This is a genomic window from Thermocrinis sp., assembly GCF_036781485.1.
Lineage (GTDB): Bacteria > Aquificota > Aquificia > Aquificales > Aquificaceae > Thermocrinis.
In genome coordinates this window covers 147,973-201,896 of the sequence record NZ_DAIQAX010000001.1, presented here as the reverse complement: position 1 = coordinate 201,896, position 53,924 = coordinate 147,973, and the positions used below count along the sequence as shown (strand labels likewise).

Here is a 53,924-nt window from a genome sequence, read left to right as displayed (position 1 = left end):
TTTTTTTATCTTATAAACAAACTCTCCTGTGAGTATGACCCAACTGGTGTGAGTCTGCACTAAATCACCTTTTAGCAAATTAACAAGGGCATCTATCAACTTGGTATCCATGATTGGCCAAACCTATAAGTTGTTTAAAGTTTTCTACACCCTGCTCTTTCATGTATTGGGATATACCTTCAATGATATTTAGAGGGCTGAGTGGATCAAAAAAGTTTGCTGTTCCCACCTGCACTGCGCTTGCTCCAGCCAAAATATGCTCCAAGGCAGAACTGGTGTCAAATATCCCACCCACACCTATAATCGGGATTTCCTTCCCAAAAGCTTGGTAAAGCTCCCAAACCATCCTAACCGCAATGGGCAGTATAGCTGGACCAGAAAGCCCGCCCTTTACCGTAGATAGCACAGGTTTTTTTGTTCTTATGTCTATCTTCATCCCAACTATGGTGTTTATGGCTACCAACCCATCCGCACCGTTTTCCACGCATACCCTGCCAAAGGGGACCACCTCCCCAGTGTTTGGAGATAGCTTTACGAGCACTGGCTTTTTAACTTTTCCCTTGATCCTGCTTACCAGATTACCCAAAACCTTCAGGTCGTGTCCAAAGGCAAGCCCACCTTTCTTTACGTTCGGACAAGAAACGTTTAGCTCGTAAGCCACGATCTTATCTGCATCTTCCAAAGCCATGCACACTTCTAAATACTCCTCTTCCGTTTCCCCAAAAACGTTAGCTATAAAATGGGTGTCCAATTTCTCTATTCTCGGATAGATCTTTTTCAAGAACTCTTCCACTCCGGGGTTTTGAAGGCCTATGGAGTTTAACATGCCACACGGGGTTTCCGCTATGCGCCCCGGCTCGTTCCCTACGCGAGGTTTCAAAGATAAGCCCTTTGTAATAACCGCACCAAGCTTGGAGACATCATAAAGCTCCAAAGCCTCCAATCCATACCCAAAGGTACCGGAGGCCACCCATACGGGATTTTTAAATTTAATGCCAAAAAGCTCTACAGAAAGGTCCATTTAGCTTAAAATTATAAGCTATGAGAGTTGCCATCGTCGGTGCCACAGGAGAAGTAGGAAGGACTTTTTTAAGGGTTTTGGAAGAAAGGAATTTCCCGGTAGACGATCTCTACCTTTTTGCTTCGGAAAAGTCAGAGGGAACGGAGCTAATTTTTAGAGGTGAAAAGTTCAAAGTCCAAGCCCTTAGCAAACAAAGTTCATTTAAAGGTATAGACATAGCTCTATTTTCTGCAGGCTCTGGAATAAGCAAAGAATACGCTCCAAGGTTTGCAAAAGATGGCGTGCTTGTTATAGATAATTCTTCCGCTTGGAGGTTAGACCCAGAGGTGCCTCTGGTAGTGCCAGAGGTCAATCCGGAGGATGCAGAAAAACACAAAGGCATAATTGCAAACCCCAACTGTTCTACCATACAAATGGTTGTTGCCCTAAAACCCATATACGACGTAGCAGGAATAGAAGCCATAGTTGTATCTACCTATCAATCTGTTTCCGGTGCAGGTGCAAAGGCTATAAGGGAGTTGGAGGAGCAAACAAAAGCCTGGTGCGAGGGGAAAGAAATAGAAGTTAAAAACCTACCAAGGAGGATTGCCTTTAACGTAATCCCACAGATAGACCTATTTACAGAAAACGGATACACGAAGGAAGAGATGAAGATGCTCAATGAAACAAGAAAGATTATGCACGATCCTAACATTAAGGTAAGCGCCACCACAGTGAGGGTGCCTGTCTTTTATGGACACTCAGAAGCCATTTCAGTTAAGCTAAAAACCCCGTTAGAGCCCGAAGAAGCAAAGGAATTACTCAAGAAAGCTAAGGGTGTGGTGCTTGTAGAAGAGGGCTATCCTGTTCCTATAGATGTAGCGGGAAAGGACGAAGTTTTTGTAGGAAGGATAAGGAAGGATTTAGTCTTTGAGCCGGGACTTTCCATGTGGGTGGTTGCAGACAACATAAGAAAAGGTGCGGCAACCAACGCGGTTCAGATAGCAGAGCTACTGATAGGTTCGCCAAAGCCATGCTGAGGATAAAAAACTCTGCGGTGCAAAAGATCATAGCCCAAGCAGAGAGGGATTACCCTTACGAAACCTGTGGTCTCTTGCTTGGTAAATACGAAAAGGACTTAAGAATTGTCTTTGGAGCTTATGAAACACCCAACGCAAACCCAGACAGAAAAAACGACAGATACGAGATAGATCCAAAGGATTACCTGAAAGCGGAAAAAAAAGCAAGGGAGTTTGGGCTTGAAATTGTAGGTGTGTATCATTCCCACCCAGACCATCCCGACAGGCCCTCCCAGTTTGACCAAGAGAGAGCCTTTGAAGGTTTTTCTTACATAATCCTTTCCGTCAGCAAGGGAAAGGTGGTATCTTACAAAAGCTGGGAGCTTGTGGATGGAAAATTTAGAGAGGAACCCATTGACATATTCGGATGAGCTTTTAAAGAGCATAAAGTGGAACGCTGAAGGGCTTGTGCCCGTGATAGCACAGGACTACAGGACTGGGGAAATAAGGATGTTTGCGTGGGCAAATCAGGAAGCTCTAATGCTTACGCTACAAACTGGTTATGCCCACTATTACTCAAGGTCAAGAGAGAAGGTATGGAAAAAGGGGGAAACCTCTGGGGAGCTGCAAAAAGTAATTGAGGTAAGAATAGACTGCGACGAAGACGCTATTTTGTACGTCATTGAGCAAGAGCTCAACAGAGCTTGCCACACTGGGGAGAGAAACTGCTTTTTTAGAGGCATAGATGGAAAAAAGACAGAAAGGCTTTTACCTTTCGAAACACTTGGCAGGCTTGAAGAAGTTATAAAACAACGTCTTACAGAAAAACCAGAAGGTTCGTACACGGTAAAACTTTTTTTAGAGGGAGAGGATAGGATTATTCAAAAATTCGGAGAAGAGGCAGTAGAGTCTCTGATAGCACTGAAAAATGGAAACCAAAAGCAAATAGCGATGGAGGTTTCAGACCTTTTATACCATCTAACTTTGGCCTTGGTGGTCAAAGGATTGAAATGGCACCAGATCATGGAAGAACTTGCAAGCAGGTTTAAAAAGTGATAAAATAAAAAACTTAAGCCTCGTTCCCACCTTTGGAGTGGGGACCTAAAAAGACCAGGAGGTTGCTATGGCAAAGAGGTATTATAAAACAACCAGATACTACGAAAGCGTGGTAGTGCTAAAGCCCACCCTTTCGGAAGAAGAAGTAAGCAAGAGAGTGCAGGAGATAAAGGACTACATCTCCAAAAAGGGTGGTGAGGTACTCAGCTTAACAGATTGGGGACTAAAGCAGTTAGCTTACAGAATAAACCACTTCAGCAGCGGAAGGTACTTTATCATTCAGATTAAGTCAAGCAATACCCAGCTACCCAATGACTTGGATTTTTACTACAAGATAAACGAAGATGTGATAAGATGGTTAAACTTCCAAGTGAGCGAAAAAGAGGTGGCTACCCATGCTTAACAAAGTGATCATCATAGGGAATTTAGTGCGAGATCCTACTATAAATTACCTTCCCTCTGGAAATCAGGTGGCGGAATTCTCCATAGCATACAATATAAGGCAAAGAGTTAATGAAGGATGGAAAGAGAGAACACATTTCTTTGACGTAAGAGCTTACGGAAAGCTGGCAGAAAGCCTGAGCACCAGATTGTCAAAAGGTTATACGGTGGTTATAGAGGGCAGACTCTCTCAGGATAAATGGGTAGATAAAGAGGGGAGGAATCAGAGTAGAGTAAGGATAATTGCAGAGTCAGTAAGGATAATAAGAAAGCCAAAGATGGAAGAAACAATAGAAGAAGAGGTTTTGCCTGAGGATATGGAGCAAAGTTTTGAAGAAAAGCCCTTCTCTAACGAAGAGGATGAGTTACCATTTTGAGGAGGTTTTAAGATGGAGATAAAGAAGACCGCAAAAAAGAGTTGTTATTTTTGTGAAAAAGGGAAAGATCCATCATACAAAAATTACGAAGAGCTTGCCAAGTTTATCTCCGAAAGGGGTAAAATAATAGGTAGAAGGCAAACGGGTATATGTTCCAAACATCAGCGTATGCTAGCCAGAGAGATAAAAAGGGCAAGGCAGTTGGGTCTTCTTCCTTACGTGATCATCTGAGGAGGTAAAAAATGAAGGTAGTGCTTCTTAAGGAATTGGAAGGATATGGGAATATAGGAAGCGTGATAAACGTAAAGGATGGATTCGCGCGCAACTATTTGATACCCAGGGGCATAGCTCTCCCGGCCACAGAATCAAACCTAAAGCATGTCAACAGCATAATAACCCAAAAGCTTAGAAAATTACAAAAGGAAAAGGAAAGGGCTTTGGATTTGGCAAAGAAACTAGAAGGGCTTATCTTGGAAATAAGGCATCCAGTGGGGGAAAAGGGAAAACTCTATGGTTCGGTAACGAGCTCAGAGATTTCAAAAGCTCTCAGCGAGAAAGGGTTTGAAATAGATAAGAAGAGAATATTGGTTAATAGGCCAATAAGAGATGTGGGAATACACACAGTGCAGATAAAACTACATCCTGAGGTCGAGGTTCAGATAAAAGTTGACGTGCAACCCCAGAAGTAGGTTTTATATTTAAAAGCATGAGAAATGTGTTAGTAAAGGACAGTTTCCTAAGTAGGCAAGGTTTTTGGTTATTCCTAGCCCTTGGGCTTGTGCTCTGCGTTCTACTTTCCTTTCTTCCCTACGATAATACTTTTTGGTATAAATCCGCTACCATACTTTACGGGCTTTCCATCCTATTATACCTTTCTGTGTTCCTAACAAAGGAGGGGTTACTGTACCACGCATCAAGTGTTACACTTTTCTTAGGCTTACTTTTGAACTTAACCGGTATGATAAGGAGAAGCATACAGACTTACGAAATGGGTGCTTTCCATCCACCGTGGTCCAATCTGTTTGAGGCTTTAACCTTTTGGAGCTTTGTAGCGGGTGCGATATATTTAATCATAGAAAGAAAATACGGTGTAAAGCTCTTAGGTTTGTTCGTACTACCAATTGTATTTGGATTGTCTCTTTTTGCCATCTTAAAAGCGAACGCAGAGATAGTGCCTTTAATGCCAGCTCTGAGAAGCTATTGGCTCTACCTGCACGTTATAACTGCCTTTGTTGGTTATGCAGGTTTTACCGTTGCCTTTGGCGGTGCTACTCTTTATCTGCTAAAAGAAAAATACCCAAGTTTAAGCTTCTTGCCTTCTTTGGACATTCTGGATGAAATCGCTTACAAATCGGTAGTTATAGTATTTCCCATATGGACCGCATCAATCATCCTTGGTGCTGCCTGGGCTAACGAGGCTTGGGGTGGTTATTGGAGCTGGGACCCTAAGGAAGTTTGGTCTCTTATAGTTTGGCTCTTCTTTGGTGCATACTTACACACAAGGCAGATGCTTGGCTGGAGAGGGACCAGAAGCGCATGGATACTTATCTTTGGATTTATAAGTGTGTTGATATGTTTCTTTGCAATAAATCTTTTCTTCCCAGGGCTTCATAGCTACGCCACAGATTAGGAAAATTCTCCTACAATAACCTCCGACTCTTCTCTTGCCTTTTCCATCGCTGATTGAACCTTTTCCGGCGTAGTATTTAAAATTTTAGCAACCTTCTCTATAAACTTAGGATCTGTGGTATCCTCAAGCAGCTCAACCAGCGAAAGTATAAAGCTTATCTCGTTGGACTTTTTTTCAAAGGCGTCCTGGATATCTTTGTCTAGACCCAACTCTGAAGCCACATCCTTCGGCTCACGTCCAAAGATTTCGCGAGATAAAGAGAACAAGCCAGCTATGTGAGCTTTTCTTTCTAGGTCTGGGGAATACATTTCCGCCAACTTTTCCGATAGACTTGCCCTGTAAAGAGCTCTCTGCCAATACTCCTTTTCCTTCCCCTCTGCAAACATCTCAGAAAGGGCAAGAATTATGGCAAATTTAACTATATTATCAAAACCCAAATAAACTATTGCTTCTTCTAAGGTGCTTATTTTTCTTACTTTGGGGAACAAGGCAGAGTTGGCAAACTTTAAGAACTTGTATGCCGCCCCTACGTCTCGTTCTAGTATATAGGCTATTTGTTTTAAATCACCTTCTTTTATCGCCTTGTAGAGTTTGAACAGAGTGCTCTTAAGATAAGATATAACCCTCGTATCCTTCAAAAGGATTGGAGCTGATAGGTAATTACCTTGGAAGTAGTCAAAACCAATCTCTTTTGCTATTTTGTAGTCTTCTTCAGTCTCTATATTTTTGGCTACAGTACCCTTTTTTAAACTCTTGAGTATGGATATTACTTCCTTCAACTCTATTAGATTGTAAGGATTGTTCTTGATATCTATCTTGACAAAATGAGCTTTGTTTAAAATTGGCAGATAATCTATCCTTTCAAACCCAAAATCGTCTATACAAAACTTAAAGCCCCTTTTAAGTAAGATGCCTATAGCTTCGTATGTTTGGTTTGTTATACTCTTGTTTTCCACCAGTTCTATACCTATTTGCTCTGGTGATATGAGGTCAAACATAGAGGCTTCTAAAAATATGGCCGGGACGTTCACAAAAACCAACTTTCCTCCGCCCACCTTGTCTATACCTAATTCCACTAATAAATTTATCGCAATACTGGTGGCATTTAATGGATCCAGGTTTTGAGGATATCTTTCCGTCTCCTCATGCCGCAAAAATACCTCCCAGAAGACAATATTTTTGTGCCTATCGTATATAGCTTGTCTGCTTAAAAGGTACATAAATAAGAGTATAAACTACTTTAGTATATCCTTGTATATTTCCTCCTCAGAGGGAGCATCTGCCAGAAACTTTGTCTTTGAGGCGTAATACATAACTGGTATAAGCACCAAAGTAAGGGTAGTAGATCCTATTGTTCCAAATATCAGGGATATGGCAAGGCCGTTGAAAATTGGGTCAAAGATGATAACAAAGGATCCCACTATTATAGCTATGGCAGTAAGTAGTATGGGCCTTGTTCTGACTACTCCTGCCTCTACAACAGCTAAGTGAGGGGGTATGCCTTCTTTTACCCTCTCCTCTGCAAAATCTACAAGTAGAATAGAATTTCTAACTATTATTCCTGCAAGGGCTATAAAACCTATCATAGAAGTGGCAGTAAAGTATGCGCCCATTAGCAGATGGCCTGGAATAATACCAACCAAGGTTAAAGGTATGGGAGCCATTATGATGCCCGGTATTTTAAAGTCTTTAAACCACCCAAGAATGAGAACGTACATAACAAACAGAGCCACTCCAAAAGCAAGTCCCAAATCCCTAAAGACTTCCAGAGTAATGTGCATCTCCCCGTCCCACTTAATATATATGCTGTCCTCTATAAGTGGCAGGCTCATCCACAGCTCCTGAGGTTTTCCGTACAGAGTTGAAAGAGAAAGTACTTCTTTTCTAACATCTAATATGCCGTAGAAGGGTGCTTCTTCCCTGCCCGCTAAGTCTCCTATTACATAGATCACCCTTCTCAGGTTCTTGCGGTATATGTCTTGAGGTGCTTCAACTTCTTTGATTTCCACCAGTTCAGAAAGGGGAACAAGCTTTCCATCCCTTGTAGGTATTTTTAAGGTCAGCAGTAAATCCGGCGTTCTGTACTTTTCGTCCAGTTTAACAACTATATGTGTATGCTCTGTGTCTGTGTTCTGAAGAAGCCCCACGCTGTATCCACCGATAAGGGCGGTTAAAGTATGGACCAACTCTTCCTTTGTTAAACCTACAAGTTTAAGTGTATCTTCCTTAGCTTTTAATAGGATCATTTTGTGGGGGGTTTTAAGGTAAATCCCTTCATCGGTTATAGAATCGGACTTTTTGAATATTTCCAGCACCTTTAGAGCTACCTCTTCCTGAGCTTTCAGGTCTGGGCCATAAACCTCAGCCACTATGGGTGAAAGCACCGGAGGACCTGGGGGCACCTCCACCACTGCCACATACTTTACACCATACTTTTTTGCTATTTCGTGAACAGCTGGCCTTATCTTTTTTGCAAAGTCGTGGGATTGATCTTTCCTGAGTTTTTTATCTACCAGATTAACCTGAATGTCTGCCAAGTTGGAACTTTGTCTTAGGTAATAGTGTCTCACAAGCCCGTTGAAGTTAAAAGGAGAGGAAGTGCCTACGTATATCTGATAGTTTACAACAATACTCTGTTTGGATATGTAATCCCCTATAGCCTTTGCCACTTCCAGAGTTTTCTCTTTGGGAGTGCCCTCTGGCATGTCTATAACTATCTGCAGCTCGCTTTTGTTATCGTAAGGCAGCATCTTAACTACAACGGCTTTTGTCAGAAGTAATCCAATTGATACAGCCATCAAGCCTAAGGTAAAGCCGTAGAAGGCATATCTTTTGGGTTTGCTGGCCAACAGAGGAGTTATAATTCTGGCATAAAACTTCCAAAATTTGGTATCTTTAAGATTTACTTCCTTGTGCTCCTTTTTGTCAAATTGATTTTTCAGAAATATATAAGCAGCCCAAGGGGTAATCATAAAGGCAACCAGCAGAGAAAAGAACATAGCCACCGACGCATTTATAGGTATGGGTCTCATGTAAGGACCCATCAAACCGGTGACAAAAGCCATGGGCATTAGGGCGGCTATAACGGTAAAGGTAGCTAATATGGTTGGATTTCCTACTTCATCGGTAGCCCTCACTATGGCTTCCCTTGGATACTTTGCCAGTTTTAGCTCAAACCACCTGTGTATGTTCTCAACCACCACTATTGCGTCATCCACAAGAATACCAATGGCAAATATCAGCGCAAAGAGTGTGACCCTGTTTAGGGTAAAGCCGAGCATTTCGCTTATGAAAAGGGCTAAGGCAAGGGTAACTGGTACTGCGATGCCAACTACGATAGACTCTTTAAAGCCCAGGGTAACCGCCATTAAAAGTACTACGGAGGCGGTGGCAATGAACAGTTTTTTAAGCAGATCGTCCGATTTTTCCTTTGCCGTCTTACCGTAATTTCTGGTTACTTCTATGTTTAGATCCTTTGGAAGCTTGTTATTTTTTAAGTGCTCCACCAGTTTGAGAACTTTATTTGCCACGTCTATGGCATTGGTTCCCTTTCTTTTGGAAATAGCTATGGTAACCCCAGGATAAAGCTCGCCTGGTTTTACATCACCGACGCCCGCCGCTGGACCAAAACCCATAAGAACGTAATCCCTTGCTTCGGAAGGCCCATCTATAACCTGAGCCACGTCTTTAAGATAAACAGGTCTTCCTTGAACTATACCAATTAGTACGTTCTCCACATCTTTTTTAGACTCAAAGAAAACACCAGTTCTCACCCTGTATTCGTAGTTGTTCCTAAGAAGGCTTCCACTGGGCATCTGCACGTTGGAGGTTTTTAACACATTAGCCACATGTAAGGGTGATACTCTGTAATACTCTAACTTTTTGGGATCTAAGATGATTCTTATCTCCCTTGGTGTGCCACCAACTATGAACACGTCAGCCACGCTTTCTATCTTCTTTATCTCATTCTCAAGGCTCGCTGCTATACGCCTTAGGTCATACCAGTCGTAGTTTTTACCCCAAAGGGTTAGAGTTAGTATGGGCACATCGTCTATGGACTTTGGTTTTATGAGGGGTGGTAGGACCACTCCAGGAGGAGCAAGGTCCATTGCGGACATCATCTTCGTGTTTAAATCTACTAGAGCCTTTACCGGATCTGTGCCTACGTAGAACCTGGCGGTTACCACCGCCATACCTTCGGTGGCATAGGAGTATATGTATTCAATGTCCCTTAGTTCCCAAAGTTTCTTTTCTAAGGGTGTTACGACCCTTCTCTCTACCTCTTCGGGAGTGGCCCCAGGGTAAGTGATCATAATGTCTATCATGGGCACCACTATCTGCGGCTCTTCTTCTTTTGGTGTGGTGATGATGGCAAATAAACCTAAGGCTAAGGATACAATTATCAAGATGGGGGTTAGTTTGGAATCTATAAAGTAGTTGGCTAACCTACCAGCAAGGCCATACATTTTCAGCCTCCAGCCTTACAACCTTCGCAAGCCTTTTCAACACCACCTACCACGATCCTTTCACCCTCTTTAAGACCGCTTATCACCTCCACCTTATCTCCTACCTCCTCTCCAAGCTTTACAAATCTTAGCTCTAAGGTGCTATCCTCTCTAACAACCCAAACTCCCACAAAGTCAAAACGTCTAACCAGTGCGCTCTTTGGAATCAAGAGCACGCTCTTTGTTTCTGGAATAAGAACTTTTGTCAGCATGCCACTTCTCAGCCCATCGGAGGAGACAACAAGCTTTACTCTAAAGGTTCTGCTCATAGGATCTATTGCGTCAGACTTTTCTATCACTTTACCTTCAATAATCTTATCTCCTGCGGCCACTTTAAGTTTATCTCCCACGTTTATCCTTTCTATAAATCTTTCTGGTAGGTGGGCTTCTACTTTGTAGGGTTTGCCCTCAAGGACAATCAAAGGCTGGCCAGGAACAGCTAGATCTCCCGCATCCACCATCTTAGAAACCACGCATCCATAGAAAGGCGCGGTTATGTTTGCGTAGGACAGATTGGAAGCAACCGCATTCTTCTGAAATTCTACCGCCTTTATACTTGCCATTGCCTGATTGAGCTGAGCTTCTGCAGATTCAAATTGTGCCTTTATCTGGTCAAACTCTTGCTGGGTTACAGCACCTTCCTTCAAAAGCTTGGAGTATCTATCGTAGGTCTTTTTGACTGCTTCGTAATGTGCCAAAGCTGACTTGTAAGCAAAAGCGGCCTGTTCTTTCTGCTTTTCAAGAGCCTGCACCTGAGATTGGATGTCTGAGGCATCTATCCTCACCAACAAACTTCCTTTCCCTACGCAATCCCCTTCTTTTACGTTAACGCTTATCACACTGCCCATTAGCTTGGTTGAAATTTCCGCCCGCTTATCCGCCACAACAGTAGCCAAGTAGGCGCTCTCTCCCTGTTCCAACTTTTCCACTTTACCGATTTCCAAACCCTGAACTACCTTTTCTTCCTGCTTTACTTCCTCTGTGGTTATCTTTTTAAAAAAGAAACCACCAAGCCACAAAATGCCCAGTATTAAAACCAAAGCAAATAGAGCATACTTTATATAGCTTCTCATCTTCTACCCTCCAAGATTGTTCCCATTGAGTAATCCAATTGAATTACTGCCTTCCAACAATCTACCATTGCCTTGAGCTCTTCAAACCTTGCCATATCTAACTGAGTTTGAGCATCCAACAGATCTACCATACGAGCTAAGCCATTTTTGTATCTTGTTTCCATAACCCTTACCACTTCCTTGCTTGCCTTCACTCTCTCCCTTGCAGAAGCCAGGGCGTTTAAAGATTTATCATAATCCGCTTTGGACTTTTCTAACTCAAAAGCAATCAGATCTTTTAAACCTTCGACCCTCTCTTCCAATGCCCTTTTCCTCTCAAGGTGAGTCTTTGCCCTGTTGAAAGTGCTAAGGCCTGTGTCAAAGGCCCAAGAAAGACCAACGGTAAGCATGTATCCCTTACCGTCTGCACCAAGGGGATAATCTTTGGAGTTTAGAAAATAAAAAGCTCCTGCATGTATGTTTGGAAGGTTGTTTGCCATCTCCAGTCTGTAATATTCGTCAAAAAGTTTTGACCTTTTTTGCATGGCTTTCAGATCTTCCCTCTTTTGAAGGGCTATTTCAAGAAAGTTTTTTGTATCAACCGTAGGACATTCTGTTAAATCCTCTACTTCAAAATCTCCAAGAGAAGTGCCTACCATAAGTTCTAAAGCTTTTTTAGCAACTGCGTAATCTTTTTTAGCTCCATCAAGCCTTTCCCTTGCCTGCTCCACATACACTTTTGCTCTGAATACATCCGAAAGCAGAACCATGCCCACATCATACATCTGCTGGGCTAACCTTTGATGCTCCAAAGCTTCCTTTAGGGACTGTTCCCATACGTTGATAGCGCTTTTAGCGAGGGATGCGTCCAAATAAGCTTGATAAACCCTCAAGGCCACCTCTTCTTTCTTGCGTGCGTATTCGCTTTTAATAACGGAAAGATTTATAGTTGCGATTTTTTCCGCTGCCTGAAGTTTTCCACCAAGCCATATGGGTACTTCCAAACCTATCTTTGTCTCAAAGTTGTTTGCTGCTTTTGGATTGTTTAGCCTTCCTGGATCAAAGTCTTGCAGAGTTATGCGCTCCTGATTTAGCCTGCTCATAAAGACATAGGCGGGTATGTCCGTTCTCGTGAAGGTTTCCTCAAACTTCAGACGCGGATAGTAAGCTCCCTTTGCAGACCTTAGTTCAAGCTTTGAAGCCTCTATTTCCCTCTGTAAAGCCTTCAACTCTTTGTTGTTTTCCAATGCAAGCTTGACAGCATCTTCTACCCTAAGCTCTCCACCCCAAAGCAGGCTGAAGGTTAGCAAGAGGACTATTAACATAGTAATATTATTATATTCTAAATTTCTTATTCTCCAAGGCTTCCAAAACTCTCTCGAGACGCATCCCCCTTGAACCCTTTAAAAGAACTATAGCCTCTACATACAAAAATCCTTCTAAAGACTCCACCAATGAAAATATATCCGAGAAATACTGAGCCTTGCAACCCATACTAATGCACTCCTCCCAGGCAAATCTCATATGCTCCCCATAAAAGAGACAAAAATCTATACCAAGCTGGTGACATAACTTTCCCACCTCTCTGTGATACTTTTGAGAATCCTCTCCTAACTCCAGCATATCCCCTAAGATTGCCACTTTAAAACCTTCAAACTTTGAAAGGGTCTGTAAGGCCTTTTTAACCGACAGTGGGTTTGCGTTGTAAGAGTCGTCTATCACAAACCATTTACCAAGCTGATAAGTCTTGAACCTGCCTTCTACAGGGTGGAAGTTCTTAAGATAGTCTTTAAAGCTTTTCCAATTAAGACCAATGCTTTCGAGCACTGCAAAGCTACAAAGGGCATTCTCCACTACGGCTAAGCTTGGAATTGGAATAAACACCTCTTCCCCCCTTACTCTAAAAAAAACTCCTTCTTTGTTTATGCACACGTTTTCGGCAAAAAAATCGGAACCTTCCCCAAAGGTTATTTTGTTTGGGATTTCATAACAGTGGGATACATAATGAGGGCAGATGCCAAAATGGTTCTGATCCATATCTTTAAAGACCTCACCGTTTCCCATAATCACGTCGTCCAAGCAACCAAAGGTCTCCAAGTGCTCCTCCCCTATGGCGGTGATTACTCTTACATGAGGTTTTACTAAATCAACAAGCTTTGCCACATCTCCTTTTTGGCTTGCTCCTAACTCCACCACCCAAAACTGACAGTCCTCGTCAAAGTTTACCACAGACAGAGGGACACCTATCTGAGAGTTTAGATTCTTTGGTGTTTTACAAACTTTCCCCAATTTTGAAAGCAAGAAGGATATCATCTCCTTTGTGGTGGTCTTTCCCGCAGAACCAGCTACTGCTATAACCTTTCCACTAAAAGTCTTTCTTTTTCTGAGTGCCAGCATCCTTAGGGCAGACAGAGTATCTTTCACTACAAAGGCAAACCTTCCTTCCGGCACCTTTACCTCTTTCTCCACCAAGACTCCATAAGCCCCTCTCGAAAAGGCTTCGTCTACAAAATCATGTCCATCGTGTCTTGAACCTTTTAGGGCTACGAAAAGATCTCCCTCTTGGACCTGCCTACTGTCTATAACCACACGTTTGACGTGCCTGTAGGCGCCTATTAGCCTACCTTCTAACTCTTTTATCATCAAAACTTTATCAGTGTAGCACCCCAAGTCAAACCACCACCCATAGCTGTCATCAAAACCTTGTCACCCCTTTTAAGCTTACCCTCCCGATAGGCTTCTGCCATAGCTATAGGAATGGAAGCGGCGCTGGTATTACCGTATTTGTGGATGTTTGAATAAACTTTTTGCATGGGAATGCCAAGCTTTTCCGCCAAAGCCTCCATTATTCTTATGTTTGCCTGATGGGGTATTACCAAGTCTACCTCTTCCACTCTAAGACCTGCCATAGACACAACTTGCCTACAAACTTCTTCCATGCTTCTAACCGCCAGCTTAAACAATTCTCTACCTTTCATGCTTATGTATCCGCACTTTTCTGCGTAAAGTATATCCCATACTTCTCCGTCTGACCTCATTAGGGAAGCTAAAATTTCCCCTTCCCCTTCCGACGAAATAAGCACCGCACCTGCGCCATCACCAAAGAGAACACACGTGCTCCTGTCTTGCCAATTGATGATTTCTGAAAGTTTTTCAGCACCAACCAACAGAACCTTCTTAGCACTTCCTCCCATTATCAGACCTTTGGCAACCTCCAATCCATACAGAAAACCACTGCAAGCTGCGGAAATATCAAAGGCAAAGCTATTCTTACATCCAAGCCTATTTTGTAATAGACAGGCAGAAGCTGGGAAGGTAAAGTGTGGTGTTATGGTTGCAAACACTATGGCATCTACATCCTCAGGCTCTACTTTTGCATCTTCTAAAGCCATTCTACTGGCTTTTTCGGCCATGTCAAGAAGGGTCTCGTTTTTGGCTATTCTTCTTTCTTTTATACCTGTTCTGCTGGTTATCCACTCGTCGGAAGTATCAACCATTTTCTCTAAGTCGAAGTTGCTTAGCACATCTGGCGGAACATAAAAGCCAAAACCCTGAAGCGTTATACCCATTAGACCTTAACCTCTTCTGGTATCAGTTTTACCAGGTTTTCCCTTAGTTTTTCGTTAAGGTGATGAACTAGGAATTCGTTGGCCACCTTTATGGCATTTTTTATAGCCTTTGCGTTTGCCCTACCATGGGTTATTATTACGGGCTTTTTGGCACCGAGAAGGGGTATGCCCCCGTATTCTGCAAAATCCGCCTTTTTTTTGAAGTTGTTCAGTGCAGGCTTCATCAGAAGGGCGCCTATTCTTGCCAGAAGGCTCTTTTTGACCTCTTCCTTTATCATTTGCAGAACTGCAAAACCTAAACTTTCACTCGCCTTGAGTATTACGTTCCCCACAAAACCGTCGCACACAATCACATCAAAGGTCCCAGCGTATATATCCCTGCCCTCTGCGTTACCCAGAAAATTGAGCTTTGAAGCCTTTAGCAATGGATAGGTTTCTTTTACAAGCTCGTTTCCTTTACCCTCCTCTTCCCCTATGCTCAACAGTCCAACCCTCGGATTTTTTATACCCAGTATTTCCTCTGCGTAAGTGTGTCCTATTACGGCAAACTGAAGAAGGTGTTTTGGTTTACAATCCACGTTTGCCCCCACATCCAGAAGGACAGTTTTACCCTCAGGGTTGGGTAAAACTACTCCTATGGTGGGTCTTTCTACTTCTTCCTCAGCGCCTACCACAAACTTCCCAACCGTTAGCACTGCCCCCGTATTTCCAGCAGAGACCAAGCCGTCTGCTTCCCCCCTTCTTACGAGCATTCCTGCAACGTAAAGAGAAGAGTTCTTTTTTTTCAAAACCACAGAAGCAGGCTCGTTCATCTCAACCTTATCCTCTGCATGCACCACTTTTAGACCGTTTTCTTTAACTCCCTCCCTTTTAAGTATACGAAGTATAGCATCCCTATCCCCTACCAGATAACTTTCTATGCCAAACTCTTTATAAGCTAGAATACAACCTTTGACTATTTCCTCGGGGGCATAATCCCCTCCCATACAATCCACTGCTATTCTGATTTTGTTCATTGCATGCTTATAACTTCCCTTCCTTTGTAATAACCGCAGTAAGGACAGACTCTGTGGGGCATAATTAACTCTCCACAGTTTGGACACTCTGCCAAAGCTCTGGGCTTGACCTTAGAAAAGAAATTTTGGGCCCTTCTTTGATCCCTTCTCCAGTTGGAAGTCCTTCTCTTAGGAACCGCCATGGAAAAACCTCCTTAAATGTTATAAGTTATTATATCCAAAAACCGTTTTATACTTTGAATTTATGACTACAGTTTTGGCAGTCAGAAAAGACGGCAACACCGTTATGGGCTCGGATGGACAGGTAACTTTGGGATCCTCTGTGCTAAAGCACGGTGCGAGAAAGGTTAGAAAGATATACAACAACAAAGTTATAGTAGGTTTTGCAGGAGCCGCGGCTGACGGGCTTGCTTTGATGGAAAGGCTGGAGAATAAGTTGGAGGAATTTAGGGGTAACTTGCTCAGGGCTTGTGTGGAACTTGGTAAGGAGTGGAGGATGGATAGGGCTTTGAGAAGGTTGGATGCGGTGCTCTTGGCAGCAGACCTAAACAATATCTTTGTGGTTTCTGGAACTGGGGACGTGATAGAACCGGATGAGCCAGTTATAGCCATAGGCTCCGGCGGAGATTACGCTCGGGCTTGTGCTTTGGCACTCTACAAGCACACCAACCTTTCTGCAGAGGAGATAGTGAAAGAGTCTCTCCTGATAGCCTCCAAAATATGCATATACACCAATCAAACCTTCTTTTTGGAAAAGCTACCCTAAAAGCTTAAATTTTCAACTATGCAGGCTCTTCTGTCCAAAAAAGTAGAAAAACTCTTGAGTTTGGTAGAGGAAAAGGACAGGGATGAGGTTCTGAAGGCTATAGAATTTTTGGAAGAGAGGCACGCGGGACAGAACAGGGCTTCTGGAGAGCCTTACGTGATCCATCCACTGGAAGCGGCAATCATAGTGGCAGAGATGGGTTTAGGAAAAGAATCAATAATATCCGCCTTGCTCCATGATGTTTTAGAAGACACGCAAACTTCGTACGAAGAGATAAAAAAGCTCTTTGGGGAAACAGTGGCAAACATAGTGGATGGTGTGACAAAAATAGGAAAGTACAAGTTTAAGGACGTAAGCTCGGAAAGGGTGGAAAATTACAGGAAATTACTTCTGGCAACGGCAAAAGACATAAGGGTTTTGTTGGTAAAGCTTGCGGACAGATTGCACAACATGAGAACTCTTCAACACCTTCCAAAGGAAAAGCAGATAAGGATAGCAAAGGAAACCATGGAAATATACGTACCTTTGGCAAACAGGTTGGGTATTTGGCGTATAAAGACAGAGCTTGAAGACCTGTGCTTTAGTTTTCTCTATCCAAAGGAGTATGAAAAGGTCAAGGAGTTTGTGAAAGAAAACAAAAGCAAACTTGAAGAGTATCTGAAAAGATCTTTCATCCCAAAGCTAAAGGAAGCTCTTAAAAAATACAACGTTGAGGCGGAGATAACCTACAGACCAAAGCATTTGTATGGCATATGGCAAAAAACCTTGAAAAAGGGTATAAAGTTAGAGGACGTGCATGATATCCTGGGCGTTCGTGTTATCGTCAATACAGTGGAGGAGTGCTATTTGGTGCTTGGTATAATTCACAACATCTTTACACCCATTCCAGGAAAGTTTGACGATTACATATCCTTGCCAAAACCAAATCTTTATCAATCTTTGCATACGGCGGTCTTTGGTCCAAAGGGGAAGGTTGTAGAAGTGCAAATAAGAACTTGGGAGATGCACGAAAGAGCCGAAAAGGGTGTTGCAGCCCACTGGGCTTACAAAGAAGCTATCAACCCAAAGGACAATACGGTTTATAGTTGGCTAAAAGGTTTGGTGGAGAACCTAAAGGGTAGCAAAAACCCGCAGGAAGTTTTAGAAAACATAAAGTTAGAGCTCTTTTCGGAAGAAGTTTTCGTATTCACTCCTAAGGGAGACCTTGTAGTACTCCCAAAGGGTGCCACTCCGGTGGATTTTGCCTATCACATCCACACGGACGTAGGAAATCACTGTGCAGGGGCAAAGGTAAACGGAAGGATCGTACCTTTGGACTACAAGCTTCAAAACGGAGACCAGGTGGAAATAATCACCAGCCCCACAAAAAAACCAAACCCAGAATGGCTAAAGTTCGTAATCACGTCAAAGGCAAAAAGCAGAATAAAGGCTTACCTTAAGGAGTTAGAAAAGGAAAAGTGGATAGAAGATGGAAAACAGACTTTGGACCTTTTATCCAAAAAGTTAAACATAGATAAGCAGGTTTTGCTAAACCAGATAAAAAACGCCGAAGACATACAAAAAGACGAAGAAGTATATCTGATGATCGGAAGTGGTAAGTTGAGTAAGGAGAGAATTTACCAAATACTTGGTTTGAGAAGGACCGAACCTAAGGAGAGGTTAGAAAAAGTCGGTGGCACACAGGTCCAATTAGAGGGAATAGAGAGGGTCATGTATCAAATAGCAAAGTGCTGTAATCCACTACCTGGTGATGAAATCTTGGGTGTTGTTTCAAAGGGTAAGGGTTTGATAATCCACTTAGCCAACTGTCCAAACCTGCAGCACATCAAAAATCACTTTCCAGAGAGGGTGGTAAAGGTAAATTGGACGAGCACTAAAGAAAAATACAGCGTACCACTTCGTCTGTGGGTAAAAGACAGAGTGGGCATTCTTGGAGAGGTGGCTACCACTTTGGCAAGGCTAAACGCAAACATCCTTCAGTCTGTTACTAAAAGCCTACAAACAGGCGAAGCGGTGATGGAGTTTGTAGTAGAGCTAAACAGTTTGGAGCATCTAAACAAAGTAATCGGAGCGCTAAAGGAGTTGGAAGGGGTAGAGAAGGTAAGTAGGATTATCAGAGCTTAAATTCTTTGAGGATTTTGTCTGCGCTAACTATGCCTACAAAAACCTTATGCACTTTACCGTTCTTTACAAGCACAGTGGTAGGTGTGGCCATCACTCCAAATTTCTTTGCTTGGTTTTGCCCTTCTTCTGAGAAGACATCAAGCTTTTTGACCTCCAGCTCTTTAGCAAGGGCCTCTATATGAGGTTCCATAGCTTTGCATGCTCCACACCTCTGAGAGTAAAAGTAAAGCACGCCATCGCTAAGGCTTTCTACCATCATACCTTCCTTAGTCTTTGCCTTTTTTAACACGTAAAGCTTTAGACCAAGCCTTAGGAAAACCACAAAAGCCACCACAAAAAATAAAAACTTCAGCACGCTTTCCATCAGTTTAGCATTTTAACAGCTTTTTTGAGAGCCATTACTTCCTCTTTTGAAAGGTCCCTCCACTTTCCTGGGCTTAACTTTCCAAGCTTTATCGGTCCTATGGCGGTCCTTCTGAGTTTCAAAACTTTGTGTCCAAAGTGGGCGGTAAATCTCTTTACGATATGCTTTCTTCCTTCTGTAAAGACGACTTCCAAAAGGGTGTTATCCTTCTCGTATCTGAGTATGCGAGCGCTAACTGGTTTTGCAAAACCGTCCTCCAGCTCTGCTCCCCTTTTCATAGATTCTAAGGTTTCTGCACTTACCTTTCCCTTTACCAAAACTTGATAGGTTTTCGGAAGTTTGTAGCGCGGGTGCATTATCCTGTTTGCTAGCTGTCCATCGTTGGTAAGGATCAAAAGGCCTTCTGCGTTGTAGTCAAGCCTTCCTGCAGGATAGAGCCTTTCTGGAATATCCTTTATGAGCTCTTGAATAGTCCTTTTGCCTTCCTTTGATGTGCCCAGAGCGGTAAGATAACAGCAAGGCTTGTAAAGGGCTATGTATCTATACCTTTGAGGCTTTACAGGCTTCCCGTCTACTTCTACCACATCCTTTTGAGGATCTATTCTCCAACCAAACTCTCTAACTGTTATGCCATTGACTTTTACCCTACCTTCAAGAATAAGCTGGTCTGCCTTTCTTCTGGACGCAATACCACACATAGATAAAAAGGCATTCAATCTTACCAATACCTTTCCTCTCTCCAAGGGTCTCCTCTCATATTGTAGCCTCTTCTTTCCCAAAAGCCTGGCACGTCTTCTTTAAGAATCTCAAGCCCCCAAACGTACTTAGCACTCTTCCAAGCATAGAGCTTGGGAACCACAAGCCTTAAAGGGAAGCCGTGCCTTTTTGGAATGGGTTTGCCATACATTTTGTAGGCTAATATACTGTCTTCTTCAAAAAGGTATTCTATTGGTATGTTGGTGGTATATCCCTCCAAGCAATGGACCAAAACAAACTTAGCCTCTTGAGTAGGTTCTACCATACTCAGAATAGTTTTTGTTTGCACACCTTCCCAGACTATATCCTTTACACTCCACCGGGTAACGCAGTGAAAGTCTGCCACAAGCTCTACTGCAGGCAAACTCAAAAGCTCATCGTAAGAAAGCTCTAAAGGTTTGCTCACCTGTCCCCACACCTTGAACCTATACTCGGAAAGGTCCCAATCTGGCAGAGCATCTACAATGTCATAAACTATAGGCGCAGAGATCCACTTTTGCCCAGGAGGCAATCTATCCTCTCGCAGATTTATCTGACTAACTACCTTTCTTTTCATAGGGCTTAAATATAAATGTTTTAAAATACTTTTCCATGAAAACTAAAGTAGCTTGGAGCATTACTCACCAAGAATTCACCATCACGGACCACTACTACTTTTCTATACTTCAAAGGGAAGCAGAAAAGAATGGCATAATCATAGAAGAGGTGGATAGTTGGGAAAGGCTTAAAGAGTATGACACCATAGTATTTAACTACCCTGAAATTCCCTTTACAGAAAGAGAAGCCCAAGAGGTAGAAAACTGGGTCTGGGAGTTGGGAAAGAAGGTCATACTGGGAGGGTATTACAAGAACGAGGACCACATCGCAGACACCTGCAACACCCTTGCCAGAAGGTTTGGGATGGAGCTAAATCCAGACGAAGTAACGGACGAGGTTAACAACCACAACGGAGACAAATACTTTTTGGTTACTTCAAAGATAAGAAGGTATAACAGAAATGAGAAAAACGAAGTAAACGTAGAAAAGATTATGCTTGCCTGCAGCGCTTCCATAAAGCCTTTAATGCCAGACACAAAGGTGGTGGTAAGAGCGGAAGATAGCGCCGTGTCCAACATGGGCCACTATACCCTACTGATCGCAGAACAGATAGCTCCTACAAGCGGAGGTTACTTCTGCCTTGCGGGCACTTGCGTATTCTGGGACAACTATTCTATAACCTTATACAACAACCTGGAATTTTCCTTGAACCTTTTGAGGCACAAAACACCAATGAAGGTAGAAAAAGGCAAACCTGTAGTGTTTGGCTTATAAATTAAATAAAAGGGGAGGTGTTTTATGAAAGCAAAAGAGTGGCTGAACGCAATGCCAAGTCAGTTTGGCACATACGATGTGGATGTTATATCCGTAGAGGATTACAAAGGTATTGTCTTTTCTGGTATGGGGGGGTCTGGAATAGTGGGGGACGTGCTAAAGCTCTTGTTGGAAAGGAGAGGGACAGAGGTTCCCGTCGTTTCACTTCACGGCTATGAGCTTCCACCTTATGCAAAACAAGATTGGCTTTTGGTGGCGGTAAGCTACAGTGGAAACACAGAAGAGACTATAAGCACTGTGCAAGAGGCTATGCAAAGAAGACTAAACATAATATGCGTCAGCTCTGGGGGAAAACTAGAAGAGATAGCGGATAAGGAAGGGTTTAGGTTCGTCTCTGTGCCACCTGGCTATGCGCCGCGTTATGCCTTTGGTTTTATGCTTTCTGCAGTTATGAGTCTTTTTGGTTTTGGTAGAAGTTTGGAAAAGATAAGGAAGAACTTGGATGAGAATAAAGAAGAGATAAAGGAAACCGCTTACAACATAGCGCAGGTTTTGCAGAACTACATTCCCATAGTTTACGGCACACCTCTAACGGAGCCCATCGCCTTTAGATGGAAGACTCAGATAAACGAAAACTCAAAGACCCTCTGTTATACCGCAGTCCTTCCAGAGCTTCATCACAACGAAGTGGTAGGTTTAGATAATCCCATTGCCAGAAACCTGTGCCATTTTATAATACTCCATGATCCAGAGGACCATCCAAGGGTTATAAAGAGGGTAGAGATAACGGAGAAGATCTTTAAAGAGCTTGGTTTATCTCCGGTAGTTCTGCGAGGAAAAGGTGAAAGTTTGGAAGAAAGGCTTATGTATCTTGCCTATTTGGAAGATTGGGTAAGCTTTTATCTGGCTGATATATACGGATACGACCCCCTACCAGTTAAAATAATAGACCGTATAAAGGAAAGCCTTAAATGATTGAGTTGGGTTGGATTATATTCGGATTTGTTGTTTTGCTTGCTCTGTTTTTAGATCTTTTTGTCTTTCATAAAAACCCACACAAAATTTCCATAAAAGAGTCCCTGCTACTTTCTGCCTTCTGGATAGGTGTGGGATTGGCTTTTTCTGTGTATGTGTATTACTACAAAGGCCCCCAAAGCTTCTTGGAATACATTACTGGCTACTCTTTGGAGAAAGCCTTAAGCTTAGACAACATATTTGTTTTCATACTGATCTTTTCTTACTTTAAAGTTCCCGAAGAGTTCAGGCACAAGGTGCTCTTTTGGGGTGTGCTTGGGGCCATAATCTTCAGAGCCATTTTTATATTTGCAGGCATAGAGCTAATAAAACTTTTTCACTGGGTAATATACGTCTTTGGTATAATCCTAATTGCTTCTGCAGTGAAGCTCTTGATAACTGAGGAGAAGGAGTTTCATCCGGAGGAAACTGTAGTCTACAAGCTGGCAAAGAGGATAATACCTCTAAGTCCAAATTACAGCGATGGAAGGTTTTTTATCAAAGAAAAGGGAAAAGTGTATTCCACTCCCCTTTTCTTATCCCTTCTTTTTGTAGAAAGCTCAGACATTATGTTTGCAATAGACTCAGTGCCGGCTATCCTGGCCATTTCAAAGGATCCATTTATAGTATACACATCTAACATCTTTGCCATACTGGGACTTAGGTCTCTATACTTTGCTGCCTCTGCCATACTTCCCCTTTTTCACTTTCTACACTACGGGCTTTCCTTTATCCTTGGCTTTATAGGCGTGAAAATGCTTATATCGGACTTTTACAAAATACCTGTGTTTGTTTCTTTGCTTTTATTATTCAGCGCAGTGTTCTTGTCTGTTGTTGCGTCCCTTTTGGTTAAGAAGAAACCTTCTCAACCATAACCTTTTGCACTCTCTTTCCGTTAGATTGAACCACTTTAAACCTAACCTGGCCTATGCTGATAGATTCTCCTTTGCTTGGAACTCTTTTTAGTTGGTATGCAATCAGTCCTGCTACAGTACTGTAAGGACCTTCAGGAAGGGGTGCAGACAAAAGACGCTCCAAATCTTCTATTTGCAGCCTTCCATCCACTATCCACTTATCCTTTTCTATCTCTTTAACCCTGTCCTCTTGAAGCTCTTCAGTACCCAAACCGCCCATAAAGAACGCAGATATATCATCAACAGTAATTATGCCTAAAACAACTCCCAGCTCATCCACTACTATTCCCAAACCTTCCTTTGCTTTCGTAAAGGTTTTCAAAGCATGCTCCACAGAAGCAAACTCTGGAAACACCGCCACAGGTCTTATAAACTCTCTTATGCTTAATCCCTTTCCGTATACCGGAACTAAATCGAAAAGATCCACGTAACCTATTATGTCATCTACCCTACTTCTGTATACGGGTAGCCTTTTGTAGCCGCTCTTTTTTATCTCAGCTACAGCCTGCTCGACTGTAAGGTTTTCGTTTATCATAACTACCTCGTGGATAGGTCTTAGCACTTCAGAAAGAAGAGTATCCTTTGCAGAAAGGAGCTTAACTACTAATTGAATTTCCTCTTCTTTTGAAAGGTCTTCAATCATAGACAAAAGGTCTTTACGGGAAATGTTCTCCTTTGATAGTTTCTCCAGTTTTTTGCTTATGTATTTACTTACAACTCTAACGATCTTAAGAATGGGCAATAAAACTTTTTTTAGTTTGCTCAGCATCCACACGCTGGGGATGAGTACTCTATCCGCATGCTTATGAAAGAGACTCTTAGGTATAAACTCTCCAAACATAAGGGTGAAGATCACAAGAGTGGCAGAAAAAAGCACCTCAAGCCCTGAAAGAAATTCAAAGCGCTTTGCCAAGTTTAATACTATAAGAGTGTATAGAGTAGAAGCAAAAACTATGCTGATCGTGTATCCAAGCATAGTAAGGGTTATGTAATCCTCTGGGTTATCGTAAAAATCCTTTAAAAACTCATACTTTGTCTTTCTGTAAAGAGCCAACACTTTACTTCTGTCGGTTTTTACAAGAGCTATTTCAGAGCCCGCAAAAAGCCCCTCCAGTATTATGAAAAACACCACACTGGTTATTAGTCCTAACACCTCCATCCTATCACTACCCTATCTTGACCAGTATAGTCTTTAAAGATCTTAAGCTGAAAATCTTTAAAGATTTCCTCAATCACAGCCCCTTGATCGTGCCCTATCTCCAAGGCAAAAAAACCATTTTCTTTCAGATGATCCCCCACCTCCTTTGAAAACCTCTCGTAGAATTCCCAACCTTTTTCGCCCCCTATTAGGGAAGTCTTTCCTTCAAGTTTTAAAGCCTTCGGAAAGCTTTCCCAATAGCGCTCTGGTATGTAAGGTGGATTTGAAACGATAAAGTCAAACTTCATACTTTTTACTGGTTCAAAATCCTTCCCCTCAAGCAGTTTAAGCCTGTGGGAAACTCCGTGAATTTGTGCATTTAACTGGGAAATCTCCAAAGCATCTGGGTTTATGTCTGTGCCATACATAAAAAGCTTCTCCCTTTCCAAAAGCAAGGTAATAGCTATACATCCACTACCTACGCCGATCTCTAAGCCTATGTATTTTTTGTTTTTGTCTAAGAGTTCTAAAGTTTTCTCTACCAGAAGCTCCGTTTCTGGCCTCGGGATTAGGACGCCCTCTTTAAGTTTAAAAGTCCTGCCGTAAAAGTCCCATTCCCCAAGTAGATACTGTAAAGGATAACCTTCTTCTAACTTGCTTAAGCTTTTCCAATATTCTTCCAGAGAATTTTCTGAAACTTCTTGATCCATCCTTAAATAAAGTTCAGGGGGTTTTACCTTCAGAAGGTGTGCCAGAAGGAGTTGCCTGTCCCTTTGGGGAACTTTGCTGGGTGTTAGTAGTAGGTCTTTTACTTTCATCTTCCAAAAGGGACCCCTTTTTTGAAGGATGAAATAGCCCAATCAACAACGCTAAACCCATAAGGATAAAACCGAGCCAGTAGGTAGCCTTTGTGAGTATGGTATCCACACCGCCAGGACCAAACACACCCTGTCCCATACCGCCAAAGGCGCTTCCCACATCCCCCCTACCCCTCTGCATCAAAACGACCAAGATAAGTAGCACTGCGACTAATATAAATAGCGCAAGCAACAAATAGTACATGTCTAAAATTATACACCTTTGCTTACCTTAGCCCAAAGTTGGACAAAACCATCTTTAAGTTTGTATCTACTTAGAATGATCCTTTCTCTGAACTGTTTGGGAACTTTCAGATACTCCTCTGTGTTTTTTATGGCCTCAAAAAGGTTTATAAATACGTGATCCCCTTCTTGTGAGAACCCGCCTTTTTCAAGAACTTCCTTCAAGTTTTTGTCAGTAGCCACCAAAAGTCCTATGCTTCTTTCGTTAGACGTGTTCCTCACAGCCTTGGGATCCTCTCTAAAAAGCACCTGAACATCTTTGGAAAATATCAGCCCTTTCTTTTTAAATCCTACCCTCATTAAACCTTCTGCCAATTCAAAGCTTAAACCTTTTACTGTAGAACTCAAAAGCGGAGCGGGCACCTTTATCTCAAACTCTACATCTATAAGATTGCCAAGGTTTAGTAAGTCTTCTGAAAATATGCCCATAGGATTAAATATAAGTGGAGACGAGGGGATTTGAACCCCCGACCTCCTGCTTGCGATGCAGGCGCTCTCCCGCTGAGCTACGTCCCCAGCAATAAAATAGTATAATAGTAAGCCGGCTGTGGTTAGAATCTTTGTAGGCTTTTTTACTACTAAGGCCATTCAGGAGCATGTGGAGAAAATAAAGGAGCAAGCGGATGACTTTATAAAGGGCAAGTGGGTAGAGCCTCAGAATTATCACATGACTTTTCACTTCATAGGAGAGGTGCCAGAGGAAAAGGTCATGGATATAATAAAGGGTGTTCAGGAAGTGTCCCAGAGGCACAAGGAAATAAAGATAAAGTATAAGTCCTTGGGGGTGTTTCCGGATTTAGATAGAGCAAGGGTGCTTTGGATTGGAGTCTCAGAAGGTGAAAACGGACTAAAAGCCTTAGCAAAAGATGTTTACCATACTAATCGAAAGCTCGGTATAAAAACCGATAGCAAACCCTTCCATCCCCACTTAACCATCTGCAGAATGAAGGAGTACGACAAGAAAAAACTGAAAGCTCTTTTGAAAAAATACGAAAATACAAACTTTGGCGAGGATGTTGTGGATAGAATATCCATCATAAGAAGTTCCTTAACTTCTGTAGGGCCTATATACTCTGTGTTGGAGGAGTTTTACCTAAATGCATAGACTAACATACAAACAGGCTGGTGTGGATATAGAAAAGGCAGATAGTTTTGTAGAGTTTATAAAAAACAAAACGAAAGAGCTTAAATCCCAAGCTATCCTCTTTGGCAGTTTTGCCAGTGGTGTTTTGCTTGAAGGATACAAAAAGCCCGTGATTATGATGACTACCGATGGTGTGGGAACTAAGCTAAAAGTTGCCCAACAGATGAACGTCCATCACACCGTGGGCATAGACCTTGTGGCAATGAACGTAAACGACCTTATAACCTCCGGCGCAAAACCGTTAGGATTTATGGACTACATAGCTACAGGGAAGTTGGATCTGGACGTGCTAAAAAAAGTTATAGAAGGTATAATAGAAGGGTGCAGGCTTTCTGAAATGCCCCTTGTGGGAGGAGAGACCGCAGAGATGCCCGGTTTTTACCCAGAGGGAGTTTATGACCTTGCGGGCTTTTGTGTAGGAGTATGCGAAGAGGATAGACTGATAACAGGAAAGGATATAAAACCGGGGGATGTTTTAATTGGACTGCCTTCCTCTGGCTTTCACAGCAACGGATACTCCCTTTTGAGAAAGGTCTTGGAACTAAAAAGGATTGATTATGAGACGTATTTAGAAGAGTTTAACAAAACGGTGGGAGAGGTCCTCCTTGAGCCCACGCGTATATACTGGAAAGAAGTTAAAACTTTGCTTGAGAAAGGCATTCAAATAAAGGGGATGGCTCACATAACCGGCGGTGGAATACCTGGCAATGTAGTTAGAGTCCTCCCGGAGGGAACAAAGGCGGTTGTAGAAGAAAAAAACATCCCAATAAATCCTATCTTTCAGTGGATCCAAAAACTTGGTAATATAGAAAAACAAGAAATGTTTAGGGTGTTTAACATGGGAGTTGGTTTCGTTCTTATCAGTGATCAGATGAACGCTGAGAAGGTTCTATCTGAAATACCCGATGCCTTTATTTTGGGTTTTGTAAAATCTGGAGAAAGGAGAGTAGAGATTGCGTAAGGTAGCATTAGCACTTTTACTTAGCTTTGGATGGCTTTATGCACAGACGATAGAAAGGATAGAGATAGAAGGGGCCAAGTATGTACCAGAAGAGATCATAAGGGGCTTGATCAGAATCAAAGAAGGCTTTTCCTACGATCCGTCAGCCATAAGGGAAGATATAAGGCGTCTTTACAGAACTGGCTTCTTTGATAGCATAGAGGTGGAGGAAGAGAGGGTTGGAGACAAGGTGATCCTCGTTTATAAGGTAAAGGATCTGCCAGTGATATACAAGATAGAATTTGTGGGCAACAGAAAGATAAAGGCGGACGAGTTGGAAAAAAGGATAGGAATAGAGACTGAGGTTGGAAAGATAGACATAGAAGAGCTAACAAGAGACTACACTTCTTCACCTGCCATAGAAGAAAAGGTTGAAGTGCAAAGGAGGTTAAAGCTTGGGAGAGTATTAAGCAGAGAGGAGATGGAAATCGTAAAGAGTAGAATAGTCCAAGCTTATGAGAAGGAAGGATATACAAATGTGCAGGTCTCTTATGAGCTTGTGCCAAAGAAAGGTGCATCAAAGCTGGTTTATAAAATAGTGGAGGGAGAGCCAGAATACGTAAGCGATATTGAAATAAAAGGAAACAAAAGCTTTAAAAAGAGTAAGCTATTGGGTATCATGCAGACAAAGCCACCAAGTCTTTTGGCCTTTAGGCTAAAACCACCATTCAGTGAAGAAATCTTGAAAGAGGACATCAGAAAAATTGAAGAATTCTACAGATCTGAGGGTTTTTTGGAAGTGCAAACTTCTTACGAAATAAAAAAGGAGAACAACAAATACAAAGTGGTAATACAGATAACAGAAGGGAAAAGATACAAGCTAAAGGGAATAAAAATAGAGGGAAATACTTATTTTTCTGAAAGAGAACTTTTAGGGAATGCCTTGAAAAAAAATAAAGGTAGTTTTTACAGAAACGCTGTAATAGATAGTGTGCTTAAAAACATAAAGACTAAGTACTCGCAGATAGGCTTTTTGAACGTTAGCTCTGATAAACAAGAGCAGATAGATAATGAAAAAGGGGAAGTGCTTGTCCTTATAAGGATTTACGAAGGGGAACCTGTGTATGCGAGGAGGATAGAAGTAAAGGGCAACTACGAAACAAGGGATTACGTAATCAGAAGGGAGCTAAAAGTCCAAGAGGGAGACCTTATAAACCAAAGAGAGCTGGAAAGGTCAAGAACGAGAATATTCAACTTAGGATACTATCAGGACGTGGAAATAGACCTATCTCCATCCGAAAAGAATAGGTGGGACATAGAAGCAAAAATAAGGGAAAGGTTTACTGGACAGTTTTCCGTAGGGCTTGGATACAATCAAGTGAGTGGAGTATCTGGATTTTTGTCTCTCCGAAAGGGCAACTTCTTGGGCACGGGCGACATTGCGGGATTTTCTATGTCTTTTGGAGGTAAAATAAAGGACAATTCCCTTTCCTACACCAGAAAGTGGTTTTTAAACCAACCACTAGACTTAAGTGGTTCTTTATACGACAGAAGGTTGGAATACACTACCTATACCGTTTCAAGGACAGGCTTAGACTTGATACTTTCAAGGGAGTTTAGAGAGTACTGGAGGATAAGCGGGGGAATTAGCGCACAGGTTGTGAAATATTCTGATATTTCTCCTAATGCATCGCCCATAATACGTCAAGAGGAAGGCACAAGACAGTCCCGCAAGCTAATTTTTGGCCTTTCAAGAGATACAAGGGATAATTATCTTTTCCCAACAAAAGGCTCACTAACAGAGATTGGATACACAATTGCCTTACCCTTTGCAGGAGGCACGGAAAGATTTAACAAGATAACCCTATCCCATCAAACCTTCCTCCAAGACACTCTCTTTGATACAGGTCTTGTTTTCAACTTCAGAGGTTCCTTAGGTATGGTTGAACCTTACGGAGGAAAAACCATACCCTTGGATGAGCGGTTCTTTGTGGGCGGAGACTTCACAATCAGGGGTTACAAATACGGATACGCTGGTCCCTTGGACCCAAACACCTTGGAGCCGATAGGATCAAAGAAACAGTTTCTACTGTCCGTAGAAGCAAACTATCCCTTGTATAAAAACATACTCTACGGTTCTGTGTTTTACGATACGGGTCTTGGATTTAATGAATTAAAGGAACTAAAGGCCGAAAACTTGAGAGGTGGATACGGCATAGGTATAAGATTCATAACTCCTTTTGCTCCGATTAAGCTTGATTGGGCTTTTAAGACAAAGAGAGTGCCTGGGGACACATCCAAAAGCAGAATACACTTTGTTTTAGGCGTTTTCTTCTAGACTATTTCCTCAAAGCAGATAAAACCAGCTCATCCAGTTCTGAAGCTTTTACCAAATCGCCTGTATGAGCAAAGGGTATAGGTCCAGTTACCGTTCCACCTGGAAACAGGGTATCCTCTACTCTCTCTAAGGATAGTTCAAAAACCGAAACAGGGAACTTTACCTCCTCTATTCTCTCCAATACTATCTTTGCCCTTCCGTATAGGGCAAGGGCCATGTTTGTGTTAAAGACCATCAAAGAAGCCCTTCCCGTTTCCAGTATGTTTTTTGCACTCTTTGCATTTGAGCTTAGGGCAAATCTTAAAGTTCTGTCGTCTACAGGATGGACCCAGGTGATAAACACAAGATGTATATTCCCATCTTTATCTACAGTGCTAAGAACCGCCGGAAAAACTCCGAGATTTTTCATAGTATCTATCAGTTCCCTTGATATCATTGCTTTACCTCCTTGAGATTTTCATAAAAGTATAAACCCTTTGAAACAAAGTTATTGAAGAGCCTATGACAAGCACCACCAAGGTTAAGTAGATTTCTTCAAAAAGAATGCCAATTAGAAGAACTATCCACCTTTCAGTCCTTTCAAAAAGTCCCACTTTCAGCTCGTAGCCTAAGCCCTCAGCCCTTGCTCTTGCGTAGCTCACACCGAAAGAAAGAAGTATTGCCATAATTGAAAGGAAGGTCAAAATTCTATCCTGTGAGGAAAGAGCTATGGCTACGAAAGGTATAGCGTCAGAAAATCTGTCCGTCAAAGAATCAATAAAGGCACCAAAGGAACTATCGTTTTGTCCCCTTCTTGCTACCGCACCATCCAAAGCATCACAGAGGGCACCAATCAATAAGAAAAAAAAACTTAGAAGGTGACTTTCCAAAAACAGCAGGTAAGAGCCAACGCATACAAAGACTAAACCTAAAACGGTTAATAGGTTGGGATGGACCTTAAGCTTTGCTATTGTGTCTATAAGTGGTGCAAGTCCCTTTTCAAAGTAAGGTTTTAGTTCCCTTGTTAAATAGCTCATGATCGAGATTGTTCGAAAAATCCCTCATTGGGGCGTCCCCCCAACCTCTAAGGGAACTAACCTGCTCCTTACTCTGTCCCACGCCCCTTCCACCAATAAAGACTTCAGAGGAGAAAGGTCCCTTGGCAAAATCTCTCCAAGAACAGGGAAGAGGAAGGCCACCTTCAGAACTTGCCAAGCACTTTGAGAGACTTTTTTAGTCTTTCCCTGCTTGGGAACGCTTGAATCGGCTCCTGCATAAACAAATTCTCTTTTGCCTGTTGTGATCCTTAGGTGAAGTTGTCTTTCTTTGCTTTTCTTGTTTCTGTTTTTACAAAGCTTTTCAGAAATGGTTTTACTACCAAACACAACGTCTATGTATTTGGTAGGCAGGTCAGGAAACAGTTGTCTTAGCTTTTGGTAGATTTGGCTATGGGAGTTTTTGGTTTTTAGCAGTTTATAAGCAGACCTTATGGCAGATGATTGCTTACGCATTAATTCTAAAAGCTTTTTTCTGTCGGAACTGTCCAACTGAAGTTTAAACTGCAAGCTTACATACATCAGCTTTTATTATAACCATTTTGAAGGATTTTTAGAACATCCTCGCTCATGATCGGACTTTCCACGGCGAGGGAGGGATTCGAACCCCCGGTGGGCTGCAAACCCACAGCGATTTTCGAGACCGCCCCGTTCGACCACTCCGGCACCTCGCCTACGGCAATAATTATAACCTAAGAAAGTTGCAAATTATTCTTAAATGGTTTATATTATTGGTTTGCCACGATGTTAGATTACAAGGAAAGATTGGAAGAGTTTGTTAGGGCTTGTAAGAAAAAGGGATTAAAGATAACTCCCCAAAGATTGGCAGTTTACGAAATTCTCCTAAAGAGGGAAGACCATCCTACCGTAGAGGAAATATACGAAGAAGTTAAAGAAATTTACCCCTTTGTTTCTTTGGCTACGGTTTATAGGACGGTGGAAACTTTGGAAGAGATGGGCTTTATAAGGAAAGTAGCCTACTGGGGAAATTCGGTAAGATACGATGCGAACATTCAGGAACACGATCATCTTGTATGTATCCTCTGCGGGTCCATAACTGATCTGAAAATAGATGTAGGTTGTGAAGTGCCCCAAGAAGTGAATGGCTTTAAAGTTCTGTCCCATTCACTTTACATGTATGGGGTGTGCCCCCTATGTCAGAAGAAGGATTGAGGCACTACAACCCTGAAGAGGTCCTTGAAAAAATAAAGGAAGAAATTCCCCAATGGTTATATAAAGATGGTTGCATTGTTAGAGAGATAAACACCAAAAACTGGAAGGAAACTGTAATGCTTTTCAACGCTATAGCCTATCTTGCAGAGAGCTTGTGGCATCATCCTGATGTAGAACTTGGCTTTAAAAGGCTGAGGATAAAGCTAAAGACCCATTAGGCGGATGCTATCACAGAAAAGGACTTTAAACTTGCAAACTTGATTGAAAAGCTTATAAGCTTAACTTTCTAGCTTTTATGCAGAAAAAGCCTCCCTCTTTCCAAAAACCTTCCCTGATTTCTTGATTTTTCAAGGGTTCTTGGTCTTGGGGTTCCTCAAAGAGTGTGGTGTATATTTTTTCAATTCTGAAGTGGGTCTGGTTTAGCATGTAGGAGAGTTCTCCAAAGGAGTAAAACCTTGCATGGGAGTAAATGGGATGTCCTTTCTTTGCCTTTTCTCTGTAAAAGTTCGCCCAAGGGCTTTCTGAGAGAACAAGCCCAAGCACCAAGCCCCCATCCCTTTTTAAAACCCTCCTAGCTTCTTCAAAGGCACTTAAAGGCTTTTGAAAAAAGCATACAGAAACTACCATGAGAACCAAGTCAAAGCTTGATTCCTTGAAGGGCAAAGCCTCTGCCCTTCCGAGAATCCCAACAACGCCCCTTCGCTTTGCCAACCTTAGAAGCTCTATTGAAGGGTCCAAGCCATAGGGAATCCCAAGGGCCTTGGCAAACCTACCACTTCCTACCCCCACCTCAAGGGATGAGGAAAAAGGATCTAAAACTCTCTCAAGACAAGATACCTCAAGCCTAAAGGCACTGTTTCCGAAGGGTTTTTCATACCAAAGATCGTAGTTCTTAGCGTATTGGTCGAACACTTCCATCTGTGTTATAATATAGATTTGAGGAGCCGTAGTTCAGCCAGGTCAGAACGCCGGCCTGTCAAGCCGGAGGTCGCGGGTTCAAGTCCCGTCGGCTCCGCCACCTATTTTTTAAGCAACCAAAACACAAGGTTTAGGATAAGGGTAAGTAAGACACTTATTATCAAAGATGTAACTATAGGAAAATAAAACGTAAAGCCATCCTTCTTAAACACTATATCTCCCGGCAGCTTTCCAAAGCCAAAGGGCACTTTTTCAAACAGTATAAGGATTCCCCCAAAGATTATCAAAAAAATTCCCAACATAATGAGAATTTTTCCCATTTCCATCAGGCCACTATCCTTTTCCTGCGAGCCATTACGAAAGCTATTATCTCCGCTACAGCTCTGTAAAACTTAGGAGGGATCTCTTCACCAACTTCTACTACAGGGTATAGGGCTCTTGCCAAGGCTTCCCTCCTTACCACAACCACACCGTTTATCATGGCAATTTCTACTATTTTTTCCGCTATCTGTCCTTTACCTTTAGCCACTACAACGGGAGCTTTGTCTCCCTTTTCTGGACTGTAGCGCAAAGCTATAGCTATGTGTGTAGGGTTGGTTATTACCACGCTTGCCTTTGGCACCTCTTGCAGCATTCTTCCTTTGGATAGTTGTCTCATTCTCTTTCTTATCGCACTCTTTATCATGGGATGACCTTCATGCTGTTTATACTCTTCCTTGACCTCATCTTCCTTTCATAATCCCAACGCTTGTATGCATAATCTAAAAAAGCTATAAAAAGAGCAACCACACCTATGAAAATTATTAACTTGAAGGTAAAAATAAGAAAATTTTTTATACTAAGGGATAGGTCGCTGGAATAAATTCCCATAAGTTCTCCCATTTCAGATCTGAAGAAAAAATAAGAAACCAAGATTAGAAGAAAGACCTTTAGACTGTTTTTTGTAAGCTCAAAAAGAGTGGTGAGAGAAAAGATTCTTTTAATGCCTTCAAAAGGATTTAGCCTTTCAAGTTTTGGCTGGATAGGTTTTAATGTAAAAATAAAACCGAATTGGGCTACATGGGTTAAGAAAACCACAAGTATGGTTAAAACAAAAAAAGGAAATATGAAAGGTATTACCTCTTCCTTAAAATGAGCAAACACGATAGAAGCATCCGCAAGTGGGTTGGAAGATACACTCCAAAAGAGCCTGAGGGTCTTCTCAAAAATAGTGTAACCTATAAAGAAAATAACTATTGTCCCCACTAAAATAGTGCTTGCTATAGCTATTTCTACACTCTTAGCTATGTTTCCCTCCTCTCTTAACTTCTTCCTCCGATACGGAGTAGCTCTCTCCGTTTTATTCTCTTCCGGCATACTTATCTAACCTCCAGCTACTTTAATAAACTCTATCATATACTCTTTCAGATGACTGGACAAGAGGTAGGATAAGAGAGGGAAAAGAACTACAAGTAATAAAAAGCCCAAAAATATTTGCAAAGGTAAACCCACTATAAACACATTTACTTGGGGAATAAACCTATTGACCACAGCAAGCACCAAATTTAGTAAAAGCATGCTTAAAACTATGGGAAGGGACAACCACACTCCCAAGTTAAAGCTTTCATAAAATAAGCTTAGAAAAGTTTCTAAGTTCACAGAGTAAAGATCAAAACCACCTAACGGCACTTTTTTTAGACTGCTGACCAAAGCCAGAAAGACCATCTCTGGACCACCAATGGCAAGAAAAAGGGAAGTAAAGAATAGCATGAAAAAGACAGACATAACAGAGGTTTGAGGCTGTTGTGGCAAAAAAAGTGTGGCTATAGCTATACCCATGTTTACGCTTATTACCTCCCCTGCTATCATCACTGCGTCAAAAATGAACCTGAGGAAGAGACCACTGAAAAATCCAAACAGAAACTCCTTCAACACGGAAAAATAAAAATGTCCTATAGTTGGAAAATCTAAAGGTTTTATATCCGCATACATAAAAAGTGTTAGGGAAAGGGCTGTGGCTAAAAAAACTTTGAACGTATTGGGAAGGAGTTCCCTTCCAAAAAAGGGAACGACTAAAAGGAAAGATAGGATCCTCACATGTAGCAAAAAAAGAGTTAGAAGGCTATTCAGATCAAAGATTATCATTTCAGCCAAACGGGGATGTTTATGATAAGCTCCTTGGTAAAATCTAAGAGTTTATTCAACATCCATGCACCAAGGACAAGAATTGTAACGTAAGCTGCTATTAGCTTTGGAATATAACTAAGGGTCATCTCTTGTATTTGGGTAGCCGATTGCAATATGCTAACGATTAAGCCTACTAAAAAGGTTGCAATTAGTACAAGAGCAGCCAGTATAAAAGCCATCTCTAACATTCTCTGTCCCATAGACAGAATAAGCTCAGGGCTCATTGGTAGCTCCTTACTAGAGAAAGTATAACAAGTTCCCAACCATTGGCCAGGACAAAGAGCATGAGCTTAAAGGGTAAGTATATGATCTGGGGCGGAATCATGAGAATACCCATGGATATAAGGACGGAGGCTACTACAAGGTCTATTATGAGAAAAGGTAAATAAAGCAGGAACACTATCTGAAAGGCAACACTTATTTCGCTTATCATAAAGGCAGGTATTAGCACACTTAGGGGTATATCCTGGTAAGACTTGATACTCTTCTTTTCTTCTTCCTTCATATCAGACACATCCAGTAGAACCTTGATGCTTTCTTTTTTGGTATGCTTAGCCATGAACTCCTTCAGGATTAGCGAGGTTCTCTCAAAGAAGACTTGATCAGTTATCTCATTTCTTAACAGTGGCTGTAAAGCCTCCTGGTTGATACTTTCAAACACAGGTTTCATAACAAAGAAGGTTAAAAATAGAGCAAGGGAAACTATCACTTGGTTTGGGGGGACTGTGGGAACACCCAAGGCTTGTCTTATCAAAGAGAGAACTATCACTATCCTTATAAAGGAGGTAGTCATTATAAGAATGGAAGGAGCAAGGGAAAGAATAGTCAAAAGGATTAAAAGTCTTATGGATGTATCCAACTGTCCAGTGCCAACCTTTATTTCAATATTTGGCAGAAGCTGATTCTGAGCGTAGCTCACTTCCCATAGTAAAAGGCTAATTATCAATGCTATCCCTGTGTATAACATCAGCACCTCTTTCAGTAATAAGAATGACCATATAAATTCCCTTTATCTCTAATTCCACTATAAAAGTACCCCTTAGAAGTGGTAAGATGTTTATGATCTTTACATTACCTTTTGACCCCCCCTTCAGGCTAAACCTAACCAGCATGGGCTGAATATAAGGTATGACTATGAGTATGAGAACTATCACTATTGCCAGCGACAGGAAAACTTTTAAGAGGCTATAAAAAAAGTCCATCACGAAGTTTGAACCACAAACTCAGTAAAGTATATGTTCCTGATACCACAGAGATTCTCTGCCTTCTGGAGTTTTGACAAAATCAGAGGTCTTACTACTTATCACGTCAATTATGGCATCCTTAATAATAGGCAGCCTCTTATCTACTTCTTGCCTTACCTTTTCGTTGGACAACTCTAAAGTTATTGCTACTCTCGCATAAGCGTCCGTGTTGGCATCCGCCAGATTTACTGTAAATACGCCCAAGTCAAACATAACACCAATCTGAGCTAAACTTACCTTATCTTCCTTCTCTTGGTTGGTTTTCTTTAACAGAAATACTTAAGCCCCACCACCAGCGCCAACCAAGAGTAACACAAAAACTGGCAGGATAAACAGAATCTTCTTCCTACCTCTTTTCTTTTCTTCTACTTTTTCTTCAGTCATCAGAAATCTATTATAAAATCTTTTCTATCCATGGAAAATTTAAGAAAGTGGGTAGAGGCAGCTCTAAAGGATGGATACGATTATGAGGTGTATTTAGAAAGCACAGAAAAGCTGTTGGTTGAAACTTCAAATGAACAACAGGAAAATCTTTCCAAGTCAAAAGAGTTGGGTTTAGGCATTAGAGTTCTAAAGGATTTCAAACAGGGCTTTGCCTATACGACAGAAATATCTCAGGATTCTGTAATAAAATGTGTAAAAAGGGCAATAGAATCTTTGGAGCTTACTCCAGAGGATAGAGGTTTTGTATTAAACAAAAATCCAGTTCAGGGTGAGCTAAAAGCGGCTTACGATAGTGAGGGTACCTCTATAAGTTTAGAAGACAGAATAGAAATACTGATAAATCTTGAAAAGCTCGTTAAAAAGTTTGATAATAGGATTGTTGGTTCAAGAAAAAGCAGTCTAAAGGAGCTGAAAGTGGAAGTCTACTGCTTGAATTCTTACGGTCTTGAATACAGTTACAAAACCACCTATTTTTCGTGCTTCACGTCCGCCTTGGCTGTAGAGAATGGAGAGGAAGCAATTTCTTACGAATACAGAGCTGGAAGGTTCATAAAAGACATAGACTTTGAAGAAATGGCAAAAGATGTTTCCTTCAAGGCAACCGCTCAACTTGGAGCGTCCTCTTACGAAACAAAGGTAATCCCTGTGATATTCTTTAGAGACTCGGCTGCTTTACTCTTGGAAGCTTTCAGCCCTATGTTTCTTGGGGATTCATTGGTAAAGGATAAGACTATGCTCAAAGGTAAAGAGAACACACCAGTAGGAAGCTCAGTGCTAACGATAATAGACGACGGCACGTTAGAGCATGGTTTAGGTTCATTAGAGATAGATGCGGAAGGTATTCTTTCCAAAAAGAATGTGATTATAGAAAAAGGTATCTTTAAAAGATTTTTGCATAGTTTATATACTGCTGTTAAGTGCGACACTGAACCTACGGGAAATTCTGTAAGGAACAGTTTTAAAAGCTTGCCCACCTCTGGAATAAGAAACCTGTACATAGAAAAGGGACCATACTCATTAGAAGATCTGCTTAACATATACGATGAGACCTTTTTTGTATTAGACCTTATGGGGTTGCATACGGTTGATCCAATCTCTGGAGACTTTTCCTTAGGAGCATCAGGTATAATTTTAAAGAAAGGTAGAAAGGAAAAAGCGGTGAAAGGGGTAGTTATTGGAGGGAATGTAAAGGATTTATGGGGTAAGTTGGTTGGGGTAGGGGAAGATCTTAGAATGTATGGGCATGTGGGCTCGCCCTCTCTACTGATTGAAAGTATAACCGTCGGAAGCTAAAAATGAGAAACCTCATATCTTTGGCATTTATGCTTCTAGGCTTTATCCTCTTTGGATGGGGTATTTATGCATCTTTTGAAATATACTCCACAAAAAAACAGGAAAAGATGAACGCAAATTTTGCAACTTTCTTTCTATCTACGTTAAAGAACGAAAAGATCAAAAAATTGGATTATCCCGATCAAGGATTTTTTATTTTTAAATCTTCTGAAGGTAAAGTATCAGTAACTGATGAAATTCTATTAATACCTATGGATGGAAGCGCATATATATCCTATTCTAAAAAAGATCCCTCCAATACTGAAGTGTATATTTATGTGAAAAAGTACAGTTTCACAGAATATGTAGAAGAATTAATGAAAAATCCAACTATTTTAGGTATAGCCCTATCGGGAATAATATTCTTCCTTATAGGTGTTTTTTATATGCTCCTTCAAAAACCATTTTACCAGGCAAAAGAAGTGATGAGCCAGAAAGGGAAGGAACTTCCATCGAACTTAGAAAACAAGTTGAAAGCCCTTAGGTTGGCTCTTGCCACTCACAAGATAATACCCCAAGAGAGTAGCAACGAGGCAAAAAAAATACTTGATGATATACTTAAAGAAATGGAGGGAAGGAAATGAAAATCTTGATCGTATCCTTTGATAAAAACCTGATAAAGCAACTAAAAGAAGTATTAAAAGACTACGAAGTAGTAGACGTCAAAAACGGCGAAGAAGCGCTCAACCTTGCTACCCAGCACTTTGATATAGTAATCTACGATGCTATATCTGGAGCTATTTCTGAAGAAGACATAAATAATATGTATGAGGAGAGATTTAGGGATGCAAAATTTATAGTGCTTATAGATGATCTATTCCCTATAAATGAAAGAAATCTTAAACCTCATAAGAAACTATTAATGAAAAGAGATAACTCAGTGCAAGAAATATTGGATGCTATTGAGAAGCCCTTGGGAGAAAGTATGGAACTACCTCCAACTATGCCCTCTGAGTTTGAGATCGAAAGTACTTCGCTGACAGAAGAGGGAATACAAAAAATTGTGCAAGAAGCGTATCCCGAAGAGGTAAAAATTCCTGAATTAGAAAGCGAACATCTCTCGTTGGAACAATTACTACCTCAAGAAGGAACTGTTATATCAAATAAGAAGGTAGCTATAGTTTCTTTTGATGGCACGTTTATTGATAGCATTGTATCCTTCCTTCCTAAGGACGTGGAAGTATACCCCGTAAGATCTTTCAGAAATTTAGAAGATGTCTTAAAAGATCAAGATTTAGTTGTGCTTGATGCCATATCTGGACTCGCTGCTAAAAAGCGTTTGATGGAATTATCAAAGGATCCAATTGTATCTTCAAAGCCGTTCATCATAGTAATAGATGAACTGTTTAGCATAGAAGTAGAAGACATCCCACTCGCTAAAAAATATGCAACCTATAGGGCAGATAGCCCAGAAAAAATAGCTGAAAAAATAATGGAAATACTAACGTCAGAGGAAACAAAGACAGTAGTTAATGAAGGTATAGGACCCATGCAGATTCTTGAGAAGGTTATGCAAGAAAAAGAAGAGGAAGAACCCTTGGAAAAGCTCTTGGAAGGCATAACCACAATGGAAAGTAAAGAAGAAGCATTGGAGGTTGGAGAAAGCATAAGTCCAGTGGATGAGATCTTTGGGAAAAAAGAAGAATCTTTTCCATTTATCCCCACTGAAGAAGCTCCCCCCTATGAAGAAATAAAAGAAATACAATTGGAAGAGATCTCTTTGGCGGAAGAAAGGGAAAAGGATCACCCAAGTCAAGTGGTCATTCCTGATGAGAAAATAGAAAGGGCAATCTATCAAGCGATAAAAGACATTGGTCCGATCGATGAGATCGTCAGAAAAGCCTTGAAGGAAGCCATAGAGGAAAGCTTCCAAAAAACTCTCAGGGAGGAAATAAGAAAAGCTATAGAATCCATACCATTGGAGAATATGATTAGAGAAGTGACCTATCAGGCTATAAAAGAAAGACTAAGAGAGTTAATTACCTAAAAAACATATACTCTTCTTTGTATTGGCCCCAGACTGTGGGAAAGAAGTTTTCAAACTTATTGCGAACTGAAAGCATGCTTTTGGGAGTGGCCAAGAAAATAAGCGGTTGCTCTTGGGCTATGATTTTGTAAGCTTCCCTGTATAACTCTACTCTCTTTTCACTGTCTATAGTGGAGGATGCTAAGTCAAAAAGCTCATCCACCTTTTTCTCCCAATCGGTGGCAGGGCTCTTCTGTCTTGGGTTCCACATGTGAAGGGTGCCAGAAGAGTGCCATACGTTCCTACCAAAGTGTGGATCCAGAGAACCGGTTAGACCTATTATCACCGCTTCCCACTGATAGGGGGGCGCGGTAAGCCTTTGGACCAAGGCATTAAAATCTATAGATCTGAACAAAACCCTGATGCCTATACTTTCTAAATCTTGCTTTATCATGTTTCCTATAGCTTCTCTTTCTTTGTTGCCTGCGTTGGTAAGAAGAATGATTTCTAAGATGTTTCCGTCCTTGTCTTCCAGCCACCCATCCTTATTTCTATCCTTAAAGCCAATGCTTTCAAGAATCTCCCTTGCTTTTTTTAGGTCGTATGGAATTTCCGGAAAGAGTCCCTCCATATAATAAGGCTTATTGGCTGGTGTTATTGGCCCATAGAGGGGCTGAGCCAAGCCGTTATATACGAGCATACTTATGCCAAACCTATCTATAGCCATGGATATGGCTCTACGAAACTCACGGTTTTTGAACCACTCCAGCTTGTGCTTTGGTATATCTGCCTGTGGATTTTGATTAAAGACAAGGAAGGTAGTAGAAGGAGTGGGTCCAAGGTCAAAGAGTACGGTGTTACTAAGCTTGGATAAAGTCAGTAGATCTGCTGGTCTAACTCCTATATAGTCTACTTTTTTGGTAGAAAACATAAGCAACGCAGTATCTGGGTCCTGGACTATGTATCCTATTCTTTCCTTTATGTATGGTACAGTCTTACCTTCTGGATCCTTTTCGTAGTAATAAGGATTGACGTCGTATTCAACCAGTTGACCCTTTAAGTACCTTTTAATTCTGTACGGTCCTGTTCCTACTATTTCCTCCGGTTTTGTATTTACGTTCCAAGCTTGCATAAAAGTACCTTCTTTGACAAATTTTTCCAGCTTATGCTTGGGAAGAATTGGAGCGGAAAGGATTCCAAGAAAAGGTGCAAAGGGTTTAGAAAGGTTAAACTCAACGGTATATTTGTCTATAAGCCTTACAAAATTTTCCACATCTTTTTCATCTTTCAAAACCCCACTTAACATATCTGCAGTGGAGTTGGGTATGTTTTTGTTAAGGTAGATATCTTTATACGTAAATACCACATCCATTGCGCTAAAATCCACTCCGTCGTTCCATTTGACGTTTCTTTTTAGCCTTATAACATACCTTTTTCCACCATCAAGTATTTCTATACTCTCCGCAAGGTCTGGCTCGTATTCCATGGTTTTTAAGTTTATTTTTGTTAAGCCACTAAACACGTCTGATATAACCGCAGTGGATGTGGTTTCTTGGGCAAGGACTGGGTTAAGGGTTTTGGGATCACCGTTTAGGATAAAGTAAAGGGTTCCTCCTTCTTTGCCCTGTTTTAACTCAAAGCTTGCCGGGTCTGAAGACCTCATGCTTACAGACTGAGCCTTTGGAGAGGATAGCATGTAAAAGGGCAAGAAAGCTAAAAACACGAATAAAACCCCATAAACAAATTCTTTCATGGCGTTTTTTTCAAGACAAGCTCATCCAGTTTTTTGTAGCCCCACTCAACTGCATATTTTATCTCCTCTACAGTTTTGGGATCCTTTAAATCCACACAGGATAACACCTCTCTAACCAAAGGGACAATGCTATCAAAGGTTATCTTTTCTTCTAAAAAAAGCTCCACAGCCCTTTCGTCTGCTCCCAGCAAGACCGGCACATAAACACCACCGACTCTGGCCACCCACTCACAAAGCTCTATTGACATAAACTTTTCTCGGTCTATCCTTTCAAAGGTTATCGGAGAAAGCTCAAAAATATCCACTTGGTTGAAAGGATTGTAAAATCTCTCTGGATAAAACAAGGCGTTTATTAGAGGGATTCTCATGTCCGTTGGAGAAACACAGAAGAAAAAGTTCCCATCTTTTAACTTTACCGCTCCATGCACAAGACTTTGGGGATGTATGACTATTTCTATAAGGTCTGGGTCTATGTTAAATAGCGCTTTTGCTTCCAAAAGCTCAATCCCCTTGTTCATAAGAGTTGCAGAATCTACGGTTATCTTCTTGCCCATCTTCCATCTTGGATGGCAAAGGGCTTGTTCTGGCTTTACCTTTGAAAGTTCTTCTAAAGGTGTGTCCTTGAATGGTCCGCCGGAAGCTGTCAGATAGATTTTAGTTATATCTTCCCTCTTTACCATTGAAAGGAGCTGAAAGGTGGCGTTATGCTCACTATCAACCGGTATTACTTTTTCGGACTTTTCCCTTACCAGATTTTCCAAACAGACTATGGATTCCTTGTTGCTTGCAAGCAGGATTTTATTCTTAGAGAGTGTATAAAAGGTAGGCAAAAGTCCGTCTACTCCTCCCACTGCGTTTAAAATTCTCTCTGACTCCTCTATTACAGCCAAAAGCCCCTCTTCTCCTTTTAAATACTTACACTCTTCTGGTAAGCTTGAAAGCCAATCCTTTGACGGATCTTCGTAGGAAACCACAAACTTTGGCTTGAATTCTATAGCTTGCTTTAAAAGCTTATCAGATGCTCTTTTTGCCACAATGCCTACAAGCTCAAATTCATTTCTGTATGCCCTAACCACATCAAGCGCTTGACTTCCCACCGATCCAGTAGAACCAACTATGCCGAGTTTAATCATCGCCCAAAGTTTTAATAAATTATAAACCTTCCATTAGAAATCAGATTTAATCCGCTTTCCTTTCTTTGTGAATTTTGTGTTAATATTGTTATGTATTTAAGTTATTATTGTGTTAAAGGAGGTTAAACATGAAGGGTAGGAAATTTCTCAAGTTAGCACTGCTGGGTGCTATCTTTAGCCAAGCTTATGCCCAAGAACTTTTGCTGAAAGAGATTGAAGTGAAGGGTAAGAAAGAAAGCTTTGAGGACAGTTTGGAAGTCAGAGAAGTAAGAGAAAGCTCTGCTAAGGATGTGGGAGAGGCGCTGACCAAAATAAGCGGGCTTTCCAAATTCCGCAGAGGTGCAATAGCAAACGATGTTTTGATCAGAGCCTTTCAGAAGGATAACATCAACGTGTTGATTGATGACGCCGAAGTTCATGGGGCTTGTCCCAACAGAATGGACCCTCCAGCCTTCCACGTGGATTTTTCGGAAGTGGAAAAGATAGAAATTATCAAAGGCCCCTTTGATGTAAGACATCAAGGTTCTATGGGTGGGCTCGTGAACATAATCACAAAAAAACCAGATAAGGGCTTTAAGCTAAACCTGAATGCATCCGTAGGCTCTTTTAACTTTATAAATCTCTCTCCTGTAATTTCTTACGCAGACAACAGATTTTACGGTTTGGCTGGATACTCATACAAATACTCAAAACCATACGAAGATGGTGATGGCAAAAAGATCACACAAGTTCATCCTTCAACCAGTCCCAACAGATACAAACCAGAGTTTATAAACTCAAAAGCCTTTGAAATCAACACTTACTGGGCAAAGTTTGGCCTTAAGCCTTTGGAAAATCACGAGTTAGAGCTTGCATACACAAGACAGTCTGCAAAGCATGTGCTCTATCCAGCTCTTATGATGGATGCGGATTATGACGATACAGATAGGTTTAGCTTTAGCTACAAAGTTGGAAAAGTCTCAGACCTGATAAAGTCTTTAAACTTCCATGTCTATTACACAAAGGTGGAGCACTGGATGGACGATAGGTTTAGGGCAAGTTCAGCCAGAGGCTATTCAAAACCTGACCCTTGGGGTATGGCAACTTATGCGGAGACAAAAACCTTAGGCGGGAGAATAGAAGGAGAGATCGGCAACTTCTTGGTTGGTTTTGAAGCCTATAAAAGAAACTGGGATGCAACAAACTACATGTGGCCTACAATGATGGCTTCTGCTCCTAACAGACAATTTATCATCCCAGATGTGGATATAACCAACCTTGGAGTTTTTGGAGAGTATAAAACAAAGCTATCTGACAAACTAAGGCTCAGCGCTGGTCTCAGACTTGATACCACAAAGTCAGAGGCTAACTCTTCTAAAGCAAACACAAACCTATACTTTGCTTACAAAAACACCAGAAGCACATCAAAGACGGATACGTACCCCTCCGGTAATGTGCAGATTTTCTACTCCTTTACTCCAGAGCTTGAGCTGTTTGGCGGTTTAGGGTATGGAGTTAGAGTGCCAGACCAACAGGAGAGGTACTTTGCCTTGAATAGAGCTGCGATGTGCAACGCTACGATGCCTTTCTGCGCTTGGGTAGGAAATCCAGAGCTAAAGCCTTCTAAGAACACAGAGCTGGACTTGGGGTTGAAGTATTCTTCTCAAAGGCTATTGGTAAAAGGAACGGCTTTTTATAGTCTGGTAAAGGATTATATAACTATACACAGACAGAGAAGGCAGAATGGCTCTGATGTAGTACCAGGAGACAGCGCCATGTCTTATGCCAACGTGGATGCGGTCTTTTATGGTTTTGAAGCGGATATAAGGGCTAACTTGTTTGGAAATCTCTTTCTTTTTGGTGGAGTATCCTATGTTGAAGGAAGAAAGGACAGAGACTCAAGGCTTAACATAAACGACAAAGACGTAGCAGAAGTGCCTCCTCTAAAGACAAGGCTGGGACTCAGATACGATACAGGTCTTTGGTTTATGGAAGGGGAAGTGGTAGCAACCGCCACGCAGAACAAAGTAGATTCAGACCTGAAAGAGCAAAAGACTTCCGGTTACGGAGTGTTGAACCTAAAGGCTGGTGTGAATTGGAAGGGCCTTTCTTTAATGGCGGGCGTGGATAATGTCCTTGATAAGAAGTATTACGAGCACACTTCCTTTATTAGACATCCCTTTATGACTGGAGTTAAAGTGCCAGAACCTGGAAGGACTTTCTTCTTAAACGCTTCTTATAGATTCTAACTTATGCACCCCGGGGCTTCCCTCATGCGCTACCCTCCCCGGGTTTTTTACTCTACTTGTATCCTTTTAGTCTTTTCCTTCTTGACCTCCTCTCTACCTTCTATTTTCTTTTCAAGCTCTTGAGTTTTGTAGTCTATAAGGGTTTTGAAGATCTTAAGAAAAGACAGCTCAATGGTGTATAGGTTTTTCATTATTTCCCTTCTTACTTCCTTTGGCGGCAAAAGCAGTTCAAAAATCTTACTTGCTTCTTCCCTTATTTCCTTTACCTCCTGCTCCAAACTTTCTACTTTCAGCTCTTCTTTCTTTTTTTCCATGCATTTAAATTTATTCCTCTATTATACCACCTGCAATAAGCATGCTCTCTTCATAAAAGGCACAAATCTGACCAGGTGTTATTCCCCTTACTTTTTCTTCAAAAAACACCTTGTATCTTCCATCCTCTAACTTCTTTATGTCCTTTACACCAACAGGAGGGTTCCTATACCTTACCTGAGCCAAAGGCCTATCCCACATGGACAGAGGAAGATGAATGTTTAAATCCCTCAAGATAAGCCAATCTTTATAGAGGTCTTGCTCGTTTCCTAAATAGACTGTGTTTTTTTGCGGGTCTGTGCCTATAACATAAACTGGTTTGCCAATAGCAACTCCTAAGCCCTTTCTTTGTCCCACTGTGTATTTGTAAAACCCATCGTGTTTGCCCACTACTTTCCCTTCATAAACAAACACTCCTTCCATCTTTCCTACTCTTTCCATCAAAAAAGTGCCCACATCCTTTCCCATCAAAAAGCAAACATCTTGAGAGTCAGGCTTTTGAGCCACCTCAAGCCCGTATTTGACTGCCAAAGCTCTTACCTCTTCTTTTGTCAAATCTCCCAACGGGAATTCCAAAAGTTCTATGTCTTCGTCCCTCAAAAGAGCCATAAAGTAAGATTGGTCCCTTTTTAAGTCCTTAGCCCTTGCAATTAATTTCCTTCCTTTGTAATCTACAATCTTGGCATAGTGTCCTGTTGCCAGTTTGTCTATAAGCGCCACTTGCCTTAGGTATCTTGCAAGAAAGCCTGTTTTTACTTCCCTATTACACACAGCACAGGGATTAGGGGTCTTACCTTCCATATGTGCTTTAACAAAAGGAGCTATCACCTTTTCCTCAAAGAGCTTTTCCCAATCTAAGGTAAGGTGTGGAATACCAAGCCTTTGGGAAACCTTAGCTGCATCCTGCACGTCCTTTGGAGAACAGCAAACCCTGAGTTCATCGCACACCTCTTTGTGAAACCTCAGAGTAATGCCTATAACTTCATAGCCTTTTTCTTTCAAAAGAAGAGCGCTGACACTGCTATCCACACCACCGCTCATACCAACCGCAACACGCATGATTAGGATTAAATTTATTCTCTATGTTGAAGGTATTTTTAAGTTTTCTCATCTTTTTTACCTTTGCCTTTGCAACGGAGGAAGCTAAGTTTGTTCAGACGGAATACAAAAAACCCTTTAGGGTAGTTTATGAGCTTTTCTTAGACCATCCAGAAAAGTTAAGACCTGCCCTTGGTTGGATCTCAAATGTTATATTCGTTTTAACCCATCCACCTTACAACTTTAACCTTGAAGACATTGATATAGTTGTGGTCTCTCACGGTAGAGAATTGGAAGTGTTCGCCAAGGAACACAAAGATAAATACCAAGACATAGTGGAAAGGTTGGAAAGCTTGTCCCAGTATGGAGTGAAGTTCAAACTCTGTAGGATAGCTCTCACTCAACTGTATGGTTATTCAGAAAAGGATCTTTATCCCTTTGTGGAAACTGTGCCTTCGGCAATTACAGAAATAGCCTATTGGCAGCAGATGGGATACTCTCTTTTGATCCCCATGGTATTTGAAATAAGAAGGTAATGCAAATCCAAGAGGGGGATTTTGTTTTAATCCAGATTGAAGACAAGAGGTTTTTGAAAAGGATTACAAAGGGATTTAGCATAAACTACGGAAAAAAAACTTTAAAGTTTGAGCAAATTATAGGTAAGGAATATGGTTCAAAGGTAGAGGACTTTTACCTTCTCAAACCTACCTTAGAAAGCATCATACTTTACGGCTTCAAAAGAAAAACCCAGATAATCTATCCAAAGGACGCCTTCTACATAGCCTTTAAACTTGGCATAGACAAGCATTCAACCGTTTTGGAATTTGGAATAGGAAGCGGTGCCCTTACCGCTGTGCTATCCCAATTGGCTGGCAAAGTAATAGCTTACGAAGTATCTCAGGAGTTCTACAGGAACGCTTTGAAAAATTGGGAAACTTTTGGACTGTGTAAGAACGTGGAAGCTATAAACACGGACTTTGCGGAGGCAGAGGTTCAGGAAGAGTTCTTTGATGCGTGCTTTGTGGATGTAAGGGAACCTTGGCACTATCTGGAAAAGGTGCATAAGGTTCTAAAAAAGGGAGCAGTCTGCGGGTTTTTACTACCAACCACCAACCAAGTGTCCCAGCTTTTAAAGGAAGCGGAGAGATTTTTTGGTGGGCTTGAGGTTTTGGAGATTCTTCTCAGAAATTATAAGCCTGTCTATGAGAGACTAAGACCAGAAGATAGGATGGTAGCCCATACAGGCTATTTGATCTTTGGTATGAAAATAATGTAGCTGTCTTTTATGTCTCTCAGAGTTATTCTGCAATAATCGTATCCTTCTGGTATATCTCTCCCCTTCATGATAAACACACCTTCCTTAGCTAAAGTCAAAAGCATAGGTTTTATATCTTCCAGTTTTCCCAACGCTCTGCACAAGGCATAATCAAACTGCTGGTTTAAGCTTTCTGCCCTTTTGCAAAAAACCTTGTAGTTTAGGTCCAAGTGAGCTTTTAAGAACTCCAGAAACGCACACTTCTTTGAAACAGACTCTATCAATGTTATATCTAAGGTTTCTCCGTAGTATATGCTCAGGGGGACGCCCGGAAAGCCCGCACCACTTCCCACATCGCAAAAAGTTTTACCTTCAACCTTTACTTTCTTTTCCTTAAAACAGAGCGTGAGAGTCAAAGAGTCTAAAAAGTGTCTGATGGCTATCTCTTTTGGATCTTCTATAGCGGTCAAGTTGTGAACCTTGTTCCACCTTCTTAGCTGTTCAAGATAAATGGAAAATTTTTCTAATTTCTCCTCCCTCAGATAAAAACCGTTTCTTTCAAAGATTTCCTTTAAAAGCTTTTCAGAAGATATTTTATATCCTCCGCCATCTTTTCTGGATCCTGCTTTGACTCAGTATAAAGAAGCTTTATCTTTTTGTCTGGAGTTATAAGGTAAATGGTAGCGGTATGATCCACAAGATAGCCACCTTCAGACTGCCCTTCCACCTTTCTGTAGTAGGCTTTGTATTCCCTTGCTGTCCTTTCTATTTCTTCTGGGGAGCCAGTAAGTCCTATAAAAGTTGGATAGAAAAAAGGAACGTAACTTTTAAGCACTTCAGGCTTGTCTCTTTCTGGATCTACGCTTATAAAGAGAACTTGAACTCTCTCCCTTTCCTTTTCGCTTAATTCTTTCATAGTGTTTGCCAAGGTTGTCAAAGCAGCAGGGCAAACATCAGGACAGAATGTATAGCCAAAAAAGACCAAAACTAACTTGTTTTCTTTTAGAAAATCAGAGAGCTTTACCCTTTTACCTTCTTGGGAAGTTAGCTCAAAGTCATAGGCTGGTGCATCGTAAAAGTGACCATGAAACTCATGCGTTTTTTTGCAGGAAAACAGAAGAAGGCTCAAGGTTAAAATTATGGTTAAAAATTTCATAATATTAAAATATAACCTAAGTTACAACCTTTTCAACCTTTCCCTTGCATCTGATTCCCACGGCCTTTTTCCATCCGAAAGCTCAACCGCCGTTTTGTAGTTCTCAAAAGCCTTCCGCCTGTCTCCCAGAGCTTCCCAGTTTCTTCCCAAGTAGTAATAGACATCCGGATAGTCTGGGATCAACTTACGCGCTTCTTCAAGGTATTTGATTGAATCTCTGTGGTCTCCTTTTGTAAACTGCACCAAACCCATTACATAATTGGTAGAAAATACATTGGGTGCGATTGAATAAGACCTGCTTGCGTATTCAAAAGCTTCCTTAACTCTTCCATAATCCAAAAGCATTATGGACAGATAGACCATGGGCATATAATTCTTGTCCCAAAGCTCTACAGACCTAAAAAAGTGCCTGTAAGCCAAATCCTTTCTTCCCTCTTTGTATAGTTTCTTTCCCTTATAAAACTCATCTAAAGAAGGCTTTGTGCTCTGCACTATTGCTTTAACTCTCTGAAAATCTTGGCTGTCTTTGATTAGACTTCCAGACAAGGAAAGAGAGCTAATATACTTGGCGCCTTCCCTTATTCTGGTTTCGGGAAGTGGATGGGTAGAGAGCCATTCGGGTGGTCTGTCCTTTTCTAACCTCTTGAATATATGAAAGACCTCTATTAGGCCGTTTGGATCGTATCCTGCTTTTATAGTGTAGTCTATACCAAACCTATCTGCTTCTCTTTCTTGGTCTCTGCTAAATTTAAGGGATAAAAGTTGGGCTCCTATGTGACCAAACTGTATAAGAACTTGTCCGTAGGGTTTGTCTGAAATTAATACGGAACCTATGTTTAGAAGGATGTTTAGGGCTACCATCTTTTCAAGGAATCTTGCGTGGTGTCTGGCGTTTATGTGCCCAAGCTCGTGTCCCAAAACGCTGGCTAACTGGCTTTCGTTTTCAAGCTGAAAAAGTAGCCCAACCGTTATAAAAACCGGTCCTCCTGGAAGGGCAAAAGCATTAACCTGCTCAGAATTTACCAGATAGAATTTGTAAGGCAGTTTTCTTTGGGTGTGTTTTGCAAGCCTATTTCCAAGTTGGCTAAGGTAGTCTTGAACCTCTCTGTGGGAATATAGACCATCAAACTCTTCTATGGCAACGGGGATATAGCTTTGTCCTATTTCTATTTCCTTTCTTTCTGGAAGGAGAGTAAAAGAGGAACTTGTAGAAGGGGCACAGCTTATTAAAAAAACTGTGAATATTAAAATGAGAAACCTTGCTTTCATAAGTAACATTTTAAATCTTTAACAGTTTCTTAACAAAAGGCTCCTAAAATGCTTGCAAAACTGTATTGGAGGTACAGCCATGAAGGGAATGCTTAGAACCTTACTTGTAACTCTCTTGAGTGCGCTTGTGTGGAGTACATCTTATGCCTCAGAAAAAAAGTGTTTGGTAATGGGTCTTATACCTGCAGAGGATCCTAAGTCCATGATTGAGCGATACAAGCCTATGAAAGAGTGGATGGAAAAGGACATGGGGATGTGCATTGAGATGTTCACAGCAACTGACTACACGGGAGTTATTGAAGCTATGAGGGCAAAGAAAGTGGATTTTGCGTGGTTTGGAGCTTTCTCTTATGTGCTGGCAAACGAAAGAGCGGGTGCGGAGGCTTTCGCTGTGGGAGTTGATGAAAAGGGAAGGACTACCTACAGATCTTATCTTGTGGCAACGCCAGAGGTAGCAAAAGCTCTTGGTATTACCAAGCCCCTTGAAGGAGAAAGTGGCCTTAAAGCCCTAAAGGAAATGCTTGAAAAACACAAAGCAAAATTCAAATTTGCTTTCACAGACCCGGCATCCACCTCTGGATACGCGATCCCTTACTACTACATGGCCAAGACTGGTATTGAGCCCAAGGAATACTTCAAGAGTGTAAGCTTTGTTGGAACCCACGACGCAGCGGAGTTAGCAATCTTCAAAAAGACTTTGGATATAGTAGCTGACAACGACATAACCTACTACAAGCTCTTAGGGGAAGGTAAGATCACAAAGGAGAGCAACGTGGTTATATGGATGTCTCCAGAAATACCAGGTCCTCCTATGGCTTACAGAAAGGACTTACCAGAAAACGTCAAGGAAGCTCTCAGAAGGTCTATCACCAGAGTACCAAGGGATGTGGTAGCAGGATACGGAAAGATAGTAGGATATAAGCTCGTCTCAGATGAAGACTATGCGATCATAAAGGAAGTGAAGAAGTTTATAGACGCTCAGAAGGGCAAGTAAATGGAGGTGCAAGGTATGCTGTTCCTTAACAACATAAACAAAAGCTTTGGTAAAAAGAAGGTGTTGGATAATGTTTCCTTGCAGGTCAAGAGAGGAGAGGTCCTTGCCCTCATTGGTCCAAGCGGGTCTGGTAAGACCACCCTTTTGAGAGTTATCAACGGCTTTGTCCTTCCCGATGGGGGAGACTTTTATTTTGATGGTACGAAGGTGGATTTTCGCAAAAAGGAAATGCTGAGAAACATCCGCAAAAGAATTGGGAAAATCTACCAGCAGTTTAACCTCGTGGAAAGGGTGACCGCTTTAGAAAACGTGATGATGGGAGCCTTGGGTAAATACGACAGAGGAATAGATTATCTAATGACCAGCATAGGCTACTTCCCAAAGGAAGTTAAAGAAAAGGCTCTCTATCTTTTGGAATACGTAGGTCTTGCAGACCACGCATACACCAGAGTAGATAGACTGAGCGGTGGTCAAAAGCAAAGGGTAGCCATAGCCAGGGCGCTTATGCAGGACCCGGAAGTCTTGCTTGCGGATGAGCCTATCTCCAACTTGGACCCAGGGACAAGCAGAAAGATAATAAACCTGCTTCTGAGAATAAGTGCGGAAAAAGGTATAACCCTGATCTGTGTGCTTCATCATCTTTACTACGTTCAAGAGTTTGACAGAGTGGTGGCACTAAAGGATGGAAAGCTATACTTTGACGGACCTCAGTCAGACTTTAGCTTAGACATGGCGAGGGAGCTTTACGAGACAGAGTTGGAGGAAGTATACTTTGAGGTATAGTCTTCCAACTCCTTCCTTCAAATACCTTTGGTGGCTCTTGTTTTTAGTAGTCCTTTACTACTCCTTTAGATTTTCAAAGTTTGATGTCTTTGCCCTGGTGGGGGGATTTTCCAACTCCTTGGCTATAATTGAGGAAATGATACCACCGCAGTTTAGTAACCTGGAAAACATAATAAATCTTACTTTCCAGACTGTAGCCATAGGTCTTTGGGGAACCATAATAGGAAGTATTCTTTCCCTTCCGGTGGGTTTTTTGTCTGCCAGAAACACTTCACCAAACCTTCTTGTTTATTACACCTTTCGCGGGCTGGTGAATTTCTTAAGGTCTATTCCAGAGCTTCTCTATGCACTCATCTTGGTGATAGCCTTTGGCGTTGGACCTTTGCCCGGAATTATAGCCCTTGCTATTTCTACGGTTGGTCTTCTCGGCAAGTTCTATTCGGAGGCAATAGAAAGCATAGACCAAAAGCCCGTGGAAGCTCTGCAGTCTACAGGTAGCAGAAGCATTGCGGTCTTTAGACATGCCATAATACCCCAGGTACTTCCCCTTTTCGTTGGATACAACCTATACCTCCTGGACCACAACATCAGAGTGGCTATGATCTTAGGGGTAGTGGGAGCAGGTGGCCTTGGAGTTGAGTTTTACAGCCAGATGAGGGCCTTTAACTATCCTCAGGTGGGAGCTATACTTGTAGTAATAGTATTAGTGATATCCTTAATAGACAGGCTTTCCGCCAAGCTAAGAGAAGACATACAGCAGTATAAGCTCTTGGCATACCACACGAAGACCAAAGACCTAATTCTACTTGCATCTACCTTCATAGTTGCCTTAGTGTCCTTGAAGTTTTTACCCATTGATACTTCAGAGCTGGTAAGAGGTTTTAAAAACCTACTGCCCTTGATTGGAGAGTTTTTCAAACTTGATTTTAGCGAGCTCAAAACTTACGTCCTGCTCATGCTTGAAACTGTAGCTATCGGCATAACCGGGACAGCCATAGCGGTTTTACTGTCCGTTCCTCTGGGGATGCTTATGGCAAGAAATTTGATAACTAACTTCTTCGTGAATAATGTTGCAAGGGAAATAGCAAACTTTTTGAGGGCTATACCTGAACTTGTGCTGGCTTTGATCTTTGTTGGCGCAGTGGGGCTTGGTCCCTTTGCGGGTGTCTTGGCCATAGCCTTGCATACGACGGGCTTTTTGTCTAAGTTTTACGCAGAAGCTATAGAGAACTTGGACTACAGACCAATAGAAGCCTTAGAAGCTGTAGGAGCCAGGCTAACCCAGACCATAAGACATGCGGTAATGCCTATGATCCTTCCACTTTTCAATAGCTATAACCTTTACATACTGGACAGAAACGTAAGAGCTGCCACTGTAATGGGAGTGGTGGGAGCGGGGGGAATAGGTTTTGAACTTGTGATGAGGATAAAACTCCTTGAATTTGAGAAAGTATCCGTGATGATACTAGTCATACTCTTCACCTTAGCGCTCATAGACTATTTCTCTAGTTATCTGAGGAGTAGGTTGGTATGATGGATCTGGACTTTAGGGAAGTGGTAGTTCAAATGGACAAAAGGGCTCTGAAAAGGCTTTTGAATATTTTGCCCATGGAGGAGGTAAAGGTAAAGGGGGGACCACAGCCTGGGTGTTTGATGATAAAGGCAAAAGATTGCTTTGGTGTAGATTTCTGTTTGGGAGAGGCACTGGTCTTTGAAGCGGAGGTAGAGTATAAAGGTATTGAGGGCTATGGTTTGGTTTTGGCGGAGGAAGAGGAAAAGGCTGTTGCGGTGGCTGTCTTAGAAGCGATCTTTAAATCGGAGGAGGAAAGCCTAAAGAAAAAACTCTATCGGTTCTTGAGTAAGGAAAAGAAAAAGATCGAAGAAAGCTGGGAAAAAGAGAGAAAGCTTATAGCAAAGACCAAAGTCCAATTTGAAACGATGGTAAAAAGGTAAAGCCATGCAGAAAGAGGTATTTTTTCACTCAGAAGGTGTTTAAAAGTCTTTTATGGGCAATGAGCTTTCCTGGCAAAGTTCAAAGCCTTGAGTTTTCAGAGAAACTTTACCAATTCTTAGGTGATGAGTTTTGGACATTAGGTACCATAGCTCTTACGCTCATAGACGGGCACACCAGCTTCTGTGCGATAGGTCCAAA

At 41.6% G+C, this 53,924-nt stretch carries 62 protein-coding genes, 3 tRNA genes and 2 pseudogenes (2 of these 67 only partly in view); 30 read left to right on the top strand and 37 right to left on the bottom strand.

Annotation, left to right across the window (positions count from 1 at the left end):
• Together V7P40_RS01175 and V7P40_RS01170 are read right to left on the bottom strand one after the other, a co-directional pair.
• Positions 1-111, bottom strand: partial view of a gluconokinase gene (locus V7P40_RS01175; protein WP_333784136.1) — the 5' end (the start) only. The gene continues 873 nt to the left of window position 1, outside the view; only the first 111 of its 984 coding nucleotides appear in the window; it begins with the start codon at positions 109-111; its stop codon lies off the left edge, out of view.
• Positions 80-1,021, bottom strand: a complete 942-nt coding sequence (locus V7P40_RS01170; protein ID WP_333784135.1) for a dihydroorotate dehydrogenase — start codon at positions 1,019-1,021, stop codon at positions 80-82. Before V7P40_RS01170 ends, V7P40_RS01175 begins: the two co-directional genes overlap by 32 nt.
• Before the next feature lie 20 nt (positions 1,022-1,041).
• Between V7P40_RS01170 and asd the strand changes: the two genes are divergently transcribed.
• The 8 genes from asd (at position 1,042) to ccsB (ending at position 5,523) form a co-directional block, all read left to right on the top strand.
• Positions 1,042-2,040, top strand: coding sequence for an aspartate-semialdehyde dehydrogenase (asd, locus tag V7P40_RS01165; protein WP_333784134.1), 999 nt, complete (start codon positions 1,042-1,044; stop codon positions 2,038-2,040).
• A complete protein-coding gene (locus tag V7P40_RS01160; protein WP_333784133.1) occupies positions 2,034-2,450 on the top strand; it encodes a M67 family metallopeptidase in 417 nt (138 codons plus the stop codon). Before asd ends, V7P40_RS01160 begins: the two co-directional genes overlap by 7 nt.
• Positions 2,410-3,075, top strand: a complete 666-nt coding sequence (hisIE, locus tag V7P40_RS01155) for a bifunctional phosphoribosyl-AMP cyclohydrolase/phosphoribosyl-ATP diphosphatase HisIE (protein ID WP_333784132.1) — start codon at positions 2,410-2,412, stop codon at positions 3,073-3,075. Before V7P40_RS01160 ends, hisIE begins: the two co-directional genes overlap by 41 nt.
• A 67-nt stretch (positions 3,076-3,142) precedes the next feature.
• Positions 3,143-3,478: a 30S ribosomal protein S6 gene (rpsF, locus tag V7P40_RS01150; protein WP_333784131.1), complete on the top strand. Its 336-nt coding sequence runs from the start codon at positions 3,143-3,145 to the stop codon at positions 3,476-3,478.
• Positions 3,471-3,893, top strand: coding sequence for a single-stranded DNA-binding protein (gene ssb, locus V7P40_RS01145; RefSeq protein ID WP_333784130.1), 423 nt, complete (start codon positions 3,471-3,473; stop codon positions 3,891-3,893). Before rpsF ends, ssb begins: the two co-directional genes overlap by 8 nt.
• 12 nt (positions 3,894-3,905) lie before the next feature.
• Positions 3,906-4,124, top strand: coding sequence for a 30S ribosomal protein S18 (gene rpsR, locus V7P40_RS01140; RefSeq protein WP_333784129.1), 219 nt, complete (start codon positions 3,906-3,908; stop codon positions 4,122-4,124).
• 11 nt (positions 4,125-4,135) lie between these two features.
• On the top strand, positions 4,136-4,582 hold the full coding sequence (gene rplI / locus V7P40_RS01135; RefSeq protein ID WP_333784128.1) for a 50S ribosomal protein L9: 447 nt from the start codon (positions 4,136-4,138) through the stop codon (positions 4,580-4,582).
• Between the two features lie 17 nt (positions 4,583-4,599).
• The gene (ccsB, locus tag V7P40_RS01130; protein WP_333784127.1) at positions 4,600-5,523 is read left to right on the top strand and encodes a c-type cytochrome biogenesis protein CcsB; all 924 of its coding nucleotides are present in this window, start codon (positions 4,600-4,602) and stop codon (positions 5,521-5,523) included.
• Here ccsB and V7P40_RS01125 read toward each other — a convergent pair.
• From V7P40_RS01125 to rpmF, 8 genes are read right to left on the bottom strand one after another with little or no spacing between them, the layout of a single operon-like run.
• The gene (locus V7P40_RS01125; protein ID WP_333784126.1) at positions 5,520-6,743 is read right to left on the bottom strand and encodes an HDOD domain-containing protein; all 1,224 of its coding nucleotides are present in this window, start codon (positions 6,741-6,743) and stop codon (positions 5,520-5,522) included. The two genes, ccsB and V7P40_RS01125, sit on opposite strands and share 4 nt — an antisense overlap.
• A gap of 15 nt (positions 6,744-6,758) precedes the next feature.
• Positions 6,759-9,989, bottom strand: a complete 3,231-nt coding sequence (locus V7P40_RS01120) for an efflux RND transporter permease subunit (protein ID WP_333784125.1) — start codon at positions 9,987-9,989, stop codon at positions 6,759-6,761.
• Between the two features lie 2 nt (positions 9,990-9,991).
• On the bottom strand, positions 9,992-11,101 hold the full coding sequence (locus V7P40_RS01115) for an efflux RND transporter periplasmic adaptor subunit (protein WP_333784124.1): 1,110 nt from the start codon (positions 11,099-11,101) through the stop codon (positions 9,992-9,994).
• Complete coding sequence (locus V7P40_RS01110) at positions 11,098-12,405, bottom strand: TolC family protein (RefSeq protein WP_333784123.1); 1,308 nt, start codon at positions 12,403-12,405, stop codon at positions 11,098-11,100. Before V7P40_RS01110 ends, V7P40_RS01115 begins: the two co-directional genes overlap by 4 nt.
• A gap of 10 nt (positions 12,406-12,415) precedes the next feature.
• A complete protein-coding gene (gene murF / locus V7P40_RS01105; RefSeq protein WP_333784122.1) occupies positions 12,416-13,723 on the bottom strand; it encodes a UDP-N-acetylmuramoyl-tripeptide--D-alanyl-D-alanine ligase in 1,308 nt (435 codons plus the stop codon).
• Positions 13,723-14,649: a beta-ketoacyl-ACP synthase III gene (locus tag V7P40_RS01100; protein ID WP_333784121.1), complete on the bottom strand. Its 927-nt coding sequence runs from the start codon at positions 14,647-14,649 to the stop codon at positions 13,723-13,725. Before V7P40_RS01100 ends, murF begins: the two co-directional genes overlap by 1 nt.
• Positions 14,649-15,665, bottom strand: a complete 1,017-nt coding sequence (gene plsX / locus V7P40_RS01095; protein WP_333784120.1) for a phosphate acyltransferase PlsX — start codon at positions 15,663-15,665, stop codon at positions 14,649-14,651. The genes V7P40_RS01100 and plsX overlap by 1 nt, the downstream gene beginning before the upstream one ends.
• Complete coding sequence (gene rpmF, locus V7P40_RS01090; protein ID WP_333784119.1) at positions 15,662-15,847, bottom strand: 50S ribosomal protein L32; 186 nt, start codon at positions 15,845-15,847, stop codon at positions 15,662-15,664. The genes plsX and rpmF overlap by 4 nt, the downstream gene beginning before the upstream one ends.
• A 62-nt stretch (positions 15,848-15,909) precedes the next feature.
• Here rpmF and hslV point away from each other — a divergent pair, with 62 nt between their 5' ends.
• Complete coding sequence (gene hslV, locus V7P40_RS01085; protein WP_333784118.1) at positions 15,910-16,431, top strand: ATP-dependent protease subunit HslV; 522 nt, start codon at positions 15,910-15,912, stop codon at positions 16,429-16,431.
• A gap of 18 nt (positions 16,432-16,449) precedes the next feature.
• Positions 16,450-18,555: a bifunctional (p)ppGpp synthetase/guanosine-3',5'-bis(diphosphate) 3'-pyrophosphohydrolase gene (locus V7P40_RS01080; RefSeq protein WP_333784117.1), complete on the top strand. Its 2,106-nt coding sequence runs from the start codon at positions 16,450-16,452 to the stop codon at positions 18,553-18,555.
• On the opposite strand, the gene V7P40_RS01075 is transcribed toward V7P40_RS01080, so the two are convergent.
• From V7P40_RS01075 to V7P40_RS01065, 3 genes are read right to left on the bottom strand one after another with little or no spacing between them, the layout of a single operon-like run.
• Positions 18,545-18,919 (bottom strand): thioredoxin family protein, encoded by a 375-nt coding sequence (locus tag V7P40_RS01075; RefSeq protein ID WP_333784116.1) that lies wholly within the window; start codon positions 18,917-18,919, stop codon positions 18,545-18,547. The two genes, V7P40_RS01080 and V7P40_RS01075, sit on opposite strands and share 11 nt — an antisense overlap.
• Complete coding sequence (locus V7P40_RS01070) at positions 18,919-19,662, bottom strand: pseudouridine synthase (RefSeq protein WP_333784115.1); 744 nt, start codon at positions 19,660-19,662, stop codon at positions 18,919-18,921. The genes V7P40_RS01075 and V7P40_RS01070 overlap by 1 nt, the downstream gene beginning before the upstream one ends.
• Positions 19,638-20,231: a sulfite oxidase-like oxidoreductase gene (locus tag V7P40_RS01065; protein WP_333784114.1), complete on the bottom strand. Its 594-nt coding sequence runs from the start codon at positions 20,229-20,231 to the stop codon at positions 19,638-19,640. Before V7P40_RS01065 ends, V7P40_RS01070 begins: the two co-directional genes overlap by 25 nt.
• 35 nt (positions 20,232-20,266) lie before the next feature.
• Here V7P40_RS01065 and V7P40_RS01060 point away from each other — a divergent pair, with 35 nt between their 5' ends.
• The 3 genes from V7P40_RS01060 to V7P40_RS01050 are packed head-to-tail and all read left to right on the top strand — an operon-like array spanning position 20,267 to position 22,875.
• Entirely contained in the window at positions 20,267-20,986 is a 720-nt protein-coding gene (locus V7P40_RS01060) for a hypothetical protein (protein ID WP_333784113.1), read from the top strand.
• A gap of 24 nt (positions 20,987-21,010) precedes the next feature.
• Positions 21,011-21,961, top strand: a complete 951-nt coding sequence (locus V7P40_RS01055) for a bifunctional phosphoglucose/phosphomannose isomerase (RefSeq protein WP_333784112.1) — start codon at positions 21,011-21,013, stop codon at positions 21,959-21,961.
• Complete coding sequence (locus tag V7P40_RS01050; RefSeq protein WP_333784111.1) at positions 21,958-22,875, top strand: TerC family protein; 918 nt, start codon at positions 21,958-21,960, stop codon at positions 22,873-22,875. Before V7P40_RS01055 ends, V7P40_RS01050 begins: the two co-directional genes overlap by 4 nt.
• On the opposite strand, the gene V7P40_RS01045 is transcribed toward V7P40_RS01050, so the two are convergent.
• The 5 genes from V7P40_RS01045 to V7P40_RS01025 all read right to left on the bottom strand — a co-directional run bounded on the left by V7P40_RS01045 (position 22,850) and on the right by V7P40_RS01025 (position 25,668).
• Positions 22,850-24,073: a hemolysin family protein gene (locus V7P40_RS01045; RefSeq protein WP_333784110.1), complete on the bottom strand. Its 1,224-nt coding sequence runs from the start codon at positions 24,071-24,073 to the stop codon at positions 22,850-22,852. The two genes, V7P40_RS01050 and V7P40_RS01045, sit on opposite strands and share 26 nt — an antisense overlap.
• A complete protein-coding gene (gene prmC, locus V7P40_RS01040) occupies positions 24,061-24,870 on the bottom strand; it encodes a peptide chain release factor N(5)-glutamine methyltransferase (protein ID WP_333784109.1) in 810 nt (269 codons plus the stop codon). The genes V7P40_RS01045 and prmC overlap by 13 nt, the downstream gene beginning before the upstream one ends.
• A complete protein-coding gene (secG, locus tag V7P40_RS01035; protein ID WP_333784108.1) occupies positions 24,776-25,114 on the bottom strand; it encodes a preprotein translocase subunit SecG in 339 nt (112 codons plus the stop codon). The genes prmC and secG overlap by 95 nt, the downstream gene beginning before the upstream one ends.
• 8 nt (positions 25,115-25,122) lie before the next feature.
• Positions 25,123-25,581 carry a hypothetical protein gene (locus tag V7P40_RS01030; RefSeq protein ID WP_333784107.1) on the bottom strand — a complete coding sequence of 153 codons (459 nt, stop codon included), beginning with the start codon at positions 25,579-25,581 and terminating at the stop codon, positions 25,123-25,125.
• A gap of 15 nt (positions 25,582-25,596) precedes the next feature.
• Positions 25,597-25,668, bottom strand: a tRNA-Ala gene (locus V7P40_RS01025).
• A gap of 31 nt (positions 25,669-25,699) precedes the next feature.
• Here V7P40_RS01025 and thpR point away from each other — a divergent pair.
• From thpR to bamA, 3 genes are read left to right on the top strand one after another with little or no spacing between them, the layout of a single operon-like run.
• The gene (thpR, locus tag V7P40_RS01020; RefSeq protein ID WP_333784106.1) at positions 25,700-26,257 is read left to right on the top strand and encodes an RNA 2',3'-cyclic phosphodiesterase; all 558 of its coding nucleotides are present in this window, start codon (positions 25,700-25,702) and stop codon (positions 26,255-26,257) included.
• The gene (gene purM, locus V7P40_RS01015; RefSeq protein WP_333784105.1) at positions 26,250-27,257 is read left to right on the top strand and encodes a phosphoribosylformylglycinamidine cyclo-ligase; all 1,008 of its coding nucleotides are present in this window, start codon (positions 26,250-26,252) and stop codon (positions 27,255-27,257) included. The genes thpR and purM overlap by 8 nt, the downstream gene beginning before the upstream one ends.
• On the top strand, positions 27,250-29,574 hold the full coding sequence (bamA, locus tag V7P40_RS01010; RefSeq protein ID WP_333784104.1) for an outer membrane protein assembly factor BamA: 2,325 nt from the start codon (positions 27,250-27,252) through the stop codon (positions 29,572-29,574). The genes purM and bamA overlap by 8 nt, the downstream gene beginning before the upstream one ends.
• A gap of 1 nt (position 29,575) precedes the next feature.
• On the opposite strand, the gene V7P40_RS01005 is transcribed toward bamA, so the two are convergent.
• From V7P40_RS01005 to V7P40_RS00990, 4 genes are all read right to left on the bottom strand, one after another.
• A complete protein-coding gene (locus tag V7P40_RS01005) occupies positions 29,576-30,010 on the bottom strand; it encodes a pyridoxamine 5'-phosphate oxidase family protein (RefSeq protein WP_333784103.1) in 435 nt (144 codons plus the stop codon).
• 4 nt (positions 30,011-30,014) lie between these two features.
• On the bottom strand, positions 30,015-30,590 hold the full coding sequence (locus tag V7P40_RS01000) for a CDP-alcohol phosphatidyltransferase family protein (protein WP_333784102.1): 576 nt from the start codon (positions 30,588-30,590) through the stop codon (positions 30,015-30,017).
• A gap of 24 nt (positions 30,591-30,614) precedes the next feature.
• Entirely contained in the window at positions 30,615-31,130 is a 516-nt protein-coding gene (locus V7P40_RS00995) for a hypothetical protein (RefSeq protein WP_333784101.1), read from the bottom strand.
• 64 nt (positions 31,131-31,194) lie between these two features.
• A tRNA-Ser gene (locus V7P40_RS00990) sits at positions 31,195-31,282 on the bottom strand.
• A gap of 70 nt (positions 31,283-31,352) precedes the next feature.
• Here V7P40_RS00990 and V7P40_RS00985 point away from each other — a divergent pair.
• Positions 31,353-31,781 carry a Fur family transcriptional regulator gene (locus V7P40_RS00985; protein WP_333784100.1) on the top strand — a complete coding sequence of 143 codons (429 nt, stop codon included), beginning with the start codon at positions 31,353-31,355 and terminating at the stop codon, positions 31,779-31,781.
• Positions 31,763-31,999, top strand: coding sequence for a 4a-hydroxytetrahydrobiopterin dehydratase (locus V7P40_RS00980; RefSeq protein WP_333784099.1), 237 nt, complete (start codon positions 31,763-31,765; stop codon positions 31,997-31,999). Before V7P40_RS00985 ends, V7P40_RS00980 begins: the two co-directional genes overlap by 19 nt.
• A 52-nt stretch (positions 32,000-32,051) precedes the next feature.
• On the opposite strand, the gene V7P40_RS00975 is transcribed toward V7P40_RS00980, so the two are convergent.
• Positions 32,052-32,699 carry a class I SAM-dependent methyltransferase gene (locus V7P40_RS00975; protein ID WP_333784098.1) on the bottom strand — a complete coding sequence of 216 codons (648 nt, stop codon included), beginning with the start codon at positions 32,697-32,699 and terminating at the stop codon, positions 32,052-32,054.
• A 22-nt stretch (positions 32,700-32,721) separates the two neighbouring features.
• On the opposite strand from V7P40_RS00975, the gene V7P40_RS00970 reads away from it, so the two are divergent.
• Positions 32,722-32,799: transfer RNA gene (locus tag V7P40_RS00970), tRNA-Asp, on the top strand.
• Between the two features lies 1 nt (position 32,800).
• Here the strand turns inward: V7P40_RS00970 and V7P40_RS00965 are convergent.
• The 7 genes and pseudogenes from V7P40_RS00965 to V7P40_RS00935 form a co-directional block, all read right to left on the bottom strand.
• The gene (locus V7P40_RS00965) at positions 32,801-33,025 is read right to left on the bottom strand and encodes a DUF2905 domain-containing protein (RefSeq protein WP_333784097.1); all 225 of its coding nucleotides are present in this window, start codon (positions 33,023-33,025) and stop codon (positions 32,801-32,803) included.
• Positions 33,025-34,055, bottom strand: a pseudogene (flhB, locus tag V7P40_RS00960) (flagellar biosynthesis protein FlhB). The gene V7P40_RS00965 and the pseudogene flhB overlap by 1 nt, the downstream one beginning before the upstream one ends.
• Positions 34,056-34,061: 6 nt before the next feature.
• Entirely contained in the window at positions 34,062-34,823 is a 762-nt protein-coding gene (fliR, locus tag V7P40_RS00955; protein ID WP_333784096.1) for a flagellar biosynthetic protein FliR, read from the bottom strand.
• Positions 34,820-35,089, bottom strand: coding sequence for a flagellar biosynthesis protein FliQ (gene fliQ, locus V7P40_RS00950; protein WP_333784095.1), 270 nt, complete (start codon positions 35,087-35,089; stop codon positions 34,820-34,822). Before fliQ ends, fliR begins: the two co-directional genes overlap by 4 nt.
• Positions 35,086-35,832, bottom strand: coding sequence for a flagellar type III secretion system pore protein FliP (gene fliP / locus V7P40_RS00945; protein WP_333784094.1), 747 nt, complete (start codon positions 35,830-35,832; stop codon positions 35,086-35,088). Before fliP ends, fliQ begins: the two co-directional genes overlap by 4 nt.
• Positions 35,801-36,067: a hypothetical protein gene (locus V7P40_RS00940; RefSeq protein WP_333784093.1), complete on the bottom strand. Its 267-nt coding sequence runs from the start codon at positions 36,065-36,067 to the stop codon at positions 35,801-35,803. Before V7P40_RS00940 ends, fliP begins: the two co-directional genes overlap by 32 nt.
• A gap of 21 nt (positions 36,068-36,088) precedes the next feature.
• The gene (locus V7P40_RS00935; protein WP_333784092.1) at positions 36,089-36,322 is read right to left on the bottom strand and encodes a flagellar basal body-associated FliL family protein; all 234 of its coding nucleotides are present in this window, start codon (positions 36,320-36,322) and stop codon (positions 36,089-36,091) included.
• Positions 36,323-36,523: 201 nt separating this feature from the next.
• On the opposite strand from V7P40_RS00935, the gene V7P40_RS00930 reads away from it, so the two are divergent.
• The 3 genes from V7P40_RS00930 to V7P40_RS00920 are packed head-to-tail and all read left to right on the top strand — an operon-like array spanning position 36,524 to position 39,872.
• Entirely contained in the window at positions 36,524-37,846 is a 1,323-nt protein-coding gene (locus tag V7P40_RS00930) for a TldD/PmbA family protein (RefSeq protein WP_333784091.1), read from the top strand.
• Positions 37,847-37,848: 2 nt separating this feature from the next.
• Positions 37,849-38,469, top strand: coding sequence for a hypothetical protein (locus V7P40_RS00925; RefSeq protein ID WP_333784090.1), 621 nt, complete (start codon positions 37,849-37,851; stop codon positions 38,467-38,469).
• Positions 38,466-39,872: a hypothetical protein gene (locus V7P40_RS00920; protein WP_333784089.1), complete on the top strand. Its 1,407-nt coding sequence runs from the start codon at positions 38,466-38,468 to the stop codon at positions 39,870-39,872. The genes V7P40_RS00925 and V7P40_RS00920 overlap by 4 nt, the downstream gene beginning before the upstream one ends.
• On the opposite strand, the gene V7P40_RS00915 is transcribed toward V7P40_RS00920, so the two are convergent.
• Both V7P40_RS00915 and dxr read right to left on the bottom strand, forming a co-directional pair.
• Positions 39,865-41,604 carry an ABC transporter substrate-binding protein gene (locus V7P40_RS00915; protein ID WP_333784088.1) on the bottom strand — a complete coding sequence of 580 codons (1,740 nt, stop codon included), beginning with the start codon at positions 41,602-41,604 and terminating at the stop codon, positions 39,865-39,867. The two genes, V7P40_RS00920 and V7P40_RS00915, sit on opposite strands and share 8 nt — an antisense overlap.
• Positions 41,601-42,737: a 1-deoxy-D-xylulose-5-phosphate reductoisomerase gene (dxr, locus tag V7P40_RS00910; protein WP_333784087.1), complete on the bottom strand. Its 1,137-nt coding sequence runs from the start codon at positions 42,735-42,737 to the stop codon at positions 41,601-41,603. The genes V7P40_RS00915 and dxr overlap by 4 nt, the downstream gene beginning before the upstream one ends.
• 128 nt (positions 42,738-42,865) lie before the next feature.
• Here dxr and V7P40_RS00905 point away from each other — a divergent pair, with 128 nt between their 5' ends.
• Positions 42,866-44,965 carry a TonB-dependent receptor gene (locus V7P40_RS00905; protein WP_333784086.1) on the top strand — a complete coding sequence of 700 codons (2,100 nt, stop codon included), beginning with the start codon at positions 42,866-42,868 and terminating at the stop codon, positions 44,963-44,965.
• 47 nt (positions 44,966-45,012) lie between these two features.
• Here the strand turns inward: V7P40_RS00905 and V7P40_RS00900 are convergent, their stop codons facing one another.
• Both V7P40_RS00900 and mnmA read right to left on the bottom strand, forming a co-directional pair.
• Entirely contained in the window at positions 45,013-45,279 is a 267-nt protein-coding gene (locus V7P40_RS00900; protein ID WP_333784085.1) for a hypothetical protein, read from the bottom strand.
• Positions 45,280-45,289: 10 nt separating this feature from the next.
• Positions 45,290-46,336, bottom strand: coding sequence for a tRNA 2-thiouridine(34) synthase MnmA (mnmA, locus tag V7P40_RS00895; RefSeq protein WP_333784084.1), 1,047 nt, complete (start codon positions 46,334-46,336; stop codon positions 45,290-45,292).
• 23 nt (positions 46,337-46,359) lie between these two features.
• On the opposite strand from mnmA, the gene V7P40_RS00890 reads away from it, so the two are divergent.
• Complete coding sequence (locus tag V7P40_RS00890) at positions 46,360-46,851, top strand: DsrE family protein (protein WP_333784083.1); 492 nt, start codon at positions 46,360-46,362, stop codon at positions 46,849-46,851.
• A complete protein-coding gene (locus V7P40_RS00885; RefSeq protein ID WP_333784082.1) occupies positions 46,851-47,591 on the top strand; it encodes a tRNA (adenine-N1)-methyltransferase in 741 nt (246 codons plus the stop codon). Before V7P40_RS00890 ends, V7P40_RS00885 begins: the two co-directional genes overlap by 1 nt.
• Here the strand turns inward: V7P40_RS00885 and rsmG are convergent.
• From rsmG to V7P40_RS00870, 3 genes are read right to left on the bottom strand one after another with little or no spacing between them, the layout of a single operon-like run.
• Complete coding sequence (gene rsmG, locus V7P40_RS00880) at positions 47,561-48,112, bottom strand: 16S rRNA (guanine(527)-N(7))-methyltransferase RsmG (protein ID WP_333784215.1); 552 nt, start codon at positions 48,110-48,112, stop codon at positions 47,561-47,563. The genes V7P40_RS00885 and rsmG overlap by 31 nt on opposite strands.
• 29 nt (positions 48,113-48,141) lie before the next feature.
• Positions 48,142-48,699 (bottom strand): SCO family protein, encoded by a 558-nt coding sequence (locus V7P40_RS00875; RefSeq protein WP_333784081.1) that lies wholly within the window; start codon positions 48,697-48,699, stop codon positions 48,142-48,144.
• A gap of 48 nt (positions 48,700-48,747) precedes the next feature.
• On the bottom strand, positions 48,748-49,995 hold the full coding sequence (locus V7P40_RS00870; protein WP_333784080.1) for a M48 family metalloprotease: 1,248 nt from the start codon (positions 49,993-49,995) through the stop codon (positions 48,748-48,750).
• Between the two features lie 79 nt (positions 49,996-50,074).
• On the opposite strand from V7P40_RS00870, the gene phnD reads away from it, so the two are divergent.
• The 5 genes and pseudogenes from phnD to phnH all read left to right on the top strand — a co-directional run.
• Positions 50,075-50,989, top strand: a complete 915-nt coding sequence (gene phnD, locus V7P40_RS00865) for a phosphonate ABC transporter substrate-binding protein (protein WP_333784079.1) — start codon at positions 50,075-50,077, stop codon at positions 50,987-50,989.
• Positions 50,990-51,772 (top strand): phosphonate ABC transporter ATP-binding protein, encoded by a 783-nt coding sequence (gene phnC / locus V7P40_RS00860; protein WP_333784078.1) that lies wholly within the window; start codon positions 50,990-50,992, stop codon positions 51,770-51,772.
• Positions 51,762-53,306 (top strand): phosphonate ABC transporter, permease protein PhnE, encoded by a 1,545-nt coding sequence (phnE, locus tag V7P40_RS00855; RefSeq protein WP_333784077.1) that lies wholly within the window; start codon positions 51,762-51,764, stop codon positions 53,304-53,306. The genes phnC and phnE overlap by 11 nt, the downstream gene beginning before the upstream one ends.
• Positions 53,303-53,725 carry a phosphonate C-P lyase system protein PhnG gene (locus V7P40_RS00850; protein ID WP_333784076.1) on the top strand — a complete coding sequence of 141 codons (423 nt, stop codon included), beginning with the start codon at positions 53,303-53,305 and terminating at the stop codon, positions 53,723-53,725. Before phnE ends, V7P40_RS00850 begins: the two co-directional genes overlap by 4 nt.
• 32 nt (positions 53,726-53,757) lie before the next feature.
• Positions 53,758-53,924, top strand: a pseudogene (gene phnH / locus V7P40_RS00845) (phosphonate C-P lyase system protein PhnH); its annotated part runs 391 nt beyond the window's last position; the annotation flags it as partial.

What these genes read in the sequence shown, in the direction of transcription:
- V7P40_RS01170 (WP_333784135.1), bottom strand. Translation starts at nt 1,021, where the DNA reads ATGGACCTTTCTGTAGAGCTTTTTGGCATTAAATTTAAAAATCCCGTA.
- asd (WP_333784134.1), top strand. Translation starts at nt 1,042, where the DNA reads ATGAGAGTTGCCATCGTCGGTGCCACAGGAGAAGTAGGAAGGACTTTT.
- V7P40_RS01160 (WP_333784133.1), top strand. Translation starts at nt 2,034, where the DNA reads ATGCTGAGGATAAAAAACTCTGCGGTGCAAAAGATCATAGCCCAAGCA.
- hisIE (WP_333784132.1), top strand. Translation starts at nt 2,410, where the DNA reads ATGGAAAATTTAGAGAGGAACCCATTGACATATTCGGATGAGCTTTTA.
- rpsF (WP_333784131.1), top strand. Translation starts at nt 3,143, where the DNA reads ATGGCAAAGAGGTATTATAAAACAACCAGATACTACGAAAGCGTGGTA.
- ssb (WP_333784130.1), top strand. Translation starts at nt 3,471, where the DNA reads ATGCTTAACAAAGTGATCATCATAGGGAATTTAGTGCGAGATCCTACT.
- rpsR (WP_333784129.1), top strand. Translation starts at nt 3,906, where the DNA reads ATGGAGATAAAGAAGACCGCAAAAAAGAGTTGTTATTTTTGTGAAAAA.
- rplI (WP_333784128.1), top strand. Translation starts at nt 4,136, where the DNA reads ATGAAGGTAGTGCTTCTTAAGGAATTGGAAGGATATGGGAATATAGGA.
- ccsB (WP_333784127.1), top strand. Translation starts at nt 4,600, where the DNA reads ATGAGAAATGTGTTAGTAAAGGACAGTTTCCTAAGTAGGCAAGGTTTT.
- V7P40_RS01125 (WP_333784126.1), bottom strand. Translation starts at nt 6,743, where the DNA reads ATGTACCTTTTAAGCAGACAAGCTATATACGATAGGCACAAAAATATT.
- V7P40_RS01120 (WP_333784125.1), bottom strand. Translation starts at nt 9,989, where the DNA reads ATGTATGGCCTTGCTGGTAGGTTAGCCAACTACTTTATAGATTCCAAA.
- V7P40_RS01115 (WP_333784124.1), bottom strand. Translation starts at nt 11,101, where the DNA reads ATGAGAAGCTATATAAAGTATGCTCTATTTGCTTTGGTTTTAATACTG.
- V7P40_RS01110 (WP_333784123.1), bottom strand. Translation starts at nt 12,405, where the DNA reads ATGTTAATAGTCCTCTTGCTAACCTTCAGCCTGCTTTGGGGTGGAGAG.
- murF (WP_333784122.1), bottom strand. Translation starts at nt 13,723, where the DNA reads ATGATAAAAGAGTTAGAAGGTAGGCTAATAGGCGCCTACAGGCACGTC.
- V7P40_RS01100 (WP_333784121.1), bottom strand. Translation starts at nt 14,649, where the DNA reads ATGGGTATAACGCTTCAGGGTTTTGGCTTTTATGTTCCGCCAGATGTG.
- plsX (WP_333784120.1), bottom strand. Translation starts at nt 15,665, where the DNA reads ATGAACAAAATCAGAATAGCAGTGGATTGTATGGGAGGGGATTATGCC.
- rpmF (WP_333784119.1), bottom strand. Translation starts at nt 15,847, where the DNA reads ATGGCGGTTCCTAAGAGAAGGACTTCCAACTGGAGAAGGGATCAAAGA.
- hslV (WP_333784118.1), top strand. Translation starts at nt 15,910, where the DNA reads ATGACTACAGTTTTGGCAGTCAGAAAAGACGGCAACACCGTTATGGGC.
- V7P40_RS01080 (WP_333784117.1), top strand. Translation starts at nt 16,450, where the DNA reads ATGCAGGCTCTTCTGTCCAAAAAAGTAGAAAAACTCTTGAGTTTGGTA.
- V7P40_RS01075 (WP_333784116.1), bottom strand. Translation starts at nt 18,919, where the DNA reads ATGGAAAGCGTGCTGAAGTTTTTATTTTTTGTGGTGGCTTTTGTGGTT.
- V7P40_RS01065 (WP_333784114.1), bottom strand. Translation starts at nt 20,231, where the DNA reads ATGAAAAGAAAGGTAGTTAGTCAGATAAATCTGCGAGAGGATAGATTG.
- V7P40_RS01060 (WP_333784113.1), top strand. Translation starts at nt 20,267, where the DNA reads ATGAAAACTAAAGTAGCTTGGAGCATTACTCACCAAGAATTCACCATC.
- V7P40_RS01055 (WP_333784112.1), top strand. Translation starts at nt 21,011, where the DNA reads ATGAAAGCAAAAGAGTGGCTGAACGCAATGCCAAGTCAGTTTGGCACA.
- V7P40_RS01050 (WP_333784111.1), top strand. Translation starts at nt 21,958, where the DNA reads ATGATTGAGTTGGGTTGGATTATATTCGGATTTGTTGTTTTGCTTGCT.
- V7P40_RS01045 (WP_333784110.1), bottom strand. Translation starts at nt 24,073, where the DNA reads ATGGAGGTGTTAGGACTAATAACCAGTGTGGTGTTTTTCATAATACTG.
- prmC (WP_333784109.1), bottom strand. Translation starts at nt 24,870, where the DNA reads ATGAAAGTAAAAGACCTACTACTAACACCCAGCAAAGTTCCCCAAAGG.
- secG (WP_333784108.1), bottom strand. Translation starts at nt 25,114, where the DNA reads ATGTACTATTTGTTGCTTGCGCTATTTATATTAGTCGCAGTGCTACTT.
- V7P40_RS01030 (WP_333784107.1), bottom strand. Translation starts at nt 25,581, where the DNA reads ATGGGCATATTTTCAGAAGACTTACTAAACCTTGGCAATCTTATAGAT.
- purM (WP_333784105.1), top strand. Translation starts at nt 26,250, where the DNA reads ATGCATAGACTAACATACAAACAGGCTGGTGTGGATATAGAAAAGGCA.
- V7P40_RS01005 (WP_333784103.1), bottom strand. Translation starts at nt 30,010, where the DNA reads ATGATATCAAGGGAACTGATAGATACTATGAAAAATCTCGGAGTTTTT.
- V7P40_RS01000 (WP_333784102.1), bottom strand. Translation starts at nt 30,590, where the DNA reads ATGAGCTATTTAACAAGGGAACTAAAACCTTACTTTGAAAAGGGACTT.
- V7P40_RS00995 (WP_333784101.1), bottom strand. Translation starts at nt 31,130, where the DNA reads ATGTATGTAAGCTTGCAGTTTAAACTTCAGTTGGACAGTTCCGACAGA.
- V7P40_RS00985 (WP_333784100.1), top strand. Translation starts at nt 31,353, where the DNA reads ATGTTAGATTACAAGGAAAGATTGGAAGAGTTTGTTAGGGCTTGTAAG.
- V7P40_RS00980 (WP_333784099.1), top strand. Translation starts at nt 31,763, where the DNA reads ATGTCAGAAGAAGGATTGAGGCACTACAACCCTGAAGAGGTCCTTGAA.
- V7P40_RS00975 (WP_333784098.1), bottom strand. Translation starts at nt 32,699, where the DNA reads ATGGAAGTGTTCGACCAATACGCTAAGAACTACGATCTTTGGTATGAA.
- V7P40_RS00965 (WP_333784097.1), bottom strand. Translation starts at nt 33,025, where the DNA reads ATGGAAATGGGAAAAATTCTCATTATGTTGGGAATTTTTTTGATAATC.
- fliR (WP_333784096.1), bottom strand. Translation starts at nt 34,823, where the DNA reads ATGATAATCTTTGATCTGAATAGCCTTCTAACTCTTTTTTTGCTACAT.
- fliQ (WP_333784095.1), bottom strand. Translation starts at nt 35,089, where the DNA reads ATGAGCCCTGAGCTTATTCTGTCTATGGGACAGAGAATGTTAGAGATG.
- fliP (WP_333784094.1), bottom strand. Translation starts at nt 35,832, where the DNA reads ATGTTATACACAGGGATAGCATTGATAATTAGCCTTTTACTATGGGAA.
- V7P40_RS00940 (WP_333784093.1), bottom strand. Translation starts at nt 36,067, where the DNA reads ATGGACTTTTTTTATAGCCTCTTAAAAGTTTTCCTGTCGCTGGCAATA.
- V7P40_RS00935 (WP_333784092.1), bottom strand. Translation starts at nt 36,322, where the DNA reads ATGTTTGACTTGGGCGTATTTACAGTAAATCTGGCGGATGCCAACACG.
- V7P40_RS00930 (WP_333784091.1), top strand. Translation starts at nt 36,524, where the DNA reads ATGGAAAATTTAAGAAAGTGGGTAGAGGCAGCTCTAAAGGATGGATAC.
- V7P40_RS00925 (WP_333784090.1), top strand. Translation starts at nt 37,849, where the DNA reads ATGAGAAACCTCATATCTTTGGCATTTATGCTTCTAGGCTTTATCCTC.
- V7P40_RS00920 (WP_333784089.1), top strand. Translation starts at nt 38,466, where the DNA reads ATGAAAATCTTGATCGTATCCTTTGATAAAAACCTGATAAAGCAACTA.
- V7P40_RS00915 (WP_333784088.1), bottom strand. Translation starts at nt 41,604, where the DNA reads ATGAAAGAATTTGTTTATGGGGTTTTATTCGTGTTTTTAGCTTTCTTG.
- dxr (WP_333784087.1), bottom strand. Translation starts at nt 42,737, where the DNA reads ATGATTAAACTCGGCATAGTTGGTTCTACTGGATCGGTGGGAAGTCAA.
- V7P40_RS00905 (WP_333784086.1), top strand. Translation starts at nt 42,866, where the DNA reads ATGAAGGGTAGGAAATTTCTCAAGTTAGCACTGCTGGGTGCTATCTTT.
- V7P40_RS00900 (WP_333784085.1), bottom strand. Translation starts at nt 45,279, where the DNA reads ATGGAAAAAAAGAAAGAAGAGCTGAAAGTAGAAAGTTTGGAGCAGGAG.
- mnmA (WP_333784084.1), bottom strand. Translation starts at nt 46,336, where the DNA reads ATGCGTGTTGCGGTTGGTATGAGCGGTGGTGTGGATAGCAGTGTCAGC.
- V7P40_RS00890 (WP_333784083.1), top strand. Translation starts at nt 46,360, where the DNA reads ATGTTGAAGGTATTTTTAAGTTTTCTCATCTTTTTTACCTTTGCCTTT.
- V7P40_RS00885 (WP_333784082.1), top strand. Translation starts at nt 46,851, where the DNA reads ATGCAAATCCAAGAGGGGGATTTTGTTTTAATCCAGATTGAAGACAAG.
- V7P40_RS00870 (WP_333784080.1), bottom strand. Translation starts at nt 49,995, where the DNA reads ATGAAAGCAAGGTTTCTCATTTTAATATTCACAGTTTTTTTAATAAGC.
- phnD (WP_333784079.1), top strand. Translation starts at nt 50,075, where the DNA reads ATGAAGGGAATGCTTAGAACCTTACTTGTAACTCTCTTGAGTGCGCTT.
- phnC (WP_333784078.1), top strand. Translation starts at nt 50,990, where the DNA reads ATGGAGGTGCAAGGTATGCTGTTCCTTAACAACATAAACAAAAGCTTT.
- V7P40_RS00850 (WP_333784076.1), top strand. Translation starts at nt 53,303, where the DNA reads ATGATGGATCTGGACTTTAGGGAAGTGGTAGTTCAAATGGACAAAAGG.